Here is a 57,671-nt window from a genome sequence, read left to right as displayed (position 1 = left end):
TATATCCTCCTTATAGAATTCCCAGTTCCACATCCCTTCAAAACTTTAACGAAAACCTATTTATACAATCAACAAAAAGGAGGTATTATTACAGGTTTGCTACCTTGACAGGTTGTTCGAACAAACCTCTTTTTACCTCTGTAGTTGTCATGTGGCTTGCTTTGAGCATCTCTGTGATGTAGTTGCAAGCCTGCCATGGGTCAACTCTCTCACCACATGTGAACACATCTACAGCTGCATACCCAAGTTCTGGCCATGTGTGAATTGTCAGGTGTGACTCAGAAATTACAACAACGCCACTTACACCCTGTGGTGAAAACTTGTGGAATGCTACCTCTCTTACTTCTGCACCTGCTTTGAGTGCTGACTCTACCATTATCTTCTCAATAAGCTCACGGTTGTTGAGTACTTCCTTGTCACAACCGTAAAGTTCTGCTATTATGTGCCTGCCCAATGCGTGCATCTTCTCTACCTCCTTCTTGGAATTTGCTATTTTCAAGTAACAGAATTTATTTTAGCAAAATTTTTTCAAAAGTCAATATATTTTTTAAAAAAATATCATTTTCCTTTAAATTTTTAAATTAGCCCTCGTTTTCTTATTAACTTATAAGATTTTCTTTTTTTTATGCTATTATATGCATGAAATTTTTAAAACTCAACATTGAATACTTTTTCAACAGCATGTGCAAAGCCACTATTGTCACAGCTCAAAGTTATAAAGCTTGCTACCTCTTTTAACTTCTCTGTTGCATTTTCGACTGCAACCCCAATCCCTGCATATTCAATCATTGAAATGTCATTGTCACCATTACCTATTGCCATTATTTCATCTCTTTTGAGGTTATAATATTGCGCTAAAAATTTCAAAGCATTTCCCTTAGAAACATTAATATCAGTGAACTCCAAGAAAAAAGGCTTAGAAAACATAATGTTAAACTTTTTTGAAAACTCAAGAGGTAAGCTCTCTTTTAACTTTTGAAGCCTTTCATGCTCATCAAAAAACAAAACCTTTGTAACAGGTCTGTCTACAAACTCTAAAAAATTGTCCACCTTCACAGGCTCAAGACCCGTCAGGTTTTTGTAATACTCTACCTTCTCATTAAATACCTCAACATACCAGACATTGTCAATGTATATGTGAACATGTATATTCTCTTCTTTGGCAAGCCTTATAAGCTCTTTTGCATCATTTGGCTGAATCTCACATCCATATAACTTTTTATCGTCTTTTGGGTCGTAAACTAAAGCACCTTGATAAGTTATCATGGGATAAAAATTTTCAAGGTCATAGGCAATCTTTTTCACAGAAGGATAAGGCCGACCTGATGCCAATATCAAAATTACATTGTTTTTCTTCAAAAATTCAATAGCCTTTAGATTTTTGGGAGTTATCTTCAGGTCTTTTGAAAGGAGACTATCGTCAAGGTCTGTTGCAACAAGCTTTATCATCTTACAAGCACTTCTCCCTTCCTTATTGTCTCTTGCAAACCTAATAAAAAACGGTTTGGATATCACACCACATCGGGCATCAATATCCAAACCTTCATAATTTCAGTCTTGCCCTAAAATATCACAACCATTTTTAACTTATTTCTGATGTACAAATATTACATTTCCCGTCATAAGCTTTGGATAAAAGTAGGTGGATTTTTGGGGCATTTTTTCGCCACTCAATGACACCTCTTTTAACTCCTCAGCAAGTGTTGGATTTAATATAAATCCGTATTTCGCTCCACCATCTACTATATCAATTAGTTCTTTATCTGACTTTGTGTATTTTAGATTCCTCTGGTTTAGTATGTCCTCATCAGTAATACTTAATATATCACTTAATATGAGTTTTTGCAATACAACAACATCAAGATTCTTATAAGCTCTGCTTCCTTCAATGTCTTTTAAAGATTTTTCAGGGTCTTTTAGTCTTATCAAATAGAAGTTCTTATTATAAGTATAAATCAAAAAGGCATATTTTTTGTAATCTAAAAGTTTTTCTTTTAAAGCTTTATATTCTCCCTCTTCTATATCAAAGTTTATTTTTAACTTTTCAAGAAAAATATCCTCCTCCACATCACTTGAGAGGACAATCCTGTGTGTTGGAAGAATTACTATACCTTCATCTTCTAACGCTGTTAATGTTATCATTATATAGTTATAATCTGCATCCTTATTATAATCCTTTCTTTGCATCATCTCTTTTTTGTACTCCAAAGCAGTCTCATACCTGTGATGACCATCTGCTATGAAAACTTTCTTGTCTGCAAAAAGTTTTTTAATGTTCTCTATTACGCTATTGTCTGATACAACCCACATTCTCTCAAATGTACCAATACCATTATAGTTTACATCTTCTTTCCTTGCCTTTATATCATCCAATATTCTTTTTATATTGAGCTGTTTATCCTCGTAAAGTCCAAATATACTGCTTATATTAGCATGTGTGTGCCGCAAAAGATTCAGCCGCTCTTGCTTTGGTTTTGACAATGTAAACTCATGAGGAATTACAATCCCTTCTTCAAAGTCAACAAGTTCAAGTAAAACTATCAAACCAGTTCTTCTATACTTTCTTCCCTCTATCTCAAACTCTTGCTCAAGCACATATACACTTTCCTTGTCCTCAAATCTCAAGATACCCCTTTGAATCCACTCATCTAAGTACTCTTTTGCACGGGTAAACTTATTATTTTGGGCATTGTCACCTTCAAATTCTTTCCCAAACTCCACTCTTATAATATTGTACTCACTTTTTCTGTAAAGCTCTTCACGTTCGCTATCTGAAATTATATCATAAGGTGGACAAATACAGCTATCTAACTTGACCTCAGGTGAGTATCTCAAACCCCTAAATGCTCTGATATTTGCCATTTCAAGCAAAACCCTCTCTATTTAGTTTTTATAGAAAAGTTTACAGCCTTGCCATTGTAACCCTCAGGATACCATCTACATTTTTGAGCTTTTCAACCGCTTCATCTGGCAAAGCCCCATCAATCTCACATACCATAACAGCTTTTTCACCTTTTTTGTTGCGCGAAACCTGCATTGTAGCAATGTTAATTCCGTACTCCCCAACAATTGTACCAATTTTACCTATCATACCAGGCTTGTCAATATTTTGAATAAGGAGCATGTACTTTTCTGGCTTGAAGTCAACTTTGTATCCAAAGAAATCTATAATTCTTCCTTCATTGTTGTAAACTGTACCAGCAAGTTCTAATACCTTTTCATCTGTTGTAAACCTTGCAGTTATCATATTCTTGAACTTTCCGCCTTCGTGTGTTTTGCTCTCAATTACCTCAATGCCTTGTTCTTGTGCTAAAACTTGAGAATTTACATAATTTACAGTGTCCTGAACAGAAAACTCAAGATAGCCTTTTAAAAGTGCTCGTGTCAACCAAGTTGTCATTTTAGGATCAATCTGGCCACTGTAGATTATTTCAATTTTATTTGCAAAAGCTCTTTCTGCCTGGATAAAGATTTTTCCCATTGCCTCCGCAAGTTCTAAGTATGGCAAAATCTCATCAAGTTTTTCTTTCTCAAATGCAGGAAGATTGACAGCATTTTTTGCAATGCCACCTTTTAGCACTGCTGCAACCTCTTTTGCAACAGATACAGCAACATTTATCTGGGCCTCTTGAGTCGATGCTCCTAAGTGAGGTGTTATCACAACATTGTCAAGCTCCAGCAGTGGATTGTAATAATCTTGCTTCTCAACCTCAAAGTTTGGCTCTTTTTCTAAAACATCTAAGGCTGCTGCAGCCACTATTCCTTCTTTTATAGCATTGTACAAGTCTTTTTCGTTGATAACTCCACCGCGTGCACAGTTGACTATTCTTACTCCTTTTTTCATCTTTTTGAATTCTTTTTCAGAAATTAAATTATATGTCTCCGGTGTCTTAGGTGTGTGAATTGTTATGAGGTCAGATTCTCTCAGAAGTGTTTCAAAGTCAACCCTCTCAACACCAAACTTCTTGAACTTCTCTTCAGACACATATGGGTCGTAAGCTATTACTCTCATGCCACAAGCTTTCAGTCTTTCGGAAACAAGTGCCCCAATCTTGCCAAAACCAATTATTCCAGCTGTTTTTTCGTAAAGCTCAACACCTTTGAACCTATTTCTTCTGAAATCGCCATGTTTGCAAGCCATGTATGCCTGCGGAATATTTCTAAATATACTAAATATAAGACCTATTGTGAGCTCAGCAGCCGCCATAATATTCCCCTCTGGAGCATTTACAACAATGATACCTTGTTTTGTTGCAGCCTCTACATCTACATTGTCAATACCAACGCCTGCTCTTGCAATTACTTTTAAGTTCTTGCCGCACTTTATCATCTGTTCATTGACCTTTGTTGCGCTTCGGACAATTAAAGCATCATAGTCACCTATAATGTCACAAATCTCATCATGTGAAAGACCTATTTTCTCATCAACCTCAATTCCTTCAGCAAGCAAAATCTCTATACCCTCTTTAGCAATTCTCTCTGTTACTAAAACCTTCATTAACTTACACAACCTCCTTAGCAATTTCCTGCAAAATAGCCCTAGTTGGCTCACCAACCTCAAAATTCTTATATCCACACTCTAAAAGTGAAAGCTCAAAGCACTGAATTGTCTTTAGTAAATCAAACTCATCAACATACCCCATATGTCCTATTCTGATTATTTTACCCTTGAGATTTGCCTGCCCACCAGCTACCATTATATCATACTTTTGGTTCATTATCTTTCTTACCTTTTCAATGTCAACGCCCTCAGGTGCCTTAATAGCAGTAATTACAGCAGATGAGTACTCTTTCTTTGGCAGAAGTTCTAAATTGAGTTTATCAACAGCAAGCTGAGTGAGTTTTGCAAGTCTTGTATGTCTCTTGAAGTTATTCTCAAGGCCATAGTCCAATAAAAGTTTCAAACCTACATCAACTGCTCTTATTAATGTAACAGCAGGCGTGAAAGGAGTGTCCTGGCTTTCTTTTAGGAGATTGTCTTGATACCTTTTAAAGTCCCAGTAAAATTTTCTTAATTTAGATGTCTTGTAAAACTCCCATGCCTTGTCAGACACAGAGACAAACGCAAGACCTGGTGGTGACATCAAAGCTTTTTGAGAACCTGTTACAACAACGTCAACGCCCCACTCATCTGTCTTCAAATCAATTGCTCCAAGAGAACTTACAGCGTCAACTATCAAAATTTTGTCTTTGTCTTTCAAATACCTTGCAAGTTTTTCGATTGGATTTGTCACACCAGTAGATGTCTCATTGTGTGTTATAAACACACCTTTTATGTTTGACTTGTCATTTTCAAGGATGTCTATAATCTCATCAATATTAGCAGCCTCGCCGTGAGGATATTTTTTCTCAATTACGTTGAGCCCAAATGTTTTACAGATATTAATAAATCTATCCCCAAATACACCAACTGAAACAACTAAGACAGTATCACCTTCAGAAAAGAAATTAACAGCACTTGCTTCCATTGCACCAGTACCAGATGCAGCAAAGGTAAGTACATTGTTTTTTGTCTGAAATACCTTTTTTAGGTTTTCATTCACTCTTGAAAAGATTTCAGCAAATTCTTTTGTACGATGATGAATAATCTGTTGAGACATGGCAGCAATTACCTCTGGTGGAAGTGGAGTTGGGCCAGGTGTCATTAACAGTTTTGGTTTTCTCATGGCTAATTTTCTACCCCTTTCAACAAAACTGAATGATTATTTAAGTTTGATTATATCCAAACTACTTAGCAATGTCAATAATTTGACAATCTTATTATTATACATTTTCTACACAGCCAAAATACATTCTTTTGTCAATATAAAACAATTGCTCTGCTGTGACAAATAAGATACAAAATAAAAAGCCGGCAATTATATCACCGGCTTTTTTAGATTTCAATATAACTATTTATTCTGGCCGTTTTCTTCACTTTCTTCATCTTTTTCATCATCTTCGTAATCTTGGTCATACTCTTCATGGTCATACTCTTCTTCCAATTCATCAAGATAAATGACTTCGTTGCAATTTGGACATTCAATCTCGTCTTCATTTAAGTACTCGTCTTCTTCTAAGTAGAATGTCACCTTGCAATTTGGGCATGTTATTTCAATCAAGTCTTCATCCTCATCTTCTTCATCATAGTAGTCATCATACTCTTCATCATCATAATCTTCATACACTTCATCTTCTAACTTCTCTAAATCCTCATCAAGAGACTCAACAACATCTTCAAGCTCACAATATCTGGTATCTAACTCATTTATAGCGTCTGCAAACTCGTCCAGCACATCAATAATACTTCTTATAAGCCTTCCTTCCTTAGACTCTTCGCTAACCCCAAGCCCGTCTGCCAGTCCTCTCAAATACGCTACCTTTTCATATAAATTTTCCATTCGATTGTCCTCCTAAAAAACAAGATAACCTCTCTATACTTAATATTTACCCATTAAAAATGGTTTATACACACTAACATACAAAATTACAACATTTAATAAATTACACTCTTGACAAATACTCTTCTGTTGATGTGTCAATCTTTATCTTGTCACCAACGTTTATAAACAATGGCACCTGAATGACAGCACCTGTCTCAACCTTAGCAGGTTTTGTTGCACCTGTTTGAGTATCGCCTTTGAAGCCTGGTTCTGTGTCAATGACTTCAAGCTCAACAAACCTTGGCGGCTCAACTCCAAATACGCTACCATTGTGAGAAAGAATTGTAACTGTCATGTTCTCCTTTACAAACTTTAGTGCATCACCAACCATTTCTTGGTTTAACGCTATCTGTTCATATGTTTGTGTATCCATGAAATAATAAAGTTCCCCGTCATTGTAAAGATACTGCATTTCCCTTCTTTCAATGTGTGCAAGCGGCATTCTCTCATCAGGTCTGAATGTCTTTTCAATTACAGCTCCAGTTTTTATATTTTTTAATTTTGTTCTTACAAACGCTGCACCCTTACCAGGTTTTACATGCAAAAACTCAATAACCTGAAAGATTTGACCATCGTACTCTATTGTCAATCCTCTTCGAAAATCGCCTGCTTCAACCATCGGCTTCCCTCCGCTATAAAATTTTGCTCTTCTATTTTATCAAAAAATTTATACTTTTTTCAACCAAATTAAAACTCCTTCACATCCTCCTTATTCTCTTCACACACCTCTAAAATCTTGCCTTTTGACATAGTACCATATACCTTTTCAACCTTCGCATAAATATATTTACCAATAAGGTCAGAAGCATCGTCAAATTCTATTCTGTTCTGGTTGACATACCCAACTGCATTTTTGGGATTGAATTTATCTTCTTCCTCAACAAATGCCAAAACCTCATCGCCCTCAGAAAGAGCTCCACACAGTGCCATGTAATGGTCTTCATCTTTTACAGGACATATTGTGAACTTGTTAATATGGATATTAGAAGAAGCTTTTAGATATATTTTTTTCTTGTACTTTTCTTGAAGCTCTTTTATTCTATCTACCTCACCCTTCCTTAAAACCTCGCATACCTTGGTATTTATCTCAACAAAGAACTTTTCCTCAACTCTATTTTTAAAATACCATTCAATCTCCTTTAAGACTTTTAAAGCCACTGTCTCGGGTGACAAGATTTTCCCACTACCTTCACAGTAAGGACAGCACGACTGCATGATACAGCTAAGTCGTTGCCTGACCTTTTTTCTTGTCATCTCAACAAGGCCCAAAGGAGTTATACCAACAACAACTGTTTTGGTCTTGTCGCGTTTCAAAGCTTCTTTTAAAGCATCTAATACAAGTTTTTGGTGCTCAGGATTCTTCATATCAATAAAGTCAATTATTATAATTCCACCTATGTCACGGAGCCTAATCTGTCTTGCAATCTCAACTGCCGCTTCAAGATTTGTTTTTAGAATTGTCTCTGAAACATCATTTTTCCCAACAAACTTTCCTGTATTGACATCTATCACAGTCAAAGCCTCTGTCTCATCTATTACTATATACCCGCCGCTCTTCAACCATACACGCTTTGACAAAGCCTTTGACAACTTTTGCTCTATCTGAAAATATTCAAAAATGTTTGTTGCAAGATTAAAATACTCAACCTTGCTTTTAAGACTTGGCGCATAAGTAGATAAAAACTCTATTATTTTGTTATACTTTTTCCTGTCATTTATTACAAACCTGTCCACCTGATTTGTGAACATATCTCTTACAGCTTTAAAGACAAGGTCATAATCCTTGTACAAAAGAACAGGCGCACTTTCTTTGCTCTTTTGCCTTATCTTCTGCCAGAGGTTTTTCAAAAACTCAAGCTCGTTTCTCAAAACCTCTTCGCTCTTGCCTTCTGCTGCAGTTCTGACAATAAGCCCCATTCCATCTGGTTTGATTTTGCACGCAATCTCTTTTAGCCTTGTTCTCTCTTCTTCAAACTCTATTCTTTTTGAAATTCCAATATACTCTGTGTTTGGTAAAAGAACCAAATACCTGCCCGGAAGTGTTATATTGGTTGTTACCCTTGGTCCTTTTTGGTCATATGCCTCTTTTATTACCTGAACAACTATTTCTTGCCCACACCGCAGGGCAAGCGGATTTGTCTTTATCTCATAGTATTCATCTGTATCGCCAAACTCAAGCCTATTTATATCTCCTAAGTACAAAAAAGCATTCTTGTCCTGGCCGATGTTTACAAATGCTGCGTCCATGCCGGGTAGGATGTTTTCAACAACCCCTTTGTAGATATTTCCAACTATGCTCTGCTGGTCATTTCTTTCGATGTAAATCTCAACAAGTTCTTTGTCTTCTAAAACTGCAACTCGGGTCTCACCAAAACTAACATCTACTATAATTTCACTTTGCATTATATCACCCTTTGATAATTTACTTTTTCTCTTTCTATTTTTACAATCTTATATTCAAGATTATATTTCTCTGAAAATGACTTTATTATATCCTCTGGCTTGATATAACTCCCATTTATGACGTTGATATGAAATACAATCTCTATATTATTTTCCTTTTTATTGCATTCGTAGTTTAAAAGATAGTCCCAGACATTTCGGAATATCACTTTTCCCTCTTTTTCACGTCTTATTTTTGGATTTTCTTTCATAAAATCTTCAAAAAGCTTACAAAAATCTTCCTTAGCTTCAATAAAACATTTATAATACATATCGCTTACTTGTATTTTATCAATTGTTTCTTCAATTTTCAACACTTTTAGTCCTTTTGGTAAAATTAAGTTTAGTTTTTCTATTACCTTTTCATCTAACTCCTCTTCAACATCAACCTCAAACATCTCTTCAGGCGAGCAAAGCCCAACTGCCATTGGCAAGATAAAGGTGATTTTCGGATGTGGGTTAAATCCTTCAGTAAATTTAAGTTTAATACCCAGTCTTCTAAATGCTCTTTCAAACAGTCTTACCATGTCAAGATGTGAGATAAAGCAAGAAGGCAGATCCCGTGAAAAGTAAAATCTATACCTTTTTACCAACACAGATTCCTCCTTTAAAAGTAGCTACCCCACATCCAACACATCTTTCAAAACATGAAGGTGTTGGTTTTGCTTCATATGCAAGCTTGCATTCTTTTATCAAAAACTCTTTTGACACACCAGTATCTATCATATCCCATGGCAGAATCTCATTAAAATCCCTTCTTCTGTCTGAATAGAACTTGTAATCAACGTTTTCTTTTTCAAAAGCTAACTGCCATTTTGAAAAGTCGAAAAACTCTCCCCACTCATCAAATTGGCAGCCAAGTTCAAGGGCATTTTTCAAAACAGCTGACAGTCTCCTATCACCTCGTGAGAGTACTGCCTCAAGTTTGCTCAAATAAAAATCATGCCAGTTGTACTCAACGTCTTTTACTTTTGACAACTTCTCTTTTAACATTTTCATCTTTCTTTTCATCTCATCAATGCTGTCCTGTGGCTCCCACTGAAATGGTGTGTGTGGTTTTGGTACAAAAAATGACGTTGAAACTGTAATTCTGATCCTCTTTTTCAATCCCAGGTCCGAATAAATCTGTCTTATATTTCTTGCAATCTCATATATCCCTATAATATCCTCGTCTGTTTCTGTTGGAAGACCTAACATGAAATAAAGTTTTACATTTTGGAATCCTCTTTCAAAAGCAAGTCTGACTGTAGAGTATATGTCTTCTTCTTTAATGTTCTTGTTTATAACATCTCTAAGTCTCTGCGTGCCTGCTTCTGGTGCAAATGTCAATGTAGGTTTTCTAACTTTTTCTATTTGTTTTAAAAGCTCTAAGGATGTTGAGTCAAGCCTGAGAGAAGGAAGAGAAATATTTACCTTTTTGTCCTCTGTAAATTGTAAGATATTCTTTGCTAAGGTTTCTATGTTGGGATAGTCACTTGTGCTCAGAGAAATAAGCGAAAGCTCGTTACACCCTGTACTTTCAATAAGCTCTTTTGAATACTCTATCACCTTCCCCATACTTCTGAACCTGACTGGCCTGTAAATTACACCAGCTTGGCAAAACCTACATCCACGTCCACATCCTCTGAAAACCTCAACAACTGCCCTGTCATGAACAACTTCAATCAAAGGTGTAATCATTTTTGTTGGAAAGTATACACTGTTCATGTCTTTTATAATTCTCTTTTTTACCTTTCCAGGCACTTGACTTGTTGTTGGTAAAATAGCCTTGATAGTACCATCTTGATTGTACTTTACTTCATAAAACGACGGGACATAACATCCTTCGATGTTTGCACACCTTAGCAAAAATTCCTCTTTTGACATTTCAGAAAATTTATACTCTTTAAAAAGGTCAACAAATTCTAAAATAACCTCTTCGCCTTCACCAATTACAAATACATCTATGAACTCCCAGAGTGGTTCAGGATTATACGTACAAGGCCCGCCTGCAATGACAATTGGCATATCTTTGGGTCTGTTTTTGCTCTCAAGAGGAATTCCAGATAACTTTAGCATCTTTAAAACATTTGTGTAGCTCATTTCATATGAAAGCGAAAAACCTATTATGTCGAATTCATCTAAGGTAGTAAAAGTCTCGAGTGTAAACAGTTTTATACCTTCCTTTTGCATCTTTTCTTGCATATCAATCCACGGCATAAAAGCACGCTCGCAATAGACGTCTTCTCTTTTGTTCAAAAGGTGATACAAAATTTTAAGTCCTAAATGTGACATGCCAATCTCATAAATGTCAGGAAAACAAAACGCAAATCTTATATCAACCTTTTTGGGGTCTTTTTCTACCATGTTTATTTCATTTCCAATATACCTTCCTGGCTTCTCGACGCTATACAGCAGCTTGAACACTTTGTCTTTAACAACCACTTTCTTACCACACCCTTTTTCAAAAATAAAATATAATAAGCTACAGGCTATCCTGTAGCTAAAAGTAATATAGAGATTTTATCTTTATTATTCCTCAAAGAATATAAAAGCAACCGTACCAGGTCCAACGTATGTGCCAATTACACTTCCAATCTGTGTTACAATAAGCTCACCCGGTGATAGCTCTTTTTTTATCATCTCTACATATTCTTTTGCCTCATCCAAATTTCCTGCATACGAAAACCCACAAAGCTGCCTTGTCAAATCAAGCCCTTTTTGTTTTATCTCATCAATTATCCGAGGTATAGCCCTTTTCATACCTCTTACCTTGTCAAATGGCTCAACAACTCCATCTACAATGTGTAATATAGGTTTTATATTGAGTACATTCCCAAGTGTTGCTTTTGCAGGTGAGATTCTCCCACCTTTTTTGAGATACTCTAAGGTCTCAACAGCAAAAAGATGTCGGATAGTTTTTTTCTTTTTCTCAATGATATCTGCTATCTCTTTGCCACTTTTCCCTTCATCTGCTAATCTTTTTGCAAGTATTGCTAAAATTCCTGTGCCAATTGAGGCAGTTCTACCATCAATGGGGTAGATTTTTTCACTTCCTATCATCTCCTTAGCAATGCAGGCAGAATTATATGTTCCAGATAGCTTCGATGAAAGATGTATTGACACAACCTCATTTCCTTTTTCAAGCTCTTCTTTGAAAACCTTTAAAAACTGCTCAGGGCTTGGCTGCGAAGTTCTGGGAAGATCAAGGCTGCTTTGTAGTTTTTGGTAAAAGCTAACTGGATCAATGTCCACCCAGTCTTTATACGCTTCGTCTTTAAAATAAACTGTAAGTGGCACCATCTTGATTCCAAACTTTTCATACATCTCAAGACTCAAATCAGCAGTTGAGTCTGTAACAATTGTAACACCCATTAAAAAATCCCCCTTATCTGTTTTCCATCATCACACCAAATTAGGAAACCCAAGCTGTCTTAGTGCTTCATAAAGGACAATTGCTACTGCATTTGAGAGATTCAAAGATCTCACATCGCTTATCATTGGTATTCTATAGGTCTTGTGGATATTCTGTTCAATGAGCCACTGGGGAAGACCTGCTGTCTCTTTTCCAAACATCAAATAGCAATTATCTGTATATGGTGCTTGAGTATAGTACTGCTTGCCTTTGGTTGAAAAGTAAAAAACATTGGCATCACGGTTTTTCTCAAAAAAGTCGTTCAAATCCTTATATATTTTTACATCTAAGTATTGCCAATAGTCAAGCCCTGCTCTTTTTAAATATTTGTCCTCTAAAGAAAATCCAAGCGGTTCTATCAAATGAAGCTTACTTCCCGTACAAGCACATGTTCTCGCAATATTTCCTGTATTGTATGGAATTTCTGGTTCATGAAGTACAATATTGATTGGCATACTAGTCTTTCAAAAGCCTCCTCCCTCTTTTAGTTTTCCATTAATGCCACGTCCATATCAATCTTATCACCATTGTCAAGCAAAAGAGGTACACATATATTTATCATCTTTGTTGTACTTAAAGTCATGTTCTCACCAATAAGTATTGAAGGCGGTGTTATCTCAACCTTAAGGCCTTTTTGTGAAAAAAGCGTCGATGTGTTTCCCATTATCATGTTTGCCATCTCACCAATTGCGCTTTTAGCAAGCTCATCAAACTCATTTACAGGATACCCACCCATCATCAGTGAAGCAATACTTTTTGCAGTACTTAAAGACATGCAAAAGTTAACTTGTCCTTTTATATTCCCTGTCATTCCAATTATAACAACTACCTGGTCCACCCTATAAGTAGGTTCTTTAATATACACTTTACCAAGTTTAAAATCAATGTTCGCAACCTGTTTTAGTACTTGCTGGCTTGCTTGAATAAATGGATTGATATACTCTACATTCACCTTTGCACTCATAACATTCTGTCTTGCCACTGTCATTAAAATTTTTTAAGACAGCAAGCAAGACCTTCCTCCTTTCTCTTATTTTAGTATTTTCTCAAATAAAAATGACCGCTTTATCATAATAGCTTTTGCAGGACAGAGCTCATGACAGCAGTAACACCTAATACACTTTTTTAAATCAACATATGCTTTCCTGCTCTTCATTTCAATTGCTTGTGCAGGACAAGCATTAAAACATTCTGCACAACCAATACAAATTTTCCTGTCAAAAATCGGCTTTGGAGTGAGAAGTCCATTTATCACATTAGCTATAAACGATGGAGCTCTTCCTCTTACAAATGAAATTTCAGGCCGAAGTGGCACTTTAAAATTTTTCACATTTACATCATCAATTTGCTCTCCCACAATCTCAATATCATTAGGGTTCAGAAGTCCTTTGCTCTTTGCTACATTCAAAAGAGGAACGTCTTTTATTTCAAGCCCAATAATTCTGCATGCAACATAATCAAGTGCAATTGCATCCTGAGAAATCAAAAGTAGTCCCAAATTCCGTGGTTTCCCAGCTGACGGTCCTTCCCCTTCCATCCCAACAATTGCATCCATGATATTTAAAATGGGCTTTGTAGCAGAATAGATGTCAAGTAACATCTCCATAAACTTGTCAACTTCTTGAAGCCTAAAATGTAGTTCTGCCTTTTGTCCACCTGGCACAAGACCAAATAGATTTTTTACAGCACCTGTATAGACCGCCATTCTATGAGTTTTTAGTTTAGAAATATTAATCAAGGCGTCTGATTCAAAGTATGGTGATATAAATGAAATCTTCTTTAAAATACTCCTTTCTAACTGAGCCTCCTTAAATGAAACATCGTAATTTAGACTTACCTTTTCATATTTTTCAAGCTCTTTTAGCCCTGATGTTTGATATATTGCCTCTAATCTTCGTTTTGTATACGGTCCACCAGGACTATCTGCTATCACAATTCTATCTACTTTTTCTTGAGCAATTTTTACAGTTGCTTCAACTACAGACGGATGGGTTGTAACAGCCTCATCAGGCCTTTTTTTCATAAGCAGATTTGGTTTTAATAAAACTTTATTTAATCTTGGAAATTCAAAGTCCAACAGATTTATGCCCTTTTCAAGCGCCTCTTTGACATTATCCACATTATATGTATCACATCTTACAATAGCAACCCTATGCATTTACCATTTCCCCCAAAACAAACTTTTCAATAGCTTTTGCAACACCATCGTTTTCATACGAATCTGTTATGTAGTCGGCAATCTCTTTTAGGCTATCTATAGCGTTTTCCATTGCAATTCCTAAGCCGGCAAACCCAATCATCTCTAAGTCATTTTCATTATCACCTATTGCAATCACCTCTTTTTTATCTATTTTAAGATAAGAGCAGACACACTCAAGTGCATTTCTCTTGTTAACCCCTTTTTTCATAATCTCTAAAATGTTGACATCTGATTTTGTAGTTTCAATATTGTAAACATTTTCTTCTATTTGCCTTCTTACATAATCTACCTTTTCGATGTCTTTGTCAATAATTACAAACTTGGTTATTAGATTGTCGCAGTTTCTTATTGTCTCCAATGAATCATCAACAATAATCTCTATTTTTTCATCATCAGGAAGTTCTTTGTTTTTTTCATAATAGAACCTTGATGAATAGTCAAGCCTTTGCGTTATCATGATATCCTTGTAGTAATAGTGATAATAAATATTGTTGGCTTTACATATCTTGGCAATCTCTATGCTACTATCATTGTCAAGACCAATGTAATATACATCCTTATTTGTCTTAAGGTCTCTTACTATTGCACCATTGCAAGCTACAACAACCTCATCGGAAAGCCCTAAAACCTTTGCAAAGTGCATAACACCTTTTAGAATTCGTCCTGAACAAAGCACCACGTGTAATCCTTTTTGTTTTGCAAGCTTGATCGCCACTTGGTTTTTTTGAGAGATTTTCTTTTCACGGTCTAAAAGTGTCATGTCAAGGTCAATTGCAAGGAGTTTATACATCTTCTTCTTTCACCTTTTTTCAAAAAGTTTTTGGTTTATTACTTAAAAATATTATATCAAAAAAAAATAAAGGCTACCATTCACGGTAGCCTTTATTTCAAAAACTCATTTTATTAGTACATATCAGGTGCTGGTGCTGGTGGATTCTTCTCCTTTTCTGGTTTTTCAGCAACAACAGCCTCTGTTGTCAGAAGCATTGCAGCAGCTGAAGCAGCATTTTGAATAGCTGTCCTTGTAACCTTTGTTGGGTCTACAATACCTGCTTCAAACATGTCGACAAATCTTTCATTGAGTGCGTCAAAACCAACACCAGCTGGGCTCTCTTTTACTTTGTTTACAATTACTGAACCATCCAAACCTGCATTTTCTGCAATCTGTCTTAGTGGTTCTTCTAAAGCCTTCTTGACAATCATAGCACCTGTCTTTTCATCACCTGTCAATGTTTCAATTAACTTGTCAAGTGCAGGAATAGCATTGATAAATGCTGTACCACCGCCAGGAACAATACCTTCTTCAACTGCAGCCTTTGTTGCAGCCAACGCATCTTCAATTCTCAATTTCTTCTCTTTGAGCTCTGTCTCAGTTGCAGCACCAACATGGATTACCGCAACACCACCAGCAAGTTTTGCAAGTCTTTCTTGCAATTTTTCTCTATCAAAATCGGATGTTGTCTCTTCAATCTGCTTCTTAATTGACTGGATTCTTGCTTTGATTTCGCTCGGATCACCTGCACCGTCAACGATGATTGTGTTTTCTTTCTGAACTTTTACCTGTCTTGCACGACCAAGCTGGCTAATCTTAACCTCTCTTAAATCAAGACCAAGCTCTTCTGAAATTACCTGACCACCTGTTAAAATTGCAATGTCCTGAAGCATTGCTTTTCTTCTGTCACCAAAGCCAGGTGCTTTTACTGCAACACACTGGAGTGTTCCTCTGAGCTTATTTACAACAAGTGTTGCCAATGCTTCACCTTCAACATCTTCTGCAATTATCAAGAGCTTCTTGCCTTGCTGAACTATTTGTTCAAGAAGTGGCAAGATGTCCTGAATTGTTGAAATCTTCTTGTCTGTAATCAAGATGTATGGGTCGTCAAGTACTGCTTCCATCCTCTCTGTATCTGTTACCATGTAAGCAGAGATATAACCCCTGTCAAATTGCATACCTTCAACTATCTCAAGTGTTGTCTCTGTTGTCTTGGACTCTTCAACTGTGATAACACCATCGTTTGTTACCTTTTCCATTGCATCTGCAACAAGTTTACCAATTTCCTCATCGCCTGCAGAAATTGAGGCAACATATGTTATGTCTTCTTTACCTCTTACTTTTTTGCTCATCTTCTTGATTTCATCAACTACCACATCAACAGCTTTTTGAATACCTCTTCTGAGAATCATTGGATTTGCGCCAGCTGCAATGTTTTTCAAACCCTCTCTGATCATTGCTTGAGCCAACACTGTTGCAGTTGTTGTACCATCACCAGCAATGTCATTTGTCTTTGACGCAACCTCTCTTACAATCTGCGCACCCATGTTTTCGAATGGGTCCTCAAGCTCAATCTCCTTCGCAATTGTAACACCATCATTTACAATCTGAGGAGAGCCGAATTTCTTCTCAAGAACCACGTTTCTTCCCTTTGGTCCTAATGTCACTTTAACAGTGTCTGCTAATTTATTTACACCACGCTCAAGCGCCCTTCTTGCTTCCTCATCGAACAATATCATTTTTGCTGCCATAATCAATCTACCTCCTTTTTTTGTTTTTAGTCTTCAATGATTGCCAAGACATCATCTTGTCTGATTATTGTATATTCTTCACCGTCAATCTTGATTTCTGTTCCTGCGTACTTGCTAACAATTACCTTGTCACCTTTTTTGACAACCATTTCTACCTTTTCGCCATCAACAATTCCACCAGGTCCTACTTCAATAACCTCTGCAATCTGTGGTTTTTCCTTAACAGTATCTGGCAAAACTATCCCGCTCTTTGTTACCTCTTCTCTTTCTTTGAACTTAATCAAAATCCTGTCGCCAATTGGTCTTATTTTCATCTTTTCCCGACCTCCTTTTTTAGTTTTGTTAGCACTCATTGAGAGTGAGTGCTAATCACATTAAATACTATAGTATATTCTTCCTTTTCTAATCAAGTTTGATTTTACCCAAAATAGGCACAAGATATTCAATTTTCGTTGAAAATCTTAAGAAAAGATCAATTTATCTTCAAAAAACTTCACCTTGCGCAAAATTCTTTATTTTGTCATTATCATCCCTTTGAATTGCCAAATGTGAGTTTCCTATAATGAGTTGGAGAACAGCCTGTGTACTTTTTAAAAATGTCATTAAATCTTTGCAACGATGAAAAACCACACATGATTGCTATTTCACTAATCTTCAAATTAGATACAGAAAGGTATTCTTTTGCCTTCTCTATCCTTTTTGAAAGTAAATACTCCTTTGGCAAAATCCCAAACTGGCTTTTAAAAAGGCGAGAGATACTACTTTCTGACATAAAAAGTTTTTTGGCAATATCTCCTATTTTTATATCTTCCATGTAGTTTTGGTCTATATAATCTTTGATAAACTTTGCAATCTTAGAATAATCAAAACCTTTTTTGATTTCCAAATTATTCATTTCACGTGTGATATACACAAAAAGCTCTATGGACTTTATATAAAGAAGCAGTCCTTTTTTATTTTCCTTTGCCTCTTGCAAGATTGATTCTAAACAAAAAAAGACATTGCTTCTTTTTCTGATGTGAATAAAATAAAACGGTGAGGAAATGTTTTCTAAACTCTCTAAAAAACCATATATCTCTCTTAATGCCTCTATCTTAGATTTGCTCTCAGGTTTTAAATAAAAACCCATTACTATAAACTCTGCTCTAAAATTTCCAACAACTTCAAACTTGTGTCTTGTGTGTGGCTTTATTATGAGAAGGTCACCTGCTCTTAGCTCTATCTTTTCATCTTCAACCCAAAAGTCAATATTACCTTTTTTAACAAATATCAATTCGTAGCTATCGTGTACATTATAATCCATCTTCCAAGAGCTATCATGTACACGCTCTAAGGTCTTTACAATCACTGGCATTATATTGTTAAGCATTTCTATCATTTTCAAACCCCACAACTTTGATATTTTCTTCAAAAGTTATCTCAAAATCTACTTACTTTGGTAAATAGTCTCAAAAATTTCTTCATATGTCATGGCTTTTTTAAAAGTAACCTTTTTGCCTATCTTAAGATGTTTTTTATCTGCATTTACAAATTTTAAAAAACTGTCAAATGAGCTTTTGTCTTGTATTACGCCATTTTGATAAAGCACATCGCTCAAATTATCCATGCTGTTTATATAAATGTCCACTTTGTCCTCTAAATTCCCTTTATTTGAATTATAATTTGCAATAAATAAAAAATACATTGAGCAGATTCCTAAAATCCATCCAATACCAATTCCAAATAAAACAAATTTATACCACTTCAGACCTTTTCCCTCCCTACAATCTTCAGTGCAAGTTTTGTCTCACCCTTGCCTATCTGAAGGGTTGAAGCAATCTCTTCAATGCTAAAGCCCTGCCTATATAGCTCAACAGCTCTTCGATAAATCTCCTCCTTTGATTGTTTCTTAGAAATAAGCTCGAGGTTCTCAAGATTCTTCATATCATTTGCATCTCGCGTGCCTTTGATATCTATTTCCTCATTTCCTGACAAACACTCATAACCCTTTTGTGATTCCTTAAAATTTTCATTTTTCTTGTCTCTTCTTATTTGAGAAGTCTCTTCTTCTGCCCATTTTACCTTGTTTTCTATTCTCTCGATTATATACTCACCAAAATTATCGAGCTCTTCAATTGTTTCAATTGCTTCATTTAAAAGCTGAGAAAGCTTTTGAGCAGTCTTTGCAGATTCAATTAGAACCTTTTCACCTTTTTCTATATCTTTCTTTATTGACTTCAAGGAAATAAATACTACAATAAGCCCAAAAAAGATAAAAAGCACAACATAAGCGTCCATCATTTTTCTCCCTCTGTCAAACTCTGATATCTAAACCCTTATTTGGTTTTTTCTCTTTTTTGGGCCTTTGCCCTTCTCTTTCTTGTTTTTGGGTTATTCTTATTTCTGAAACGTTGTCCTTCCCCCTAACTCTTTTTAAATCCTCATCCACCTTTGACTGATTTTTTTGGGCATTTATATGCTTTAGCATATTTTCTTTTTGCTGTTCACCAAACACAATCTGGGAGACCTCTGTAGATTTTGGATACAAAATCTTAACATCAATTGGCCGGATGTTCATAATAAAAATCATCTCCTTTTCCTTAACTATACGGAGCTATCTTTATGTCAGCATCCTCTCTGTAAATCTTACAGTACTTTACAGGCTCTTTTATAAGCTTGGACACATTTCCTATTGTAATCTTCACGCCTGGATAAATCACATCCTGGACCTTTACCATACCTTCATTCCGCTCCTCAAGCCTTTTTTCTATCTCTTCAAACTCAAGTTGAAGTGACCTCAACCTTTCAGCTGATACAATTTTTGAGCGTGTAAACTTTTGGAGCATTTCCCTTTTCTCATCCGTAAGCCCACCAGTTGCTTCAATCTTTCTGAGAACCTCAATTCCCTGTTCACACTTTTTTATATTTTCCTTCAGCTCAGCAATTTCTTTTTTAATATCTCTATATCTTTCAATCATAATCGGGTCAACACCGACCTCAATCTCTGTGGTTGTAGACAGATATGAACCTATAACTTTTGCTTCAACTTCTTTTCCAACTTTACAAGTACCACCTACAATCGAAGCTTTTTTGCCAATTAAAGTTAATTTTCCTCCGCACTTGATGTCGCTGTGGACAATTGCCTCAGCTTGGATATCATCTGCAGCTATCACGGTCGCATTTTCAATAAACTTTGCAACTACACTCTTTTGAGAGATTATTCTGCCCTTTCCCATTCCAGTTATACCTTTGTGCAAAATCACATTTCCTTTTGCTTCAATCTCGGCTGCTTCAACAATCCCCTCAACCTCAACATTTCCCTCAGCAACAACCTTAAACCCAGACAGAACACTTCCCTTTATATGGACATTACCAACAAAGTTTATATTTCCTGTGGAATTATCAATATCAGAAGATATCTCCAATGTGTTTAGAACAACAACCTTACCCTCTATGATAGAAACCTGCCCGTCACATGCAGCCCTCAGTGTATGTCCGTCAGCATCAATGTATGTATTTTTCCCTCGCGGAAGATTTACTTTTTTACCCTTCTGTCCTCTGATCACCCCTCCAAAAACATCAATCCCGTTTTCTCCATCAACAGGGTCAATCATTGTAACAAGAACATCGTCTTTTCTGACATTTTGAACAATTCCTAAATCTTTGTAGTCAACTCTACCATCAGGAAGCTCTTTTGGCTTTATTTCACGTTTTATATCAAAATGATATATGAGCTTGCCATCAACAGGCTTCCCAGGCGGTTTTCCTTGCGCAACCACAACTGGTGATCCAAATACAGGAGCTTCAACAAGCTTCTTTACTGCATTTTCATCAATTCCATAACTAATCTTATTTGCTCTCAAGGCATTCATTACATTTTCAAATGTCAAGTCTACACCATTTTGATTGAGCATTAAAATTACGCTTGCTTTTAATTTATCAGATGTTACCATTACCTTGATGTCAACTTTAAGATTTTCTTCAGGCATAAAAAGGCTCTCCTTTCGACACAAGATTTCTTCAGCCAAGATGCTTTTCCAATTTTGCTCGCAGTTTAAGCAACGCTCGTGTGTGAAGCTGACTTACTCTTGACTCAGAAACGCCTAAAATCTTGGCTATCTCTTTTATGCTAAGTTCTTCAAAATAATAAAGAAGAATCACCATTTTTTCGTTTTCAGAAAGATTCTCTATTTCTTGTCTGAGCACCTCTTTTAGCTCCTCATTTTCAATAAATACTTCTGGATGAGAAACAAAGTCCTCAAGCCCGCCTATTTTTATCTCATAGTTTTGTTCAAGAAAACCTTCAAGTGAAAGAATCATCCCGCTACTTATTTTTTCTTTAAGTTTTTGAAACTCTGATAAAGTGAGGCCTGCTCTTTTTGCTACTTCTTCATCTGTTGGTATTTTACCTTCTTTTTCTATTTCAATATACGCCTTTTCTACTTCCTTTGCTTTTTGTCTGATGCTTCTCGGCACCCAATCCTGGCTTCTGACACAGTCAATAATAGCACCCCTTATGCGTGTATATGCATATGTTTCAAATTTAACACCTTTTTGACTGTCGTACTTTTCAATTGCATCTAAAAGGCCAAGTGAGCCGTAACTGACTAAATCATCATACTCAACATTTCCACCAAAATACATTGCCATTCTGCCTGCAATGAGTTTTACAAGTGGCATATATCTGAGTGTAAGCTGTTCTTTTATTTTTGGATCTTTTGTCTTTGAGTACTTTTCCCACAAAAATGCCTCATCCATTGTATAAATTCCCCTTAAAAATTTAGCTGTCATTTTCAATTAATCCTTTTATAAAATGTCCACAAAGATATCCTACTGCAGATACAATAAATATGGAAAAAAATGTATATTCCCCTGACTTTCTTGTCGCAAGACATGCCAAAAAAACAATGCTTCCTCCTATCAATGCCAAAATTTCAGGTAATATTTGCTCCCATTTCAAAGCTTTGTCTTCTCCTTTAGATAGTTTTTGTTCCCTTCCCGATTGTCTTTATTTCTAACCTACCATCTTCAGAGTAGAATATTATTGTCCTACCATAATTACCGCCTGTATCTTCAGCAACAATTGGTATTTTTAGCTCATCCAAAATCTTCTTGGCAGCTTCTACATTGCGCTTTCCTATGTTCATAAACTCGCTTCTTGTCACTTCAAACATTTGCGCACCGCCCGCAAGCTTAGCAACCATGTCTTTCTTTTGAGAGCCAAGATTTTCCATCTTCTCTATCAAGAGTGGAATACCTGTATCAGCAAACTTTGCAGGGTTACTGTTGTTTTTTACACCCCAGCTGTAAGGAAGCATTATATGTATCATACCGATTATCTTGTTTTTACTATCATATATACAAACCCCAACACATGAACCAAGACCAAGTGTTGTAAGAATGTTTGGATACTTGGTTACATTTAAGTCTGCCATTCCTACTTTAATTGTTTCTATCATCTTCTACGCTACTCCCAATGCTTTTAGCATTTTTTGATATGATTCTATTGTTGGTATTAAAAAGAAATCAGCAACAATCCTGCTACTTGACTCAAAAATCTCTGTTTCAATATAAAGAGCAGTATCACCTGTCTCACCAAATTGAATTGCAGGAAAGCTCAATATCGCTCCTGCCATGTCTTCTGCAAGCTGTGGAACAGACTGAATCATCTTAAAACCTGTTAATGAAGCCAAAGCTGTCAGGTATGCCCCAGCTAAGATGTTTCCTATCTCAGTGAGGGCAGATTTTTCAATATCTGTAAATTCGCTATAGCCGTTCAATGATGTGCCAAGGAGCATATTTACTAAAATGTGTGCTGATGCTTGCGACATCACAAGCATAATAAATCCGTCTATATCACCCTCAACATTTAAAAGTATACCAACAACAGGTATCTCCGCCCCACCTAAAATTTCGGGTACTTCTTTCAAATCTACCATTTTAACAACAGGCACCTTCATATCAATGCGCCTTCCAATCATCATGGCAAGGGCAGAGATTGCATTTCCTGTCCCAATGTTCCCAAGTTCTCTTAGGACATCTAAATACATTTCATTTATTTCATTACTTGAAAAATTCATAAAAATTAAACCTCCTCAACCTTTTCAAACAAAACATCTTCCAAATTTATTATGTTTATAAGCACGTTATTATACTTTGCTATTGAAAAAGTAAACTCGTTTCTATCTCTTGTAGCAGAATCAAAATCCTCTTTGGTAAGGTACACAACATCTAAAACCTCATCAATAATTAAACCCACTTTGAACTCATTCTTCCAGTTGACAATTAAAATCCTTGTCTCTTCCCCAAACTCTTCTTTTTTGACTCCTATCTTTTCTCTAAGGTCAATCACAGGTACAATCTCACCACGTAGGTTCACAACACCCTTTATATACTCTTTGGTATTCGGTACACGTGTAATTGGCATCATTTTTTCAATGTTTTCTATAAAGCTCACCAAAAGTCCATAGTATTCATCTGCTAACCTGAAAATAAGATACTGTTCCATACTTACACCTCACCTCTATTTTTCTTTTATACACTGAGCATGTTAGGGTCAAGTATCATGGCAACAGACCCATCCCCAAGTATTGTTGCACCAGAAACAAGCCTAATTCCCTCTAAATATTTCCCAAGTGATTTAATAACTATGTCCTGCTGACCTAAAAGCTTATCCACCACGATTCCAGTCAACTTTTCTCCGCGCTTTACTATAACAACTGTGTACTTTCTTCTTGTGTCCAAATCTGCCTCAAGCCCTACAATCTTGTGGAGATATTTTATAGGAATGACCTGATTTCTGAGCATAATTATCTCTTTGCCCTTTTGGACAACTTTAATATCATCTCTTGCAACATCAATTATCTCTTTTATTGAGGCAATAGGAATTGCATAAATCTCATCTTTAACAGTTACCAAAAGCGCTTGGATTATTGCTAATGTCAAAGGCAATCTTATTACAAACTTTGTACCTTTGCCTTTCTCTGTTTTTACCTCAATCATACCACCAAGCTGTTCAATCTTTGTCTTAACAACATCAAGACCTACACCTCTTCCTGACAGGTTTGTAACCTTGTCTTTCGTTGAAAAACTTGGTAGAAATAGAAAATCTATAATTTCTTGTTCAGATAAATCTAATTGGTCTTCTTTTAAAAGTCCTTTTTCAATTGCCTTTTTCTTAACCTTTTCTATGTCAATTCCCTTACCATCATCTTCAACCTCAATCACAACATTATTACCATCATGATAAGCAGAAAGCTTTATAAGCCCACTTCTTGGCTTTCCATTTTTTACTCTCTCTTCTGGTTCTTCTATGCCATGGTCTGCTGCATTTCTCAAAAGGTGTATAAGCGGGTCTCCAAGCTCATCCACAATAGTCCTGTCAACCTCTGTGTCCTCACCAGACATTACAAGTTCAAACTCTTTTCCAAGCTCTCTTGCCAAATCTCTCATCATTCTTGGAAATCTAGAAAATACCCTCTCAACAGGTACCATTCTTACCTTCATTACAGCATCATGAAGGCTTGTTGTAATCCTTTCTAAGTACTCAATGGACTCTTCGTATTGTCTATCATTGTACTTCTTTGCAAATCCTTCAATTCTGCTCTTGATTATTATAAGCTCGCTTACTAAGTTCATCAAAACATCCAATCTCTCTATATCAACTCTAACAGTTTTACTTGTTCTTTGAAGCCCTTCTTGTTTTTGTTCACGTACAACCTTCACAGCTTCTGTACTTTGAACCTCTTCAGTTCTGCTTACCTCCTGTTGAGTTCCCTCTACCTTGACATCTCCAACCTTTACCTCTATACCTTTTGCCTCTCTTATCTCTGAAATAGACAAAATCCTTTCCCTTATTTTCTCAAGAGGCTCTTTGCTAACAATTGTAATACTAAACTCAAAATCAAATTTTTCATCTTCAATATCCTGAACAGGTGGTTTTGAATTTATTATCTCACCCAGCTCCTCAACCGCCTTGAAAACAAGATACGCCCTTGCAGACTTTAAAAGACAGTTTGGATCAAGTTCAATATCAAATTTATAAACATTAAACCCCTGCGAATAAGCCCTCTCAATTGCTCTTATCACAAACTCATCATACTCTAACTGGGCAGTTGCTTTCTTTGCACTTACAACCATTTCTTCTTGCGGCCTACCCAAAATGCCATTTAAGCTATTTACAAGCTGAAGATTCTGTTCCGACCCTTCTGTACCTGTTGCCACAATGACATCCAAATATTCTTCTAAGGCGTCAACAGTTTTGAAAAGTACATCCATTATATTGCTATTTATTCTGAGTTTGCCATCTCGTGCAGCAGCCAAAACATTTTCCATAGCATGTGTGAGCTTTTGCATATTCACAAAGCCCATTGTGCCAGCCATGCCTTTTAAGGTATGTGCAGACCTGAAAATCTCATTAATAAGCTGCAAATCTTCAGGGTTTTCTTCTAACTTTAACATGTTGTCATTCAAGCTCTGAATATGGTCTTTTGCTTCTTCTATGAACATACCTAAGTATTGAGACATATCCATAACCTTCATCACTCCTTCTTTACCAATAAGGCTTATTTACAAAAGCCCTTTTTGTCTCATTTTTTGCTGCTCTTTGAATATAAACCGGACAATTTTGTCTATCTCATTTTGTTTGGCCTCTATGAATTTAGAACCATACATAAATCTATAAATATGATGGTCTACTCTTTCTTTCCTTAAAATTTGGGCCTTAAGTACAAGCTCTTCACCTTCAATAGGAATTTTCGTCAGTATAATGTCATGTATATTAAACTCTTCTTGAGTTAAAAAACAAACACCTCCACCACTGATGTCCTTTGTCAATGCCTTTACTATTTTTCCCTCTGAAAAACCATTTTGGGGATTTCCATTTACCTCGTCTTTTTGAGGGCTTAACAATTTTACAAATATATCTAAATTTATAGGAAGTCTGAAAAACATACGTCTTTGAATTTTGCGAATGTCAGATATCTGCCTAACTTTTATCATATACTCTGGCTCTTTGAATCTATCTTCAACTACTGCGTCAAATACCCACACACCGTCTGGCATTACTTTATATATTCTCACAATTTCCTCAATGAAGAAAGTTACATATACACCTTCTCTTATGGGTGTAAATACATAAAAATACTCATCTTTTATATCGGCAATTTTGGAAACATACTGCACACCCTTTTCTTCCCATGTACGCCTGTCTATTCTAACAATCTCAATCTTATCTCCTACCTTAAAAATTTTGCGCATAAAAAGCCCCCTCTTTTATTGCTCTTTAAACTTTTTGATGATACTTTCTATGAACCTTGTAAAACCTTTTGGCATATCTTTTTCTGAGACATCTTTATTTTGGACAAGCTTTTTTGCAATGTCTTCAACCTGTTTTGAAACACTACTCTTTTCATATGATATCATAAACGGCACCTGTTTGATAACAGATTTTGAGACAATTCCATTTTCCTCTATATAACCTATATATTCTACTTCTCTTTGCAAAAACCTTTTTATAACTCCACTTAGTCTGTAAAAAATTTCGTCAGCTTCTTTGTTATTTTGTACCCTGTTCACTAAAATGTTTATCTTATGATCAAAATTTCTTGTAATTATAGCCTTGATTATTGCATATGCATCAGTGATTGAGGTTGGTTCAGGCGTTGTGATTACAATTACCTCATCTGACATCATTACAAATTCCATTACATTTTTGGATATACCAGCACCAGTGTCAATCAGCACAATATCAAAGTACTTATTAATAGTTTCTGCACTCTCTATAAGTCTAAAAAGTTTCTCCTCATCCAAGTTTGCAAGGTCAACCATACCAGAGCCACCAGAGATGAACTTTACTCCAAACGGTCCTTCTTCAACTATTGACATTATCTCTTTTTTGCCTTCTAATACATCCTTTACAGTGTACTTTGGCGATGTACCAAGAAGTACCTCAACATTTGAAAGTCCCAAATCAGCATCTATTATTAATACATTAATGCCCAGTTTCTTGAGTGCAATAGCTAAATTTACAGTCAGGTTTGTCTTTCCAACTCCACCCTTTCCACTTGTAATTGTGATAATTTTTGAAGTAATGTCATTAAACTTTTCGCTCTGTCTGTCAAAAATATTTGACTTTTTGACAAGATTCCTCAAGCCTTGAGCCTGGTCTCTCATAAAACCTTACTCCCTATTATGAGTTTTGCAAAATGCTCTGGATTGAACTGTTGTATGTCATCTGGAACATTTTGCCCAGTTGTGACATAGGCAATTGGTTTTTGTGTGTAATGCTTAATATTTAAAATATTTCCATAAGTTGACACTTCATCAACTTTGGTTATTATAACCTTGTAATTGTCAATAAACGAATAAGTATTTACAATTTCTTTAAATACACTCGGTTGAGTAGTAGCACTTAAAAGCAAAAATACCTCATCAGGACTTGCTTTTTCTACAAATGCCCTGAGCTCATCCATATGCTCTTGGTTTTTATGACTCCTTCCTGCTGTGTCTACAAGTACCACGTCAGAGTCGTCAAAACTCTTTATAATCTGGTCATATTCATCTACCTCGTACCACACCTTTGTCTTTATGTTCATAATCTCAGCATATGTCTTTAGTTGCTCAACAGCAGCAATTCTATATGTGTCGGCCGTGATAAAACCCACTTTTTTGCCTTCTTCAAACATTAGCTTTGCAGCAATTTTGGCAATTGTGGTTGTCTTGCCAACACCAGTTGGCCCCACAAAGAATACAACCTGAGGCTGCTTCGAGTCAAGACTTAAAGTAACTGGTGTACCAAGGATGTTTTTTATCTCTTTGTACATATTATTTACCATATTGTTTATAGACCCGTCCCAGTTGACTTTTGCCAAAAGTCCTTCTACAATCTCCTCTTCTACGCCGTTTTTCTTCAGGTTTTCACGCATGACATCTAAAAAGTTCTTTTTAGAGACCTCTTTCACTTCAGGTATTATATTTGTATCCTTTATCACCTCTTTTATGGTCTTTTCTAAAGAGTCTATCTTCTTTTCAAGCTCTTTAATTTGACTAAGTTGAAGACTCAAAGTCAAATTCTCAGGCTTTGGCATCTCTTCTTCTCTTCTTATAACCTTTTCCTCTTCGCACGCAGCTGTCACTTCTATAAGTGGTTTTTTAAAAAAGCCAAATAGCCCCTTTTGCCTAACCTTTTTGGTAGAAAGAATCACAGCATCCTTGCCCAAATCTGCCTTTATCCTAATTAGAGCTTCCTGCATATCATGGGCCAAATACCTTTTTATCTTCATCTTTAGACTTCCACCATCCCAACAGTTTTTATTTGCACATTCGGTAAAATCTCGTTATATGAAAGCACAATAACATCTGGAAAGATATTCTCAATGAGCCTTCTAAAATAAATCCTTACTATTGGGGAACAAACTACAATGGGCTGTGACGATGTGCCCAAAAGCTTTTCAAGTATATTGCTAAGATTGTTAATAAGCCTTTGAATATAATCTGGCGCAAGATTTATAAAACTTCCTTGCTCGGTTTTCTGAATAGAATTCATAATAGCCTCTTCTACCTCAGGAGAAAGTGCCACAGCTTCTAATGTATTACCTGAGACATATTTTTTTGTGATATACCTTGCCATTGCCTGTCTGACATATTCTGTCAGGATGTCTACATCCTTTGTAGTTGGAGCATAGTCAGCGAGCGTCTCTAAAATTGTCACCATGTCCCTTATGCTAATCCGCTCTTTCAAAAGATTTGCTAAAACTTTTTGTACCTCACCTACTGTCATCAGTTTTGGAATTAGTTCATCTACAAGCACCGGGTTTGTCTCTTTGACATTGTCAATGAGTTTTTGCACATCCTGCCTTGTCAAAAGTTCATGAGCATGGCGTCTTAATATTTCTGTAAGATGGGTTGCTATGACAGACGGAAGGTCAACAACTGTATACCCTGCCATCTCAGCCTTTTCCTTCATAGAAGAAGGTATCCAAATACTATCTAATCCAAACGCAGGCTCTTTTGTGGGAATACCCTGAATTTCTTCTGTTACAAATCCTGGGTTTATAGCAAGAAGACTATCGCTCATAAGCTCTGCCCTTGCAACCTCAACACCTTTGATGTTTATTCTGTACTCATATGGCTTTAGTGAGATATTATCTCTGAGTCTAATTGTGGGAACAATTATTCCAAGCTCAAGTGCAAGCTGTCTTCTTATCATCACAACACGCTCTAAAAGGTCTCCACCTTGTTCTTTGTCTGCAAGAGGAATTATACCATACCCAAACTCAACCTCAATAGGGTCAACATATAAAAGGTTCATCACATTTTCAGGTTTTCTTAACTCTTCAACTTCTTTTTGTTCACTCTTTTCTTCTTCTATTGTCTCCACCTTTTTCAAACTGGAATTCATTCTAACCCCCATTGATATCATTGTGCCAGATAAAACAAACAAAGAGAGCTTTGGCATAGTAGGAATAAGTGCCAAGACTGCCAAAATAATTCCAACTGTGTAAAGCACTCTTGGATGATACTCAAAAAGCTGACGGATCAAATTATCAGAAAGCTTGCTCTCATCAGCTGCCTTTGTAACCACAATACCTGTTGCAGTTGATATCAAAAGGGCCGGTATTTGAGCAGCAATTCCATCGCCGACAGAAAGTAGAAGGTACTTTTGTATAGCTTCTGTGACATCCTCTCCTCTCATTGCAACACCAATTATAAGCCCACCAAGTGCGTTTATAAATGTAATCAAAATGGCAGCAATCGCATCACCTTTGACAAACTTGCTTGCACCGTCCATCGCTCCATAAAAATCAGCTTCTTTTTGTATTTTACTTCTTCGAATTTTTGCTTCTTCCTCAGTTATAATTCCTGCATTCAAATCAGCATCAACTGCCATCTGTTTTCCTGGCATCGCATCAAGTGTAAACCTTGCTGCAACCTCTGAAACTCTTTCAGCTCCTCTGGTTATTACAATGAATTGGATAATGATAATTATGAAAAATATAATAACACCAACTACAATGTTACCACCAATGACAAAGTTTCCGAAGGTATAGACAATTCTTACATTTTCACCTTGCCCCGTAAGAATTTGTCGTGTTGTCGAGATATTTAGAGAAAGTCTCAGTAGTGTTGTGAACAATAGAAGGGAAGGAAATACAGAAAAATCTAACGCTTCTTTTATGTTTATGCTGTTCAGGAAAATAACAAGTGCAAGTGCAAGGTTCACAGCTATGAGCACATCCAGCATACTTGGAGGAATAGGAAGTATCATAGCTAAGATTATTACTATTGCAAATATGGAAAGTGTAGCACCTTTAAAATTCATCTCATATTCACCTTCTGATAGTTCTTTAAACTGTAAACATATGCTAATACTTCTGCCACCGCCTGATAAAGCTCAGGCGGAATAAAATCACCAACTTCACACATATTATAAAGGCTTTGTGCAAGTTCTTTGTTTTCCACTATCTCAATCTTGTACTTTTTAGCCTCCTCTTTAATCTTTTGGGCTATGTAATCCTTACCTTTTGCAATAACCCGTGGTGCATCAAACTTTTCTGGTTCATACAAGAGTGCTACTGCATAGTGTGAAGGATTTGTTATAACAACATCTGCTTTGGGAAGCTGCTGGAACATCCTCTGAAGAGAAATTCTCCTTTGTCTCTCCCTTATTCTTGACTTTATCTGGGGATTTCCCTCAGTTTGCTTAAACTCTTCCTTGACCTCTTCCTTAGTCATCATGAGTTTTTTCTCATATTGCTGTCTTTGGAAAATGAAATCAATAACTGCAATACCAAAGAACATAATCGACATCCACAAGATGAGATTTATTGTTGAATCAAAAGAAAACTTCACTATTGAAATTAAGCTCATATCATACATTTCAAGTAGTTTTCCTGCAAATGTCTTTGTGCATAAATAACCTGTGTAGCCTATTATGAGTATCTTAAGGATTGACTTTATTAGCTCAACCACTGAGTTAATTGAAAATATCCTTTTAAACCCCTCAATTGGATTTATCTTTTGAAAGCTTACTTTCAAAGACTCAGACGTAATTAAAAATCCACTTTGGGCCCACTCAACCAAAGCTGTCATAAACATTATGACAATACAAAAAGGAAGAATCAATTTCAATGTAATGGTAATTATTGCTGAAAATAGTCTACTTGCATCAGCTATGTCTTCAATATTATAATTCAAATTGCCAAAAAAGTATTTGCCATAGCTCTGCAAAGGATGGACAAATAGAGAATATCCAAATTTCAAAAAAAGTACACTTATAAGTAAAGCAAAAGCAGAGGTAACTTCTCTGCTCTTTGCTACCATTCCACGCTTTCTTGCTTCTTGTCTTTTACGAGGAGTTGCCTTTTCTGTCTTGGTAGCAGTGTCTGCAAACAGCTGAATATTAAATACTAACCTCACTTAAAGCCCCCTCTCAAGGCATCAAAGGTATAATAACTCAGTTTATCAAGCAAGACAAATATCATCTTGTTCATAATAGGAAGGACTATAACAAGTACTACAAACCCAATTGCAATTTTAATAGGTATCCCCACCATAAATACATTCATCTGAGGCACTGCTCTCGACAATATTCCAAGTATTATGTCAACTATTAGCATACTCATCAAAATTGGCAAGCTTATCTCTATCCCAATTACAAAAAGCTCTATGAAAAATGTTATAAACTTTTGTGATAGTTTAGGTAAAATATTTGAATATCCTAATGGCACTACTTTATAACTATATACAACTGCCCTTATCAACGTGTGGTGAGCATCTGTTGCAAAGAATATCACAAGCATGTACAAATACAGAAAATTCCCTAAAAGAGGCACCTGAATCTCACTCATTGGATCAATTACATTTGCTATACCAAAACCTATTGCATTGTCAATAATCTGACCTGCAAGAAGGATTGTAGAAAATATCATATACGATATAAAACCTATTATAATCCCTACAATAAACTCCTTTGTTACCACAAAAATAAATTCTAAAAGGTTTTGGGGTACAGTATATTCAAAATGGTACAGAAGCACTACAATAATGCTTAAGAAAAATGCTAAACCTATCTTAAAATATGCAGGAATGTTTCTCCTACCAAATATAGGCGATGCAATGAAAATTCCACTCATCCTTGCTAATACTAAAAAAAATATGTATGAACCATTTAAAAAATAGCCAAAAATTCCTTCCATTTTTCTTCCCTTTTACTTTACAAACTGGTTTATATTGGTCAAAAGATATTTTGTGAACTCTACTGCCTTTGTAAGCATCCAGTGACCGAATATTAAAAGCGAAACAGCAATTGCAATAAGTTTTGGAACAAAAGTAAGAGTCTGCTCATTAATCTGTGTTGTTGCCTGCAGAATTGATATAACAATTCCAACAATCATAGACACAATCAAAATTGGTCCCGCAATGTAAAATGCCGTCAAAATAGCCTGCCTTGCAATCTCCAAAGCAACCGCTATATCCATGGCAGTTTTCAACACCTTTTTTCTTATTTGAAACTTTTAATAAGTGACTCAACAACAAGTCCCCAACCATCAACGAGTATAAAAAGCAAAATCTTGAACGGCAGAGAAATCATAACAGGAGGAATCATGAGCATTCCCATAGACATCAAAATACTTGCAACAACCATGTCAATAATCAAAAATGGCACATAAATTATAAACCCCATTTCAAATGCACTTTTGAGCTCACTTATAATAAAGGCCGGAATTACAACTCTTAAAGGTAAATTCCTAACGTTTGTAGTTGGATTTGTATTGCTGAGCTTTATAAAAAGATCTAAATCTTTTTTTCGCGTATTTTTGAGCATGAACTCTTTAATTGGTGCCTCTGCTCTTTTTAGCGCTTCTTGGGACGTAATCTGACCTTTTATGTATGGCAGATAACTCTGTGTATAAATCCTCTCTCCTACAGGTGCCATTATAAAGAATGTCAAAAATAGTGCAAGACCAATTAAAATCTGGTTTGGAGGCATTTGCTGAGTCCCTAACGCATTTCTTACAAACCCCAGCACAATCAATATCCTTGTAAATGACGTCATCATAATGAGAATTGACGGTGCTAAAGTGAGCAGAGTGAGAAATATTATAAGCTGTATGGCTGACGATACATCTTTGGGATTGTTCATATCACCCAAATTCAGGCTAAAACTTGCTGTTGCAAACGCTGTTTCAATTTTGCAAAAAGCTATTATCAAAATAATCAAACCTGTCGATAAAATATAAAGAAACCTCTTTTTCATCTTTTATCTTCATCGCCCTTGTCTTTTATTACATTGTAAAGACTTAAAACTTTGTCTTTTAGTCCAAACGAAGACTCAAATTTCGAATTAAAGACTTTTTTAAAACTTGCTTCCTCAGAAATTTCTTCTGCCTCGGGAAATTCTGACTTTTCTAACTCTTTCAAAAATGTGATGCTCTTTTGGGTCTTACCAAGAAGTATGTACTTTTGCCCAACTTTTATTAATATAAGCATACTATCAGAAGAAAGGGGAAGTACATCAACTATTCTTATAAACTCCCCTTTCTTAAATAGTGTCTTTTTGCTAAAAATCTTCAGAACAAAGTAAGTAAGATATATCAATACACTAATTGCAAACAAAGAAACAATTATTCTCAAAACCAGTTCCATTACTAATTTTTTCTCCTTCAATACCTTAAAGTAAAAAACCGGTACATTAGCCTAGCACCTTCTTGATAGCCTCAACAATTCTTTCTGCCTGGAAGGGTTTTACAATAAAGTCACGCGCACCCGCTTGAATAGATTCTATAACCATTGCTTGCTGACCCATAGCAGAGCACATTATAATCTTTGCCTGTGGGTCAATCTTTTTTATCTCCCTTACTGCTTGTATCCCGTCCATTTCTGGCATTGTAATATCCATCATCACTAAATCTGGTTTAAGTTCTTTGTACAATTCAACAGCCTTAAGTCCGTTCTCAGCTTCGCCTGCTACTTCATATCCATTCTTTGTTATAATGTCTTTGAGCATCATTCTCATAAATGCTGCATCATCAACTATCAAAATCCTTTTCGACATGAATCTCTCTCCTTTTCTAATGTTCTTTAATGTAAAGTTTGGTTTTTGAAAAAAAGGCTTACTTATATTTTATAATCTATTTGACGGGTTGACAATATCAGTTATGCGAACACCAAAACTCTCATCAATGACAACAACTTCACCTTTAGCAATCACCTTACCATTTACAAGAATATCAACTGGCTCGCCAGCAAGTTTATCAAGCTCAATAATGGACCCTGTTGAAAACTCCAAAATCTCCCTTACAAGCTTTTGTGTTCTACCAAGCTCCACAGTAATCTCAAGCGGAACATCTAAAATTAGTTCAATATTCTCTGGGTATCTTCTCTCCTCTTCTTCATCAAAGCTCTCAAATTGAACAGGTGACACATTGTATACTCTTTCGCTTTTCTCCTCTTTTTTGGGCTGAAAACTTTGTAAAGAAGCCCCTGTTTGCTGTTTTTTAGACTGTTCACTTTTTACAGTTTTCTCAATGGTCTTTGTAGATTCTTGCGTAGATGTTTTTGGTTCACTCTTCTCCTGCACAGAAGATGTGCTAAGTGTGCTATTTAACATTGCATTTACAAGCTGCTTTGCAAAGTCAACAGGAATTAACTGCATTATCTGACTGTCAATCAAATCTCCAATTGTCATTCTAAATGCAACTTTGACTATTTCATCAGCACTTTTTAGCTCAGGAATCATCTCCTCAGCGTTCTTTGCAAAGTCTATTACAAACGCCTCTGGTGGACTTATATCAATCTTTAGATTCAACATGGAGGAAAGCGATGTTGAGGCAGAACCTACCATCTGGTTCATTGCTTCTTGTATTGCAGAAAGTTGAAGCTCAGAAAGCTCCTCTGAAAATTCAATACTCCCACTGCCTCCCATCATAAGGTCAGCTATTATCTCAACATCTTCCTTCTTTAAAACAAGCAGGTTAACCCCATCAAGTCCTTCTTTGTACACAACCTTTATAGCAACATACGGTACAGGAAATTCTTTAGGAAGCTCATCCCATTTCAAAACACTAACTATAGGTGTTGTTATACTCACCTTTTGATTTAAAAGAATACTCAAAGTAGTAGCAGCCGTGCCCATTGAAATGTTTCCTATCTCACCCAGCACATCTTTGTCCTGGTCAGAAATAGCCTCATGCAATGATGATTCGCTCATTCCCCGCAAAAGAGCGTCTATTTCATCTTGCGATAGCAAATCGCTCATCTGCTTTCATCCTCCTTTTCTACCCTTGTGACTTTGATTGCAACTCTTCCTTCTTTGCGACCAGGCACACCATAGAATTTTAATTTATCTCCAACAAATACCTCAATCTCCTGATTTTTTCTTCTATCGAGCCTAATTACATCACCTATTTGAAGCTCTAAAAATTCTCTCACTGTAATCTTTGTCCTTCCCAAAATTGCTCTGATTGTAACCTTTGTTTTTTCAATCTTTCTTTGCAAGTACTCTTTTGTCTCTTCTGATGTCTCCTTTGCAGATGTTGAAAACCAGTATTTTGTGCTTAGCCTTGGCATAATAGGCTCTATCACCATGTGTGGAAGACAGATATTCACCATTCCCTCTACCTCTCCAACCTTCATATCAATTGTCACAAGCGCAACAGTTTCATTTGGTGAGACAATTTGTGTAAACTGAGGATTTGTTTCAATTTTTTCAAGTCTTGGGTGCAAATCTACGATATTCTCCCATGCTTCCTGGAAATAGTTTATAAGCTGCTGCAAAAGTCTTTCAATCAGAGCAAGTTCAATCTCTGTAAACGTTCTTATCTTGTCAATACCTTTTCCAAATCCGCCAAGCACTCTATCTATCATTGCAAATGCTATTTCTGGAGACATTTCAAATACAATGCTACCTTTAAGTGGTGCAAAGTTGACAATCCCCATCACAACCGGGTTGGAAAGCGAATTGCTAAACTCGTAATAAGTCAGCTGCTCAACAGAAATTACATCCATCTGGACAACTGTTCTTAAGTATCCAGATAAAAAGGTGGTGACTATTCTTGAATAATTCTCAAAGATTATCTGAAGTGTTCGCAAATGGTCTTTTGCAAACTTGCTGGGTCTTTTAAAATCGTATACCCTGATATTTCTCTCTTGTTTTGGTTTTTGTATCTCTTCAAGCGAAAGCTCACCAGTGGTAAGTGAACGCAAAAGTTCATCTATTTCACTTTGTGAAAGTATATCACCCATTTTGAGTAACTACACCACCTTTTTCTTACTGGATAATAAACTCACCGAAATTAACATTATATACTTTGTTGTCAAATATCTCATTTAACCTATCCTTTATCTCTTTCCTGACCTTTTCTTTTCCATCAGGCTTTAATAGCTCATCCGCTGTTTTACTTCTTAAAACACTGTCAATTATGTCTGCAATGACAATGTTTTTATTCTTCATCTCTTCAGGAAGCTTTTTGTCAGTAACCTCAATCTGAACAGTGACTCTAATTATTCTTCCTGCATTGTTTGGAGTATCTTGGAGATTGCTCATTATTGGCTTTCCATCATTCACATCATATGTATACGTTTTTTCAGGTGTATTTTCAACTGTAGCTGTAGCCTTTCCCGCGGTTGACGTTGGTGATAAGTTTTTCACGACGCTCAAAAAACCAATACCCATTCCAACCACCATGAGAAGTAGAATAACAAGTAAGATTAGAATTATAGAGTTTAACCTTTCACCTTTCATTCCTCATACTCCTTTTGCATAGGTTGTATATTGAATATAACTCCTTCAAAAATTCTCCTTTTATATTCAATAACCTTTTCAATTACCTCATCTACAGACTCTTTAACAACAAGTTTCACTCCATTTGTGAGGGTTATAACAGTGTCCGGTGTAGATTCCACAAACTCTATAAAATCGGCATTTACCACAAACTCTTTGTTGTTTATCCTTCTCAATTTTATCATATATAATCAACCTCTTGAAGATATTGAAATGAAAAAGATACATATTCTTCTTTCAAAGGGAAGGAGAAAAAGACTTTTTGTTGCTTACCTTTTCTCCTTCCCTTACTGGTTACCTATTCTTTTACCTCTTAATATTTACCAAATCCTGTAAAAGCTCATCAGAAACAGTGATTACTCTCGCATTTGCCTGATAGCCCCTTTGTGTGACAATCATGTCAGTAAATTCTTTTGCCAAATCAACATTTGACATCTCTAAGGTACCCTGTGAGATTGTGCCACGTGAGCCTGACCCAGGTGTTCCTATCTCAGGGTCACCTGAGTTTACAGTGTTTATATAAAGATTATCACCTATCCTCTGAAGCCCTGCAGGATTTGCAAACGTGGCAATTGCAATTTGACCAATTAGCTGATTTAAACCGTTTGAATAAATTCCTGTTATCTTGCCTGTTGCATCAATATTAAAACCTTGCAAGCTTCCTGCCGAATATCCTGTCATCTGAGCAACTCTGATTGAACTGTCCATATTACCAAATTGTGTGAGATTTTTTAAGAAGAATGCTATGTTTGTATTATCATTTACATCAAATTGTGAGCTATTCACTTTGAATGTAATCGGGTTAACTGCATTTCCAACAAAGTTAATTGTAAATGTTCCATTTGCACTATCGTATACTCTCCCGCCTGTAATTTGTATTCCCTCAACATTAGGAGTATTCTCATCGTCAAATACCTTTCCTGCTTGACCAAATGTTATAGTCCCTCTTGCTATAAAGGCATCATAATTGTTGTTTGCATCTATCATATCGTCAACGTAAACATATACCTCTTGGGGGGCTTGGGCAGTGCCAATATTCTTCTTTTCACGTGGTGCATCAACAAACCATTCCCATTGATTGTTATCCTTTTTGACAAATGTCAGTTGAAGAGTATGCTCTTTCCCTTGAGAATCATAAACTTTAAAGCTCATCGAATATTTACTCTCGGCTGGAACATTGAGCAAGTCTTCATATTTATCAATTGTCCCATTATAGGCTTTTGTGTCAGCACTCAAATTACCATCAAAACTAATCTTGTCAGTTGCTTTTGGGGGCAAAGTAGGATAAGCTAATATGTTTATCTTTGAAGGACTTTTTGTTGTATCAATCTGATTATTAACAGGGTCATACATCCACCCAAGTACATTCAGCCCATTTGCTGTAACTAAATTCCCCATTTTATCCAAACTAAAGTTTCCTGCTCTTGTAAAACGTGGTGCCCTCCCATCACCACCAACCACAAAAAATCCATCTCCTTCGATTGCCAAATCTGTCGGATTATCTGTTCTCTGTAGGCTTCCTCTTGTCATATTCATATCAACAGAGGCAACAGAAACACCAAGCCCTATTTGCATAGGGTTTGAACCGCCCCTCCCAGAGGTTGTATCAGGTGCAGAAGCCGCTTTTATGACAGATGCAAAAACAGATGCAAATGTCACCCTGCTTGATTTAAAACCTACTGTATTGACATTGGCAATATTATCACCAATAACATCCATTCTAGTCTGGTGCGCACGAAGAGAAGATATTGACGAAAACATCGACCTCATCATCTTAGTAAAATTCCCCCTTTTGTCTTGAAATTAAAATCTTTTATACTTCTGACCTTTCCTCTGTCAGTCAGAAAGGTCTTCTTTCGGGGGACCTCCCATCTTGTGGGTCCATCCCCCTTGCACCTTTGTTTATATCATCAAAACCCCATCTATGTTTGTAAAGATATTATCTTTTAGGCTATTTACATCTTTTACAGTTACAACTACTCTGTTTTTAATATTCACAATGTATGCAATATCACCATTTAGAACTAATACATCGTTCTTAAGACCTTTTTGTTCAGCCTTTTTAATAGCTTCCTCAAGCTTTGTTAAAGTACTTGAATCAATATTGATATTCTGCGTTTGAAGTCTCTCGTTTGCATGCTTGGAGATTTTAAGACTTTGAGAAAGCAAGTCAGTGAAACCTTGAGCATTTTCTTTTCTTTCAATCTTTGTATTGTTTAATCCATTGGAATTTATATTCCCAATCCTATTTATTGTCATTTTGAGCCTTCTCCTTTTTGTAAGGAGTTTAAGATGTTCAGAAGATCATCTTTTGTTGGAACCTTGGTCATTATATCTGACAAAACCTCTTCAGCATATGTGTGATAAATCTGCTTGATATTCTCTGTAGTTACCTCAACTCCATTTACTTTAAGATATATCTTGCTCCCATCTACTCTGATACTGTCAACCCTTCCTTCTACTGCTTTTGAAGTATCAGAGGGGTTTGTAGCAACAACATACCTTCCTATCATATTCTGAGCTTTTATAAGTTCAAACGACTCATTTAGATTTTGCATCTGTTCAAGTGCAGAAAACTGGGCAAGCTGGGCAACAAATTCTTTATCTTCCATTGGTTTTAACGGGTCTTGGTATCTTAGCTGTGTCACCAAAAGGTTTAAAAACTCCTGTTTGCCAAGTGTATTGTTTGATGAAGACTGAGAAGAAGATATTCTTGAGCTTTGTGACAAAACCCCTGTTAAATTATTAATACTTGTATCTGCCATACTTATTTTCACCTCATGCTCTTAAGTTTAACACATTTTCACTAATCTCATATACCAAACTTTCTATAGTATCTACAGCATCATCTGTGTGAACAAACGAATACTGTTTTTGCGAAAATCTTTGCTGATTTTGGAATTGTTGATTGCCACTACTGTTGCCAAGGCTTACATTCAGCTGCGAAATATTTATTCCCTGGTCTTTTAAGATTGTAAGAAGATTCCCAAGTGAACTCTCCACAATCTCTTTAACATGTGGTGAGCTTACAAAAATATTTCCTGTAATATTACCATGCAAATCCTTATTTAACTCAATTACAACATTGCCAAGCCACTCTGGCTTTATAGCTACTGTCAAAGTTGTCAGGTTTTGCTTGTGGATAAACGAAATCTTTTCAGCCATCTGCTCAATTATGGAAAACTTCAAAGCCTTTACAGCATTGTTATTGTTCCTTACATCTATAGTAGAAATGACATTATTGTTATGCTGGAAAGAAGCTCTGTAAAATAACTGGTTAACATCTTGGCCTCGGTCTTTATTTTCAAGTTTGTTGTCTATCTGCAGCCCAACTTTTCCGTTGCTTTGGATGTCTGAGTCTGTGTAGATATTATTTAACAATATCCTCTGCAGGCTTTCACTATTGTCTGCACCTTTAGATACAAGATTTTTAAGCACTTCTTCAGATTTTAAAAGTACATCCTTTAGATTAACTGAATCTTCAGTTGCGTTTATAAACTGCTTAGAACTTTTGATACCTTTAGAAAGAAACTGTATTACATCTTTAATAAAGTCAGAGGCTGAATTCCCACTTGCCACGACAAAATGGTCAAAAGTATTTGTTTTTTCATCAATTTTCTGAAAGATGCTTTTCAAAGTCTCAAAAACACCATTCTTCGCTCCAACTTTGTCACCCAGATTGTCAGCACCTTCAAGTGACAAAGTTAGAGTATTATTGCTTTGAAAAATCAAATGTGCAACAAGATCTTCAATAGCAACATTTTCAGGATTATTATTATCCTTACTTATTCGATTAGTAAGATTAAAAAGCTCATTTAAAACTTTATCCTGACCTACCACTTCTGAATTTAAAGCTTCTAAAAGATTTAAAGCCTTTTTTATGTCTTCAACAGAGGGTAAATCCTTGTGATTGATGCTACCTATAGTCTCTTGCAACAACTTACTTTGTTGGTCTGGTATATTTTGTAATAAGCCCAAGATTAGATTGAGTATTATACTAGAAAGCTGCCCATCTCCTTCTGAGTCTATTTTTTGAGCATCTTGCAAAGTTTCAAATCCATCTTGGTTTTGAACGTTTTCACTTTTCTTATCACCATGAACTATTACTCTGGGCAACCTAAAATTTGACATCGCAACAAATTTCTCACCGTCACTGTTTTCTTCAGTTTTTTGATTATCGTCTTTTACCTTATCAGTCTTTTTTGTTACACTATTGAAAATTTTTCTAAAAGACAATGAGCTATTGTTCTGTAAATTTTGTTCAGTGTTTGCAACCTTCTTACTTGAAGCTGCAAAAAGCAGATTATTTAACTTCATCAAAGTTGTATCCAAGCTTCCTTTTTCCCCCCTTTCGTTTAATAAAGATCAATTTTTTAGATTTTTATTTCAATGCTGAAAGGTCAGCTGTCACCTTTGCAGCATTGTCAGGCTTCATATTGCTAATTATCTGTGAAGATGTTTTCGTGTCAAGGCGTTTTAGAATATTTAATACAAGTCTGTACTTTGTTTTGTCGTTCATCATACTCTCAAAAATAGAGGCTGCAACCCTTGAATCAATGTTTTTATAAATATCAACAAGGCTCGAAATATCTTGAGTTGTTGAAGAACTTGAGGAATTTGAAATCCCTAATAATTTTATCGTCTTCTCAGGCGGAATATTTGATAGTATCTCAGAGGCAGTTTCAGAGGGAATATCTTGCAAAACCAAGGTTGCCATTTCAACATTGGTATCTAAAAGATTTTCCAATATTTTTGCAGCTTTTTTTGAGTCCATGGTTTGCAGATAACTTGAAAAATCTTTTGCCTTATTTGAGGTATCAGTTTGTTTTGCCACAATGTCATTTAGCCTTGTTGTTAGGTCTTGTATCTGCTTTTGCAAACTCAAATTCTCTTTCTGAAGCTGGTTTAGCTTGTTCTGTAAATCCTTGTTCTGTTTTTCAAGCCCAGCTATCTGCTGTTCGTAGATTTTTTCTAAATCTACTGTTTGGGCTTGGTCAGCTTTTTTACCAAAAGGTGTTTTTTTGAGCAAAGTATCAATAGCTGTCTTTGCCCCAAATAGGTTAAAGTACACAGTTGCAAAAGAAGCTCCACCTAATAGCAACAAAACTAATATAATTATTAAAAAACGTTTTCCTCTTTTCTTTTTTTTAATTTCTTGCTTTTTTTCAGCCTTTACCTCTTGAACATTTACTTTATCTGCCACTATTATCACCCAAGCTCTTGTAGATTTTGTATGAAATAATTCCATCCAGTTCCTTGTTTTCAAGCTGTTTCAGCTCATTGACAAGATTTATAAGATGCTTTTCTTTTAGCTTCTCATACTTTTTCTTTTCTATCATGCTATGTATAAGTTCCCTCTTCTTCTCTTCAACCTTCGCTTGCTGATAATATATAAGCTGATTTTGAATATCTATCCTCTTCTTTAGATTTCCCATAAACTGGGAATAGTATCTCACCTCGTTTGGGAAAAATACACCCATGTAAATGCTTTTTAGCTCTTCCTTTGCCTCATTTAACCTCTCCTCAAACTCAAGCTTTTTTTCTATATACCCTTTTAAAATCTCATTCTGGTGCGCAAGTTCGCTCTTCTTTATCTCCTCTAACTGCTGTTTAATCTTTAAAATCTGCTCAAACCTGAATTTTTTCATTTTTAGCCCCAGTCCTTTTTTAGAAATCTACATTTTAAGAAATAATACTTTTTATCATCTCAAGCTCTTGTTCAAATTCAAAGCTCTCGTCAACATCTTGTCTTAAAAATTCATTTATCCGCGGCATCAATTCAATTGCCCTGTCTATCTCGCTATTTGTACCTTTTGAGTAAGCACCAATTGTAATCAAATCCTCAGCTTCTTTATAAGTTGCCAAAATCCGCTTTGTCTCATTTGCTAACTCTTTGTGCTCAGGGCTTACTATGTCATTCATTACCCTGCTGATACTTGCAAGTACATCTATTGCAGGATAGTGATTTTTGTTCGCAATCGACCTCGACAAAACTATATGCCCGTCCAAAATACCCCTTGCTGTATCAGTAATTGGCTCATTAAAATCATCTCCGTCAACAAGTACTGTATAAAGAGCTGTAATAGACCCTTTTTGATTCTTGCCTGCTCGCTCTAAAAGTTTTGGCATTATACTAAAGACAGAGGGAGTATAGCCTCTTGAAACAGGTGGCTCACCGATAGCAAGACCAATCTCCCTTTGTGCCATCGCAAATCGTGTAAGTGAGTCCATCATAAACAGAACATCCATGCCCTGGTCGCGAAAGTACTCGGCAATTGCCATTGCAACATAAGCAGCCTTAACCCTCTTTAGCGCTGACTCATCAGAAGTTGCAACAATCACAACAGATCTCTTTAACCCCTCTTCTTTTAAATCCTTTTCCAAAAACTCCTTGAGCTCTCTTCCTCTCTCACCAATTAGAGCCAAAACATTCACGTCAGCCTTTGCATTTCTTGCAATCATCCCAAGAAGTGTACTCTTGCCAACACCACTTCCTGCAAATATTCCCACTCTTTGGCCTTTGCCAATTGTGATCAGAGCGTCTATCGCCTTTATCCCAAGTGGCATTACTGAATCTATCCTCGGCCTTTCAAGAGGGTTTGGCGCTCTGTTTTCAACAGGATATTTTATTTTAGATTTTATTTCACCTTTGCCGTCAATTGGCTGTCCAAGCCCATCTAAAATTCTGCCCAAAAGCTCCTCTCCTACTTTGACCTCAAAAATACTGTCTTGTGCAATGACTTTGCAGCCTGGAAAGATACCTACAAGGTCAGAATATGGCATCAAAAGCACCTTGTTCTCTTTAAACCCTACAACCTCTGCTAATGTCTCTGACTTTGCTGTTTTTATTTTACAAAGTGTGCCAATACTGACAGCAGGACCTATAGACTCGATTGTCAGCCCTATAACCTGATTCACAAAGCCAGTAAACTGGTAAAAATTCGTACTCTCTATTTTTGTTTTCAACCTTTCAAACATATCAATCACCAATTATTGAAAAGACTATCTCTTGAAGCTTTTCAAGCCTTGTTTTTATCCCTGTCTCGACAAATCCATAAGGTGTTTCAATTACAATATCGCCAAATGAAAGTGCTTTGTCAACTTTTACTTCCACCTTGTCAACACCTTCAACTCCACTTAAAATCTCATCTAAGTTTTTCTTCACATACTCAAAATCTTCTTCACTTGTCCTTATAACTAAACCATATTTTATTGAAAGCTGAGAAATGGCATTTTTGATAAAATCTTTCAAAAATTCCTTATCTCGTGCCTCCTTTTCCACAACCTTTTCTACAATTCTTGGTACAAGAATCATTAATTCATTTTGAGCATCTTTTAGTATTCTTTCACGCTCGGCCAAAACCTGCATTTTCAGTATTTCTATCTCTTGCAGTCTTTTTTGATATTCTGCCTCAGCTGCTGCCAATCCCTGGCTCAAACCATCATTAAACCCTTTTTCAAAAGCCTCTCTTTTAATTTGTTCTGCCTGAGTTTCTGCTTCTTTTATAATCCTCTTTGCTTCTTCTTTTGCCTTTTCTAAGACTCCTTCTGCTTCTTTTCTAAACGCTTCATTCTGCTCTTGCTGCCGTTTGAATTCCTCTTGCTGTTCCCTTAATTTTTGTTCATAGTGTTCAATCTCTGCTTTCGCCTTTATAAGCTTTTCTAAAATTACCTTGTAGTTTGTCTCAACAGGATTTTGGATTAGCACTTGATTACTTCTAATCACATTAGACAATTATCTCATCTCCCCCGCCACGAGATATAACAATCTCGCCAGCATCTTCAAGCTTTCTTATTATATTGACAATCTTTTGCTGCGCCTCTTCAACATCGCGTATTCTAACAGGACCCATGTATTCCATATCTTCTTGAATCATCTCAGCCATACGCTTTGACATATTGCTAAATATGACACGTCTGACCTCTTCAGTTGTGCCTTTGAGAGCAATTGCAAGTGTATTGTTCTCAACCTCACGCAGAACTCTTTGAATGGACCTGTTGTCAAGCTTGACAATGTCTTCAAATACAAACATGCGTTTTCTAATCTCTTCAACAAGTTCAACATCCTCGAGCTCTAAAGCTTCTAATATCCTTTTTTCTGTACCTCTGTCAACTGAATTCAAAATATCAACAATTGCTTGAATACCGCCAACAACAGTATAGTCCTGCATCACAACAGAAGACAGCTTTTTCTCAAGCACCTTTTCAACCTCACGAATGACATCTGGAGAGGTCCTGTCCATAAGTGCAATTCGCCTTGCAACTTCAGCTTGCTTCTCTTGTGGAAGCGATGCTAAAACTTGTGCTGCCTGCTGTGGTTTTAAATAAGATATAACAAGTGCAATTGTCTGCGGATGCTCATTTTGGATAAAGTTGAGAATCTGGGAAGCATCAGCCTTGCGAATAAAATCAAAAGGTCTGACCTGCAAAGACACGGTCAACTTCTCAATAACCTCTCTTGCCTTTTCAGGGCCAAGCGCCTTTTCTAAGACCTCTTTTGCATAGTCAATACCGCCTTCTGCAATATACTCTTGGGCAAGGCAGAGGTTATAAAACTCTTCTAATATAGCCTGTTTTTGTTCAGGCGAAACAGTCCTTATATTTGCTATCTCTAAGGTGAGCTCTTCTATTTCCTCTTCTTTTAAATGTTTAAAGATTCGAGCAGATCGTTCAGGCCCCAATGCTATCAAAAGCATTGCAGCTTTTTGCTTGCCGGAAATCTCCCCCGCTCTTGGCATCTTTTATATCACTCCCAATCTTCATTAAGCCAGTTTCTTAGAAGCTGAGCAACAACCTCCGGCTTTTCGCGAAGAAGCTTATCTATCTGCTTTTCATACTGGCTTACACCAAATTCCTCTATATTTATCTCTTCAATTGGCTGCTCTTCTTTCTTCTTCTGTACCTCTTGTAAAACCTCTTCAACCTTCTCTTGCTCTGAAGGTATACTTACTTCACCCACCCCTGCAAGTTCAACCTGTTTTGCAGGTTTGACCTTGAGAGATTTTATCAAAAGACTAATAGCAAACGCCATCAAAAGTAAAAATGCAAACGCAACATAGATATAATCAAGTGGAATCTGTCTTTGTGTTTTGTCAACAAATGTTGGAATTTCATATCCTTCAACTGTGACATTTTGAATCCCTGTTGCGCTTTTTACAAGGTTTACAATATTCTCAACCTCTTTTTGGTCTGTTAAAAATGACCTTTTGTTGTTCTGGTTTTGAAGCTTAAACTCATCCCAGCTCATTGTTTTCGCCTGATTAGACTTTTCATAGTCTTTCTGTCTGTAAGTAACATATCTATAGAGCACAACTGCAATTGATGACTTGTCATAGTTGATTGTACCAGGTGCTTTAATTGTCTCAATCTTTTTTTCATTATTTTGGTAATTTACTGTCTCATCAGTCTTTGAATATGAAGATTGCTCACCTTGACTGCTAAGTGGGTATTGGGGATTATTTTGAGTGGGGTTTGTATCAGTACCTGGTATACCATTTGCCCCTGCATTTGTACTTTGTGCCTCTTCCTTAGTTGTCTTTCTTGAGACAACTATCCCACCGTCCTCTAAAACAGGGCTATACTTTGTTTCGCTTACCTTTTGCATATCAAAATTCATATCTAAATTTACGGAAACCTTTACATCCTCAGGTGAGCTTACATAGTTTCCAAGAAGTTCTTTTACCTTTTTTTCTATTTCATTCTTGGTTGCAATCTTTATCTGGAGCTGTTTGCTTGAAATTCCTTCGCTGCTATCAAATGAGTTATCAGAAAGGTAATTTCCTTTATTATCAATTATTACCACATTCTCAGGTAAAAGTCCTTCTACCGAGGCAGCAACAAATCTTTGAATGCCTTCTATCTGGTCGCTTGACAAACTTTTTTTGAGTGTGAGTTTCACACTTGCAGTGGGTTTTGTAGTCTCATCCTTTAAGGCAAATGTATAGTCTTCAGGCACACTCAAGTTCACAACTGCATCGTCTATGTAATCAGTCATCTCCTTTAAAGCCCTTTGAATTTCGCTCTCTTTTAGTTTTATAAACGTTCTCCTCTTGTCCGACTCTGTCGCTGTCATTGAGCTTGAAAGCTTCAGAGCATCTTCAAATGTAATCTCACTACTTTTAGGATAACCAGAAAGTGCTGCCACCATTTTAGCTTTATCAATATCAGTATCTTTTACTAAAATAGTTGTACCACCATTCGTCACCTTTGAATCAATCTTTTGTTCAAGAAGAGTTTGTTGGATCTGCGCTGCATCCTTTGGATCAAGGCCTGAAAAAAGAACTACATAATGAGGTCGTGTAGTAACGTAAAGAGCAATTATTACCGATAATATGATTATAGAAGATGATACAATAAGCATTATTTTCTGCGATTTAGAAAGTTTGTCTAACCTCTCTTTTATCCTCTTTAAAAAATCATTTAAAAATTGAGGCAACTACAATACCTCCCCGCAAAGATATGCACACAGCTACACCTGCATGCGCATAATTTCATTGTAAGCATCTAAAATTTTGTTTCGAATCTGTAAAGTAAGCTGCAGTGCCATTGAGGCCTTTTCAGACGCAACAATTGCATCTTGGGGATTTGACGTAAGACCAAGAGTAAAGAGCTGATTTTGATAATCTGCTTCTTTTTGAAGATTATCAACGCCTTCTAACGCTTTGTAAAGAAAGTCTATAAACGATGTAGAAGAGTTTGATTTTTCATTTTTACCTACATCTGAAAATTGCTTTTCAAAAAGTTTTGATATACTATCAAAATTAATACTTCCTATCATTTTAATTAATACCCTCCTTTTAACTAATTATCTAGTCTTTCTATTTTTACTTTCCTATCTCAAATATCCTTGTTATCATAGACTTCGTAATATTCATAGCAGTGACATTTGCTTCATATGCGCGAGAGGCCTCAATCATATTGACCATTTCAGTAACAATGTCAACATTAGGGTAGTTCACATAGCCATTTTGGTCACTATCTGGATGAGTGGGATCATAGACCTTTTTAAACGGGCTTGTATCCTCAATAATTGCTTTTACTCTAACACCAGCATATGTATTACTGCTTGCATTTAATTTCTCATTCAATATATCACCAAAACTTTGTTTTCTTTCTTCAAACACAACAATCTTCCTCCTGTAAGGAGTGCCATCTTCCGTGCGCGTTGTGTTAGCATTTGCAATGTTCTGGGCAATTACATCCATTCTTACTCTTTGGGCATGCAAAGCTGAGGCCGAGATATTTATAGCATCGAACATTCCCATTTTTTAATCTCACCTACCTTCTTTTATAACTGTTTTCCATTTGTTTATCTCTCTGGAAAGCTGAAGGCTTACACCGTCAAAGTACAGAGAGTTTTGCAAAAGTTTTCCCATCTCTTGCTCAATGTCGACTGTATTTTCATCAAGTCTCATCTGAAAGCTACTGTCTAAAATCTCAATTGCACTATCTTTAGTACTGGTACCAGAACTTTGCTCTGCTTTTATATGTCTTTTGTCTGTTGTTATGAGCTCCAAGTTATTTTGGTCATTTAAATATGCTTGCAAAAACGCTTTGAAATTTAAATCCTTAGCTTTATATCCGGGGGTGTCGGCATTGGCAATATTGTTTGAGATAACTTCGTTCCTTTTCCACGCATAATCCAAAGCTTTTTTATAAAAGTCTATCTTGTCAAACATATTAATCATTTTTTTCTTTCTCCTTCTATTTCTCGACAATCTTTTATTCTATTTTACAAAATTTTTGATAAAAATACCATACAAAATTTTTTAAGACAATGTCAGAACAAGATTAAAAAAGACAAGAGGATAGCAGGTTTCTACCCTACTATCCTCTTTAACCCCTTGAAATCTACGGCCTCTGTTAAAATCACTTTACCTTTAGTTTATCCTTATACTTTTCAATCTCACTTCTTACCATGTCATTTAACACCTTAATATAAGTGCCTTTTAGTCCCAAAGACCTTGTTTCGATAAGTCCTGCACTTTCAAACTTTCTGAGGGCATTTACAATTACAGATCTTGTAATTCCTACTCTATCTGCTATCTTACTTGCCACCAAAAGCCCTTCGTTTGTCTTCAGCTCCTCAAATATGTGAATTAGAGCTTCAAGTTCTGAAATTGAAAGTGTGTCAATTGCAGATCTTATCATTTCTCTTTTTTTCTTTTCTTCTTCATCCTCTTCTTTTGTCAAGTTCAAAAGGTCAAACCCAATAATAGTAGCAACATACTCTAAAAGAATTACATCATCTTCTGTAAAATTAGCATAGCTTTTAAGAGAAAATACTGTCCCAAATCGCCTTGTGCCACCTATTATAGGTATTATTGCGCAAATCACATCTTTTATATCAACCTTCGTACTTTCAATCTCGACAACCCTTGCTATTTCAGAAAGTGTTAAATTTACCCTTGTGTCAACAAATGACCACAAAAACTTTTGAATCTCTGGACTTAGCCTTTCATTTTCAGAAAGTTTCAAATCAACATTTACAAATGGCATAAGATATTTGCTAAACACTTTACCATTTGCGTCAATGAAAAATACACTTGAATCTGTGACATCACCTAAAACACAGCAGAGCTTTTGAAAATCCAGAATTTCTTTTTCTTTGCTTTGAACAATCCTGTTTATCTTTCTGACCTTTTCGAGAAGACTTTGCTGCATGAATATTTTTGCTCCCTTCACAAGTTGCTAAAAAGTAAAGAACTTTAGATAATAAATCTATTCAGGTCCTTGTCCTTTATCATGTCTGATACCTTAGAATAAACATAGTCTTTGTCAATCACAACATCAATTGGCTTTTCGACATTCGCATACTCAAACGATATATCCTCCATTATCTTCTCAACAACAGTATGAAGTCTTCGCGCACCAATATTTTCACTTTGCTCATTTATCTTCACAGCAACCTTTGCAATAGCCTCTATTGCATCATCAGTAAACGTGATGTTCACACCTTCTGTCTTCATAAGCTCAATATACTGTTTTGTAATAGCATTTTTTGGCTGTGTCAAAATCTTTTTAAAGTCCTCTTCCGTCAAAGCATGTAGCTCAACAACAACAGGAAACCTTCCCTGCAACTCTGGTATTAAATCCGAGACCTTTGCAACATGAAAAGCTCCTGCTGCAATAAACAAAATATGGTCTGTCTTGACAGGCCCGTACTTTGTCATGACAGTGCTACCCTCAACAATAGGTAAGATGTCTCTTTGTACACCTTCTCTTGACACATCTGGCCCCACACCTGAACCCCTGCCAGCTATCTTGTCAATCTCATCAATAAATATTATTCCATGCTGTTCTGCACGATGAATTGCTTCTTTTATAACCTCATCCATGTCAATCAGTTTATTGTACTCTTCTTGCTCCAAAACCTCTCGCGCTTCTCTTATTGTCATCTTCTTCTTTTTTTTCTTTTTAGGGAACAGAGACCCAAACACATCCTGAAACGATATTCCCATCTCATCAGAGATTGTGCCCATTATCATCTCAAATGGAGGTTTTACAGTGTCCTCTACCTCAACCTCTATTACCTTGTCCTCAAGCTCGCCAGACCTAAGCTTTTCTCTTAAAATTTCTCTTTGTGTTCTGATATAGTCATCTGTTGTCTGATAAGTCTGTTCGGGTTCTTGCGATGGAGCACCAAAAAGCGCCTCAAAAGGATTTTTAAACCCTGCCTTTCTCGCATGAGGTTCAGGGATTAATATCTCCAAAATTCTATCTTCAACAAGTGCCTTTGCTCTTTCCTTCATCTTCTCCATGTACTCGCTCTTGACAAGAGAAATCGCATTTTCCACAAGGTCTCGAACCATTGAATCAACATCTCTTCCAACATATCCAACTTCGGTGAATTTAGTTGCCTCAACCTTTACAAAGGGAGCATTTACAAGCTTTGCAAGCCGTCTTGCAATCTCTGTCTTACCAACACCTGTTGGTCCCACCATCAAAATGTTCTTGGGTGTTATTTCATCTTGAAGCTCTTTTGGGAGCTTTGCACGCCTGTACCTATTTCTCAGGGCAATGGCCACACACCTTTTTGCCCTCTCTTGACCAACTATATACTTGTCAAGTTCTCTTACTATCTCTTGAGGTGTTAATTCATTCATCTCATTATCACCTACAATTCTAAAACTGTAATATTGTTATTTGTGTATATACAAATAGAAGCTGCAATCTCTAAAGCTTTTTTAGCAATTTCAGCTGGCTCAAGGTTAGTGTTCTGAACGAGTGCCCTTGCTGCAGCCAGTGCATACGGCCCGCCAGAGCCAATTGCTGCAATATTGTCATCAGGCTCAACAACCTCGCCACTTCCAGAGACTACAAACAAATGCTCAGAGTTTGCAACAATCATGAGTGCCTCAAGCCGTCGTAGAATTTTGTCCTGCCTCCACTCTTTTGCAAGCTCAACAACGCTCTTTTGCAAATTGCCACTATTTTGTTCAAGCTTTTCTTCAAACTTTTCGCAAAGGGTTATAGCATCTGCAACAGACCCAGCAAAACCAACCAAAACCTTGCCATTGTAAACCTTTCGCACCTTTTTAGCATTCTGTTTCATTATCATGTTCTGTGAAAATGTGACCTGACCATCACCAGCTATAGCAACCTTTTCGCCTTTTTTCACAGCCACAATTGTTGTTGCATGAAACATAGCAAACCTCCATAAATTTCAAATTATTAAAAAATTTGATTAGCTATCTCTCTGCATACACTTAACGATTTTTCAGCAATCAAAAGTTTTCTTTTTTCCTTGTCTTTTATTCTTGCAATCTCCTCATCAATTGATATTATACCATAGTTTGCATTCATGGGCTGAAAATCTTTTTTGGGTGTTGTTATATACTCAATTAGAGCACCAATACAGGTACTCGGAGGAAGAGTAATTTGAGCTCTGCCAAGAACATATCTTGCCGCATTTATCCCTGCCACAATTCCAGTTGCAGCAGACTCTAAATATCCTTCCACACCTGTTATCTGCCCTGCAAAGAAGATATTTGGATATTTCTTAAGCGAAAGAAACTTTGTCAGAACCTGTGGTGAGTTTATATAAGAGTTTTTGTGCATAACACCATACCTTACAAACTCTGCATTTTCCAAGCCTGGAATGAGCCTGAAAACCCTTTTTTGCTCACCCCATTTGAGCCTTGTCTGAAACCCAACCATGTTATAAAGTCTTCCATCTTGAGTGTCTTTTCTAAGCTGCACAACTGCATACGGCATCTTACCGGTTTTTGGATCAATTATACCAACCGGCTTTAGCGGTCCAAATCTGATTGTGTCAATTCCTCTTTTTGCCATTTCTTCAATTGGCATACAGCCTTCAAACAACAAATCTCTTTCAAAGTCTTTTACTTCGATGACTTCAGCATTTACAAGTTCATAGTAAAACCTTTCGTACTCTTCTTTTGTCATAGGACAGTTAATATAGTCATCTGTACCTTTATTATAGCGTGATGCAAAAAAAGCCTTTGAAAAATCAATAGAATCTTTTAATACAATTGGCGCTGCTGCATCAAAAAAATAGAGATTTTTGCTATTGCAAAGCTTTGATATATCCTCAAGAAGACTTTCTGTGGTCAAAGGACCTGTGCTAACAACCACAACCTCGTCTCTTGGGACTTCTGTTACTTCTTCGTGTATAACCTCAATTAGAGGATTTTGTTTTATCTTCTTTGTTATATACTCAGAAAATAAGTACCTATCAACTGCCAAAGCCTGGCCTGCCTCAACTTGGGTATTGTAAGCTGCCTCCATCACAATCGAACCAAAGAGTTTCATCTCCTCTTTCAAAAGCCCTGATGCGTTTGTCAAAAGTTTTGATTTTAGAGAATTGCTACAAACAAGCTCTGCAAACCCTTCTTGCTTGTGTGCAGGTGAAAATTTCTTAGGCTTCATTTCATATAGTCTTACTTTGATGCCAAACTTAGTGATGGCATTTGCAGCTTCGACACCTGCAAGTCCAGCTCCGATTACTGTTATTCTCATATCTTCACTCACCTTTTTCAACTATCTTTTCTTCATACCCGCATGATTCATTTGAACATACAAGTTTTTTGCTTCTCTTTTTGCCTTTTTCAAACATCAGCTGATTGCATTTTGGACAGTTTTTGGCTGGCCTTTCCCATACTATAAAGTTACACTCAGGGTAGCTTTCGCATGTATAATACTTCTTACCCTTTTTTGACTTTTTTTCAATAAGTTTTTTACCACATTTTGGGCATAAAACATCCAAATAGTCAAAATAGGGCTTTGTGTTTTTGCATTCCGGATAGCCTGGGCATGCTAAAAACCTTCCATATCGTCCTTTCTTTATAACCATCTTTCTTCCGCAGTTTTCACAGACAACATCTGTCTCCTCATCGTCAACCTTAATCTGCTGCATGGTATTTCGAGCTGTTTCAAGCTCTTTTTCAAGCGGCAGATAAAATTTTCTTACAATCTCCACCCAATCAGCTTTGCCTTCTTCTATTCTATCAAGATTTTCTTCCAGCTCTGCTGTAAACTCAATGTCTATTATGTCCTTGAAGTACTCTTTTAAAATATTTGTAACAACCTTTCCAAGCTCGGTTGGTTTTAAAAAGCGATCCTCTTTTACAACATAACCTCGCTCTAAGATTGTCTGAATGGTGGGAGCATAGGTGCTTGGTCTTCCTATTCCCTTTTCTTCCAATGCTTTTATAAGCGTTGCTTCTGTGTAGCGCGAAGGCGGCTGTGTAAAGTGCTGCTTTTTCTCAAGCTTGATTGGCTTTAACATCTCGCCTTCAAAAATCTCTGGAAGCTGGTTTTCTTCCTCTTCTTCGTCTGTATCCTTTCCTTCAACATATACTTCCATAAATCCTGCAAACTTTAACTTTGAGCCTGTAAGTTTAAAAACATAACCTTCAACTTCCAGCTCTGCTGACAAAGAGTCGTATATGCTACTTTCCATCTGTGATGCTAAAAATCTGTCATAGATGAGCTTATACAGCCTGTATTGATCAGGTGTCAAAGAGTCTTTTATACTCTCTGGGTCTTTTTCGATATAGGTTGGTCTTATCGCTTCATGCGCATCTTGAGCATCCTTTTTTGTCTTATACACTCTTGGTTTTTCAGGAACATATTCTTTACCAAACCTTTGCAAAATTATTCTTCTTGCAGCCTCTTGTGCCTCTTCAGCAACCCTTGTTGAGTCTGTTCTCATGTACGTAATTAAACCTACGCTTCCCTCACCTTTTATCTCAACACCTTCATACAGCATCTGGGCAATCATCATGGTTTTAGCAGGTGTAAATCTTAACTTTCTTGATGCTTCCTGCTGTAAAGTACTTGTTATAAAAGGCGGGGGCGGGTTTTTCTTTTTCTCGGTAATTTTTAGCTTTGTTACTTTGAATTCTTTGTCCTTAATTTGATTTACAATTTCATCTACCTGGTTTTGATTTTTAAGTTCAATCTTGCCTTTTTTGCTACCATAAAACTTTGCTTTAAACTCCTGATTATCCTTTTTGAATACCGCCTCTAAAGTCCAGTACTCTTCTGGCTTGAAGTTTTCTATTTCCTCTTCGCGTTCAACAACAAGCCGTGTCGCAACAGACTGCACACGTCCTGCAGAAAGCCCGCCTTTTACCTTTTCCCACAAAAAAGGACTGAGCTTGTAGCCGACAAGCCTGTCAAGCACCCTTCTTGCTTGCTGGGCATTTACAAGGTTTTGGTCAATAGGCCTTGCATTTTTCAAGGACTCTTGCACAGCTTTTTTTGTTATTTCATTAAATGTAATTCTCACATTATCGTTCTGGTCAAGACCCAAGATTGTTGCCAAATGCCATGATATTGCCTCACCTTCCCTGTCAGGGTCTGTGGCTAAGTACACCTTTTCTGCTTCTTGTGCGGATTTTTTGAGCCTGTTTATCACATCTGCCTTTCCGCGAATGTTTATATACTTTGGTGCAAAGTTGTTTTCTATATCAACACCCAAATCACTCTTTGGCAGGTCTCTTATGTGTCCCATTGAGGCTTCTACCTTAAATTCTTTGCCAAGAAACTTTGCAATTGTCCTTGCCTTTGCAGGTGACTCAACTATGACAAGCTTTTTCAATGAGTGTTTACCCCCTATATCGTGGAATTTTTTTATATCTTAACAATCACATTTCCTCTTTCTCTTGCAACCTTGCCTTTTATCTCAAGCGAGGTTATCACACTTGCAACCTTCCCTGCTGACCAGTTTGTCAAAGAAATCAAATTCTCAATATGAGCCTCACCTATAGCATCTAAGAGTTTTAAAATAGTATTCTCTTCCTCAGAGAGTTCTTCCTCAGTATCAAATATACTAAGTTGTCTTGGGTAAAGGTTATAAATCTGCTTTAAATCCTCTAAAAAATCCTGATATGAACATACAATCCTTGCACCTTCTTTTATTAGCCTGTTTGTACCACTACTCTTTTGTGAAAAGATATTACCTGGTACAGCAAAAACCTCTTTGCCCATCTCAAGTGCAAAGTCAACAGTGGAAAATGTACCACTCTTTTCTGCTGCCTCAATCACAACCAAGCAGGGAGAAAGCATCGCAACAATCCTGTTTCTTTGCGGAAAATTCATCCTATCTGGTAGCGTCTTTGGCAAGAATTCAGAAATTACACATCCTTTTTCTACAATCTGGTTGTACAGCTTGTAATTTTCCTTAGGATAGACAATGTCAATACCACAGCCTAAAACAGCAATTGTGGTGCCATTTTCTAAAGCTCCCATGTGACAGAATGTATCAATTCCGCGTGCCATACCGCTTACAACAACTATATTCTGCTGTGCAACCAAACTTGCAAGATCTTTTGCAACTCTTTTTCCATAATATGTTGGCTCTCTTGTCCCAACCATGGATATCTTATATTGGGCTTTTAGCACATTCGTATTGCCCTTTGCAAAGAGTACTACAGGTGAGTAGTCAAAATCTTTAAACTCTGTTGGGTAAAATTCATCATCTTCAAGAATTATATTTATACTATTCTTGATACAAAATTCAAGGACTTTTTCTGCCTCTTTTAAATCAGAATCTCTAATTAGCTGTTTGATAGATGAAGAAAAGCCATCTAAATTAAACTCTCTCCTGTTCAAATACGCGTTCTCTAAACTCCCAAACTCTTGTTTTATTTGCCGAAACTTTTTAGGACCTATTCCTTTTATAGTATAAAGCCAAAGCCAGTAAAGCTTTCTCTCATCATTCATCTTCAAAAATCTCATCCCTTTTGTTTTTTTAATCTTTCCCCTTGATAACACCAAGCGGTGTCATCTTAGCAACAGGCACGGCAAGCCTTGAGGTAATAACCGAATTTATAACAGTATCGATGTCCTTATAACTTTGCGGACTTTCATCTAAAAAATCCTTTAGATTCTTTGTATTTATTAGTATCTCATTCTCCTGGCCTTGTCTTAAGGCTTTTGAAAACTCTTCAACCGAAATTGTCTTTTTTGCCTTGTTTCGAGAAAGTACTCTTCCAGCTCCATGGTTGACTGTGTGATAGCTAATTATATTGTCTTCAATTCCTCTCATAAGATACGAACTTGAACCCATGCTTCCCGGCAAAATCACAGGATGCCCTGTTTTTGAAAACTTTGGATTTGGAATTAAATAGTGATTCTGTGGCAAAGCCCTTGTTGCACCCTTTCTTATTACAAGCTTTTCTCTGTTTGCAAATCTTTCCATATACGCTATATTGTGTGCAATATCATATAGTACCCAGCCTTCTATCCCATGTTTGTCCAAAATGGATATTATGAAATTGCTCATATAATGGCGATTGACCTTTGCATAAATTGCTGCTGACTGCATAGCTTTAATATAATCCTTTGCAACTTTGTTGTCAATTGGTAAAAAGGTAAGCTGAGGGTCTGGAGTTGTGATACCTTTTGATTTCATCACATCTTTGAACTTTTTCTGATAGTAATCCCCAATAACTGATCCAAACCTTCTTGAACCTGAGTGGATCATCACAACAAGCTGACCTTCAAAAAGCCCCCACTCTTTCGCAACCACCTCATCTATTACGTGAAGCTTTTGAAACTCAATAAAATGATTACCGCCACCAAGTGTTGCAAACTGCTCTTTGCCAATCTCGTACGCTTCATCAGGTATGGTGTCAAGATCAAACTCATGAATTAAAATCATCTTATCTGATATGTCCTTGTCAATCTCTGTGTTTTGCAAATACTCTTCATACTTTGAGCGTGAAAGAGAAATCTTTTTGTTCTTCTTTCCAACACCTGTTGGAATAAGTTCTTCTATCTCATTCATCATCTTCTTTAAAAGGTTTTTGTCTATATCATCTGCATATGATTTTGTAAGTATAAGTCTCATACCACAGCCTATGTCAACACCTACAATTGTTGGCGAAATCCATGCCTTTGACATATCCCATACAATTATTGTCCCAATTGATGTGCCTTTGCCAATATGCACATCAGGTGTATAGCCCAAAAACTCTACGTTTGGAATCTGGGATGCATTCTTGGCTTGCTGCATAACACCTTCATCCAGCTCTTTTAGTATCTCTTCTGTCATGAAGAAAATTGCATACTCATTGGTGTACACTCCGTCCCTTATCTTTTTCATAAACCAAATCACCACTTTTTGAAAATTTTTCTCTAATGGTTTGAATTATTCAATAAAATGAGTTAAAATTTGTACAAACAATTCATCACAGAGATTATAAATAATGATTATTGTATTTTCTTTTATCTCATTTTTGATTGGAAGTATCCCCTTTTCGTATATTATCACAAAGAAGTTTTTCAATAAAGATATAACAAATGCTCCTGACAAAAATCCAGGCGCAACTAATGCATTTAGAATGGCAGGAGTAAAAGCAGGTGTGCCTTCGCTTATCTTGGATATTTCAAAAGGATATTTTGTGGCTTACATAGCCAAATACGTGCTTTTTTTGAAAGGACCGAAACTTTATCTTG

The 57,671-nt window shown here is 36.4% G+C and carries 63 protein-coding genes (1 of these 63 cut by a window edge); 1 reads left to right on the top strand and 62 read right to left on the bottom strand.

Annotated elements, in window-relative coordinates:
- Nucleotides 1–88 precede the first annotated feature (88 nt).
- The 62 genes from speD to PGC14_RS01810 form a co-directional block, all read right to left on the bottom strand.
- Nucleotides 89–463 carry an adenosylmethionine decarboxylase gene (gene speD / locus PGC14_RS02115; RefSeq protein WP_011916845.1) on the bottom strand — a complete coding sequence of 125 codons (375 nt, stop codon included), beginning with the start codon at nt 461–463 and terminating at the stop codon, nt 89–91.
- A gap of 185 nt (nt 464–648) precedes the next feature.
- On the bottom strand, nt 649–1,449 hold the full coding sequence (locus tag PGC14_RS02110; protein ID WP_271629402.1) for a Cof-type HAD-IIB family hydrolase: 801 nt from the start codon (nt 1,447–1,449) through the stop codon (nt 649–651).
- Nucleotides 1,450–1,587: 138 nt separating this feature from the next.
- Nucleotides 1,588–2,862 (bottom strand): DUF1015 domain-containing protein, encoded by a 1,275-nt coding sequence (locus PGC14_RS02105; protein ID WP_271629401.1) that lies wholly within the window; start codon nt 2,860–2,862, stop codon nt 1,588–1,590.
- A 40-nt stretch (nt 2,863–2,902) separates the two neighbouring features.
- Nucleotides 2,903–4,498: a phosphoglycerate dehydrogenase gene (serA, locus tag PGC14_RS02100; protein WP_271629400.1), complete on the bottom strand. Its 1,596-nt coding sequence runs from the start codon at nt 4,496–4,498 to the stop codon at nt 2,903–2,905.
- Between the two features lie 4 nt (nt 4,499–4,502).
- Nucleotides 4,503–5,666 (bottom strand): pyridoxal-phosphate-dependent aminotransferase family protein, encoded by a 1,164-nt coding sequence (locus PGC14_RS02095; protein ID WP_271629399.1) that lies wholly within the window; start codon nt 5,664–5,666, stop codon nt 4,503–4,505.
- A 225-nt stretch (nt 5,667–5,891) separates the two neighbouring features.
- The gene (locus tag PGC14_RS02090; protein WP_271629398.1) at nt 5,892–6,380 is read right to left on the bottom strand and encodes a CD1247 N-terminal domain-containing protein; all 489 of its coding nucleotides are present in this window, start codon (nt 6,378–6,380) and stop codon (nt 5,892–5,894) included.
- 103 nt (nt 6,381–6,483) lie between these two features.
- Nucleotides 6,484–7,041 carry an elongation factor P gene (efp, locus tag PGC14_RS02085; protein ID WP_011916839.1) on the bottom strand — a complete coding sequence of 186 codons (558 nt, stop codon included), beginning with the start codon at nt 7,039–7,041 and terminating at the stop codon, nt 6,484–6,486.
- Nucleotides 7,042–7,109: 68 nt separating this feature from the next.
- Nucleotides 7,110–8,825: an Rne/Rng family ribonuclease gene (locus PGC14_RS02080; protein ID WP_271629397.1), complete on the bottom strand. Its 1,716-nt coding sequence runs from the start codon at nt 8,823–8,825 to the stop codon at nt 7,110–7,112.
- On the bottom strand, nt 8,825–9,460 hold the full coding sequence (locus PGC14_RS02075) for a TIGR03936 family radical SAM-associated protein (RefSeq protein WP_039763745.1): 636 nt from the start codon (nt 9,458–9,460) through the stop codon (nt 8,825–8,827). The genes PGC14_RS02080 and PGC14_RS02075 overlap by 1 nt, the downstream gene beginning before the upstream one ends.
- Nucleotides 9,441–11,288 (bottom strand): TIGR03960 family B12-binding radical SAM protein, encoded by a 1,848-nt coding sequence (locus PGC14_RS02070; protein WP_039763747.1) that lies wholly within the window; start codon nt 11,286–11,288, stop codon nt 9,441–9,443. Before PGC14_RS02070 ends, PGC14_RS02075 begins: the two co-directional genes overlap by 20 nt.
- An 87-nt stretch (nt 11,289–11,375) precedes the next feature.
- Nucleotides 11,376–12,218, bottom strand: a complete 843-nt coding sequence (locus tag PGC14_RS02065) for a DegV family protein (RefSeq protein WP_039763748.1) — start codon at nt 12,216–12,218, stop codon at nt 11,376–11,378.
- 30 nt (nt 12,219–12,248) lie between these two features.
- Complete coding sequence (trmL, locus tag PGC14_RS02060) at nt 12,249–12,713, bottom strand: tRNA (uridine(34)/cytosine(34)/5-carboxymethylaminomethyluridine(34)-2'-O)-methyltransferase TrmL (RefSeq protein WP_011916834.1); 465 nt, start codon at nt 12,711–12,713, stop codon at nt 12,249–12,251.
- Nucleotides 12,714–12,742: 29 nt separating this feature from the next.
- Nucleotides 12,743–13,222, bottom strand: coding sequence for a chemotaxis protein CheX (locus PGC14_RS02055; protein ID WP_083931408.1), 480 nt, complete (start codon nt 13,220–13,222; stop codon nt 12,743–12,745).
- Between the two features lie 66 nt (nt 13,223–13,288).
- Nucleotides 13,289–14,416: a DUF362 domain-containing protein gene (locus PGC14_RS02050; protein WP_271629396.1), complete on the bottom strand. Its 1,128-nt coding sequence runs from the start codon at nt 14,414–14,416 to the stop codon at nt 13,289–13,291.
- Nucleotides 14,409–15,248, bottom strand: a complete 840-nt coding sequence (locus PGC14_RS02045) for a Cof-type HAD-IIB family hydrolase (RefSeq protein WP_039763753.1) — start codon at nt 15,246–15,248, stop codon at nt 14,409–14,411. Before PGC14_RS02045 ends, PGC14_RS02050 begins: the two co-directional genes overlap by 8 nt.
- 113 nt (nt 15,249–15,361) lie before the next feature.
- Nucleotides 15,362–16,981, bottom strand: a complete 1,620-nt coding sequence (groL, locus tag PGC14_RS02040) for a chaperonin GroEL (RefSeq protein ID WP_039763755.1) — start codon at nt 16,979–16,981, stop codon at nt 15,362–15,364.
- Nucleotides 16,982–17,007: 26 nt separating this feature from the next.
- On the bottom strand, nt 17,008–17,295 hold the full coding sequence (locus PGC14_RS02035; protein WP_011916829.1) for a co-chaperone GroES: 288 nt from the start codon (nt 17,293–17,295) through the stop codon (nt 17,008–17,010).
- 212 nt (nt 17,296–17,507) lie between these two features.
- Nucleotides 17,508–18,359, bottom strand: coding sequence for an AraC family transcriptional regulator (locus tag PGC14_RS02030; protein WP_039763757.1), 852 nt, complete (start codon nt 18,357–18,359; stop codon nt 17,508–17,510).
- 48 nt (nt 18,360–18,407) lie between these two features.
- Nucleotides 18,408–18,665 carry a hypothetical protein gene (locus PGC14_RS02025; RefSeq protein WP_083931406.1) on the bottom strand — a complete coding sequence of 86 codons (258 nt, stop codon included), beginning with the start codon at nt 18,663–18,665 and terminating at the stop codon, nt 18,408–18,410.
- A gap of 59 nt (nt 18,666–18,724) precedes the next feature.
- Nucleotides 18,725–19,258, bottom strand: coding sequence for a hypothetical protein (locus PGC14_RS02020; protein ID WP_039763760.1), 534 nt, complete (start codon nt 19,256–19,258; stop codon nt 18,725–18,727).
- A gap of 16 nt (nt 19,259–19,274) precedes the next feature.
- Nucleotides 19,275–19,538, bottom strand: a complete 264-nt coding sequence (locus PGC14_RS02015; RefSeq protein WP_011916825.1) for a hypothetical protein — start codon at nt 19,536–19,538, stop codon at nt 19,275–19,277.
- 22 nt (nt 19,539–19,560) lie between these two features.
- Complete coding sequence (locus PGC14_RS02010; RefSeq protein ID WP_039763765.1) at nt 19,561–20,949, bottom strand: DUF342 domain-containing protein; 1,389 nt, start codon at nt 20,947–20,949, stop codon at nt 19,561–19,563.
- A 31-nt stretch (nt 20,950–20,980) separates the two neighbouring features.
- Nucleotides 20,981–21,718: a FliA/WhiG family RNA polymerase sigma factor gene (locus PGC14_RS02005; RefSeq protein ID WP_271629395.1), complete on the bottom strand. Its 738-nt coding sequence runs from the start codon at nt 21,716–21,718 to the stop codon at nt 20,981–20,983.
- A 22-nt stretch (nt 21,719–21,740) separates the two neighbouring features.
- Nucleotides 21,741–21,920 carry a hypothetical protein gene (locus tag PGC14_RS02000; RefSeq protein ID WP_271629394.1) on the bottom strand — a complete coding sequence of 60 codons (180 nt, stop codon included), beginning with the start codon at nt 21,918–21,920 and terminating at the stop codon, nt 21,741–21,743.
- A 16-nt stretch (nt 21,921–21,936) separates the two neighbouring features.
- Nucleotides 21,937–22,419, bottom strand: coding sequence for a chemotaxis protein CheD (locus PGC14_RS01995; protein ID WP_271629393.1), 483 nt, complete (start codon nt 22,417–22,419; stop codon nt 21,937–21,939).
- Between the two features lie 3 nt (nt 22,420–22,422).
- Complete coding sequence (locus PGC14_RS01990) at nt 22,423–23,040, bottom strand: chemotaxis protein CheC (protein ID WP_011916820.1); 618 nt, start codon at nt 23,038–23,040, stop codon at nt 22,423–22,425.
- Between the two features lie 5 nt (nt 23,041–23,045).
- The gene (locus tag PGC14_RS01985; RefSeq protein WP_039763774.1) at nt 23,046–23,468 is read right to left on the bottom strand and encodes a chemotaxis protein CheW; all 423 of its coding nucleotides are present in this window, start codon (nt 23,466–23,468) and stop codon (nt 23,046–23,048) included.
- Nucleotides 23,469–23,494: 26 nt separating this feature from the next.
- Nucleotides 23,495–25,492 (bottom strand): chemotaxis protein CheA, encoded by a 1,998-nt coding sequence (locus PGC14_RS01980; protein WP_271629392.1) that lies wholly within the window; start codon nt 25,490–25,492, stop codon nt 23,495–23,497.
- A gap of 36 nt (nt 25,493–25,528) precedes the next feature.
- Nucleotides 25,529–26,218, bottom strand: a complete 690-nt coding sequence (locus PGC14_RS01975) for a flagellar brake protein (RefSeq protein WP_271629391.1) — start codon at nt 26,216–26,218, stop codon at nt 25,529–25,531.
- Nucleotides 26,219–26,233: 15 nt separating this feature from the next.
- The gene (locus PGC14_RS01970) at nt 26,234–27,133 is read right to left on the bottom strand and encodes a MinD/ParA family protein (RefSeq protein WP_271629390.1); all 900 of its coding nucleotides are present in this window, start codon (nt 27,131–27,133) and stop codon (nt 26,234–26,236) included.
- A complete protein-coding gene (gene flhF / locus PGC14_RS01965) occupies nt 27,130–28,242 on the bottom strand; it encodes a flagellar biosynthesis protein FlhF (protein WP_011916815.1) in 1,113 nt (370 codons plus the stop codon). The genes PGC14_RS01970 and flhF overlap by 4 nt, the downstream gene beginning before the upstream one ends.
- A 2-nt stretch (nt 28,243–28,244) precedes the next feature.
- Entirely contained in the window at nt 28,245–30,281 is a 2,037-nt protein-coding gene (gene flhA / locus PGC14_RS01960; protein ID WP_039763784.1) for a flagellar biosynthesis protein FlhA, read from the bottom strand.
- A complete protein-coding gene (gene flhB, locus PGC14_RS01955) occupies nt 30,278–31,378 on the bottom strand; it encodes a flagellar biosynthesis protein FlhB (RefSeq protein ID WP_039763786.1) in 1,101 nt (366 codons plus the stop codon). Before flhB ends, flhA begins: the two co-directional genes overlap by 4 nt.
- Nucleotides 31,375–32,157: a flagellar biosynthetic protein FliR gene (gene fliR, locus PGC14_RS01950; RefSeq protein ID WP_011916813.1), complete on the bottom strand. Its 783-nt coding sequence runs from the start codon at nt 32,155–32,157 to the stop codon at nt 31,375–31,377. The genes flhB and fliR overlap by 4 nt, the downstream gene beginning before the upstream one ends.
- A 12-nt stretch (nt 32,158–32,169) precedes the next feature.
- A complete protein-coding gene (fliQ, locus tag PGC14_RS01945; protein WP_011916812.1) occupies nt 32,170–32,439 on the bottom strand; it encodes a flagellar biosynthesis protein FliQ in 270 nt (89 codons plus the stop codon).
- Between the two features lie 23 nt (nt 32,440–32,462).
- Complete coding sequence (gene fliP, locus PGC14_RS01940) at nt 32,463–33,218, bottom strand: flagellar type III secretion system pore protein FliP (RefSeq protein ID WP_271629389.1); 756 nt, start codon at nt 33,216–33,218, stop codon at nt 32,463–32,465.
- Entirely contained in the window at nt 33,215–33,607 is a 393-nt protein-coding gene (locus PGC14_RS01935; protein ID WP_039763793.1) for a FliO/MopB family protein, read from the bottom strand. Before PGC14_RS01935 ends, fliP begins: the two co-directional genes overlap by 4 nt.
- A 46-nt stretch (nt 33,608–33,653) precedes the next feature.
- Nucleotides 33,654–34,016, bottom strand: a complete 363-nt coding sequence (locus tag PGC14_RS01930; RefSeq protein ID WP_011916809.1) for a response regulator — start codon at nt 34,014–34,016, stop codon at nt 33,654–33,656.
- 69 nt (nt 34,017–34,085) lie between these two features.
- Nucleotides 34,086–35,219 (bottom strand): flagellar motor switch phosphatase FliY, encoded by a 1,134-nt coding sequence (gene fliY / locus PGC14_RS01925; RefSeq protein WP_039763796.1) that lies wholly within the window; start codon nt 35,217–35,219, stop codon nt 34,086–34,088.
- On the bottom strand, nt 35,216–36,205 hold the full coding sequence (gene fliM / locus PGC14_RS01920; RefSeq protein WP_039763798.1) for a flagellar motor switch protein FliM: 990 nt from the start codon (nt 36,203–36,205) through the stop codon (nt 35,216–35,218). The genes fliY and fliM overlap by 4 nt, the downstream gene beginning before the upstream one ends.
- Nucleotides 36,206–36,230: 25 nt before the next feature.
- On the bottom strand, nt 36,231–36,704 hold the full coding sequence (locus PGC14_RS01915; RefSeq protein WP_271629388.1) for a flagellar basal body-associated FliL family protein: 474 nt from the start codon (nt 36,702–36,704) through the stop codon (nt 36,231–36,233).
- Complete coding sequence (locus PGC14_RS01910; RefSeq protein WP_271629387.1) at nt 36,701–36,928, bottom strand: flagellar FlbD family protein; 228 nt, start codon at nt 36,926–36,928, stop codon at nt 36,701–36,703. Before PGC14_RS01910 ends, PGC14_RS01915 begins: the two co-directional genes overlap by 4 nt.
- A gap of 121 nt (nt 36,929–37,049) precedes the next feature.
- Nucleotides 37,050–38,516 (bottom strand): flagellar hook protein FlgE, encoded by a 1,467-nt coding sequence (locus PGC14_RS01905; protein WP_271629386.1) that lies wholly within the window; start codon nt 38,514–38,516, stop codon nt 37,050–37,052.
- Between the two features lie 129 nt (nt 38,517–38,645).
- Entirely contained in the window at nt 38,646–39,002 is a 357-nt protein-coding gene (locus tag PGC14_RS01900; RefSeq protein WP_271629385.1) for a TIGR02530 family flagellar biosynthesis protein, read from the bottom strand.
- Nucleotides 38,999–39,508 carry a flagellar hook capping FlgD N-terminal domain-containing protein gene (locus PGC14_RS01895; protein WP_039763807.1) on the bottom strand — a complete coding sequence of 170 codons (510 nt, stop codon included), beginning with the start codon at nt 39,506–39,508 and terminating at the stop codon, nt 38,999–39,001. Before PGC14_RS01895 ends, PGC14_RS01900 begins: the two co-directional genes overlap by 4 nt.
- A gap of 13 nt (nt 39,509–39,521) precedes the next feature.
- The gene (locus PGC14_RS01890) at nt 39,522–41,075 is read right to left on the bottom strand and encodes a flagellar hook-length control protein FliK (RefSeq protein ID WP_271629384.1); all 1,554 of its coding nucleotides are present in this window, start codon (nt 41,073–41,075) and stop codon (nt 39,522–39,524) included.
- A 49-nt stretch (nt 41,076–41,124) separates the two neighbouring features.
- Complete coding sequence (locus PGC14_RS01885; protein WP_271629383.1) at nt 41,125–41,946, bottom strand: hypothetical protein; 822 nt, start codon at nt 41,944–41,946, stop codon at nt 41,125–41,127.
- Nucleotides 41,936–42,391, bottom strand: coding sequence for a flagellar export protein FliJ (gene fliJ, locus PGC14_RS01880; RefSeq protein ID WP_271629382.1), 456 nt, complete (start codon nt 42,389–42,391; stop codon nt 41,936–41,938). Before fliJ ends, PGC14_RS01885 begins: the two co-directional genes overlap by 11 nt.
- A gap of 34 nt (nt 42,392–42,425) precedes the next feature.
- On the bottom strand, nt 42,426–43,721 hold the full coding sequence (gene fliI / locus PGC14_RS01875) for a flagellar protein export ATPase FliI (RefSeq protein WP_271629381.1): 1,296 nt from the start codon (nt 43,719–43,721) through the stop codon (nt 42,426–42,428).
- Nucleotide 43,722: 1 nt separating this feature from the next.
- On the bottom strand, nt 43,723–44,469 hold the full coding sequence (locus PGC14_RS01870) for a FliH/SctL family protein (RefSeq protein ID WP_271629851.1): 747 nt from the start codon (nt 44,467–44,469) through the stop codon (nt 43,723–43,725).
- A 1-nt stretch (nt 44,470) separates the two neighbouring features.
- Entirely contained in the window at nt 44,471–45,481 is a 1,011-nt protein-coding gene (gene fliG / locus PGC14_RS01865; protein ID WP_011916796.1) for a flagellar motor switch protein FliG, read from the bottom strand.
- Nucleotides 45,482–45,489: 8 nt separating this feature from the next.
- Nucleotides 45,490–47,178, bottom strand: coding sequence for a flagellar basal-body MS-ring/collar protein FliF (gene fliF, locus PGC14_RS01860; protein WP_271629380.1), 1,689 nt, complete (start codon nt 47,176–47,178; stop codon nt 45,490–45,492).
- Nucleotides 47,179–47,211: 33 nt separating this feature from the next.
- Complete coding sequence (gene fliE, locus PGC14_RS01855) at nt 47,212–47,520, bottom strand: flagellar hook-basal body complex protein FliE (RefSeq protein WP_011916794.1); 309 nt, start codon at nt 47,518–47,520, stop codon at nt 47,212–47,214.
- A gap of 46 nt (nt 47,521–47,566) precedes the next feature.
- Nucleotides 47,567–48,007, bottom strand: a complete 441-nt coding sequence (gene flgC / locus PGC14_RS01850) for a flagellar basal body rod protein FlgC (protein ID WP_039763822.1) — start codon at nt 48,005–48,007, stop codon at nt 47,567–47,569.
- A 9-nt stretch (nt 48,008–48,016) separates the two neighbouring features.
- Nucleotides 48,017–48,430: a flagellar basal body rod protein FlgB gene (flgB, locus tag PGC14_RS01845; protein WP_011916792.1), complete on the bottom strand. Its 414-nt coding sequence runs from the start codon at nt 48,428–48,430 to the stop codon at nt 48,017–48,019.
- A gap of 181 nt (nt 48,431–48,611) precedes the next feature.
- Nucleotides 48,612–49,406 (bottom strand): GTP-sensing pleiotropic transcriptional regulator CodY, encoded by a 795-nt coding sequence (gene codY, locus PGC14_RS01840; protein WP_011916791.1) that lies wholly within the window; start codon nt 49,404–49,406, stop codon nt 48,612–48,614.
- A gap of 44 nt (nt 49,407–49,450) precedes the next feature.
- On the bottom strand, nt 49,451–50,848 hold the full coding sequence (gene hslU / locus PGC14_RS01835; protein WP_039763828.1) for an ATP-dependent protease ATPase subunit HslU: 1,398 nt from the start codon (nt 50,846–50,848) through the stop codon (nt 49,451–49,453).
- Nucleotides 50,849–50,859: 11 nt separating this feature from the next.
- Nucleotides 50,860–51,390, bottom strand: coding sequence for an ATP-dependent protease subunit HslV (gene hslV / locus PGC14_RS01830; protein WP_011916789.1), 531 nt, complete (start codon nt 51,388–51,390; stop codon nt 50,860–50,862).
- A 26-nt stretch (nt 51,391–51,416) separates the two neighbouring features.
- Nucleotides 51,417–52,724: a methylenetetrahydrofolate--tRNA-(uracil(54)-C(5))-methyltransferase (FADH(2)-oxidizing) TrmFO gene (gene trmFO / locus PGC14_RS01825; RefSeq protein ID WP_011916788.1), complete on the bottom strand. Its 1,308-nt coding sequence runs from the start codon at nt 52,722–52,724 to the stop codon at nt 51,417–51,419.
- 4 nt (nt 52,725–52,728) lie between these two features.
- Entirely contained in the window at nt 52,729–54,810 is a 2,082-nt protein-coding gene (gene topA, locus PGC14_RS01820; RefSeq protein ID WP_271629379.1) for a type I DNA topoisomerase, read from the bottom strand.
- Nucleotides 54,811–54,842: 32 nt separating this feature from the next.
- Nucleotides 54,843–55,934, bottom strand: a complete 1,092-nt coding sequence (gene dprA, locus PGC14_RS01815) for a DNA-processing protein DprA (RefSeq protein ID WP_271629378.1) — start codon at nt 55,932–55,934, stop codon at nt 54,843–54,845.
- A gap of 28 nt (nt 55,935–55,962) precedes the next feature.
- A complete protein-coding gene (locus PGC14_RS01810) occupies nt 55,963–57,318 on the bottom strand; it encodes an RtcB family protein (RefSeq protein ID WP_271629377.1) in 1,356 nt (451 codons plus the stop codon).
- A 103-nt stretch (nt 57,319–57,421) separates the two neighbouring features.
- Here PGC14_RS01810 and PGC14_RS01805 point away from each other — a divergent pair, with 103 nt between their 5' ends.
- Nucleotides 57,422–57,671, top strand: the start of a protein-coding gene (locus PGC14_RS01805) for a glycerol-3-phosphate acyltransferase (protein ID WP_039763842.1). Its footprint extends 347 nt past the window's final position; only the first 250 of its 597 coding nucleotides appear in the window; its start codon is at nt 57,422–57,424; its stop codon lies beyond the right edge, outside the window.

The sequence above is a fragment of the Caldicellulosiruptor sp. DIB 104C genome, assembly GCF_028198085.1.
GTDB lineage: Bacteria > Bacillota > Thermoanaerobacteria > Caldicellulosiruptorales > Caldicellulosiruptoraceae > Caldicellulosiruptor > Caldicellulosiruptor saccharolyticus.
The sequence above is the reverse complement of the archived record's forward strand: the minus strand, read 5'-3'. Positions and strand labels throughout refer to the sequence as shown.

Excerpts from the sequence above, each read along its gene's own strand:
- PGC14_RS02010 (WP_039763765.1), bottom strand. The coding sequence starts at position 20,949 with ATGCCTGAAGAAAATCTTAAAGTTGACATCAAGGTAATGGTAACATCT.
- PGC14_RS01905 (WP_271629386.1), bottom strand. The coding sequence starts at position 38,516 with ATGATGAGGTCGATGTTTTCGTCAATATCTTCTCTTCGTGCGCACCAG.
- PGC14_RS01985 (WP_039763774.1), bottom strand. The coding sequence starts at position 23,468 with ATGGAACAGTATCTTATTTTCAGGTTAGCAGATGAATACTATGGACTT.
- PGC14_RS02065 (WP_039763748.1), bottom strand. The coding sequence starts at position 12,218 with ATGGGTGTTACAATTGTTACAGACTCAACTGCTGATTTGAGTCTTGAG.
- dprA (WP_271629378.1), bottom strand. The coding sequence starts at position 55,934 with ATGAATGATGAGAGAAAGCTTTACTGGCTTTGGCTTTATACTATAAAA.
- PGC14_RS01980 (WP_271629392.1), bottom strand. The coding sequence starts at position 25,492 with ATGGATATGTCTCAATACTTAGGTATGTTCATAGAAGAAGCAAAAGAC.
- PGC14_RS01900 (WP_271629385.1), bottom strand. The coding sequence starts at position 39,002 with ATGACAATAAATAGGATTGGGAATATAAATTCCAATGGATTAAACAAT.
- PGC14_RS02050 (WP_271629396.1), bottom strand. The coding sequence starts at position 14,416 with ATGCATAGGGTTGCTATTGTAAGATGTGATACATATAATGTGGATAAT.
- efp (WP_011916839.1), bottom strand. The coding sequence starts at position 7,041 with ATGGTTGAAGCAGGCGATTTTCGAAGAGGATTGACAATAGAGTACGAT.
- hslV (WP_011916789.1), bottom strand. The coding sequence starts at position 51,390 with ATGTTTCATGCAACAACAATTGTGGCTGTGAAAAAAGGCGAAAAGGTT.
- serA (WP_271629400.1), bottom strand. The coding sequence starts at position 4,498 with ATGAAGGTTTTAGTAACAGAGAGAATTGCTAAAGAGGGTATAGAGATT.
- PGC14_RS02015 (WP_011916825.1), bottom strand. The coding sequence starts at position 19,538 with ATGAACATCCGGCCAATTGATGTTAAGATTTTGTATCCAAAATCTACA.
- flgC (WP_039763822.1), bottom strand. The coding sequence starts at position 48,007 with ATGGGAATGTTCGATGCTATAAATATCTCGGCCTCAGCTTTGCATGCC.
- PGC14_RS02020 (WP_039763760.1), bottom strand. The coding sequence starts at position 19,258 with ATGGACGCTTATGTTGTGCTTTTTATCTTTTTTGGGCTTATTGTAGTA.
- PGC14_RS02030 (WP_039763757.1), bottom strand. The coding sequence starts at position 18,359 with ATGATAGAAATGCTTAACAATATAATGCCAGTGATTGTAAAGACCTTA.
- fliJ (WP_271629382.1), bottom strand. The coding sequence starts at position 42,391 with ATGAAAAAATTCAGGTTTGAGCAGATTTTAAAGATTAAACAGCAGTTA.
- PGC14_RS02110 (WP_271629402.1), bottom strand. The coding sequence starts at position 1,449 with ATGATAAAGCTTGTTGCAACAGACCTTGACGATAGTCTCCTTTCAAAA.
- fliQ (WP_011916812.1), bottom strand. The coding sequence starts at position 32,439 with ATGGATATAGCGGTTGCTTTGGAGATTGCAAGGCAGGCTATTTTGACG.
- PGC14_RS01930 (WP_011916809.1), bottom strand. The coding sequence starts at position 34,016 with ATGTCGAAAAGGATTTTGATAGTTGATGATGCAGCATTTATGAGAATG.
- fliE (WP_011916794.1), bottom strand. The coding sequence starts at position 47,520 with ATGATAGGAAGTATTAATTTTGATAGTATATCAAAACTTTTTGAAAAG.
- hslU (WP_039763828.1), bottom strand. The coding sequence starts at position 50,848 with ATGAATGAATTAACACCTCAAGAGATAGTAAGAGAACTTGACAAGTAT.
- fliG (WP_011916796.1), bottom strand. The coding sequence starts at position 45,481 with ATGCCAAGAGCGGGGGAGATTTCCGGCAAGCAAAAAGCTGCAATGCTT.
- flhF (WP_011916815.1), bottom strand. The coding sequence starts at position 28,242 with ATGAAGATAAAAAGGTATTTGGCCCATGATATGCAGGAAGCTCTAATT.
- fliR (WP_011916813.1), bottom strand. The coding sequence starts at position 32,157 with ATGGAAGGAATTTTTGGCTATTTTTTAAATGGTTCATACATATTTTTT.
- PGC14_RS02045 (WP_039763753.1), bottom strand. The coding sequence starts at position 15,248 with ATGTATAAACTCCTTGCAATTGACCTTGACATGACACTTTTAGACCGT.
- flhA (WP_039763784.1), bottom strand. The coding sequence starts at position 30,281 with ATGAATTTTAAAGGTGCTACACTTTCCATATTTGCAATAGTAATAATC.
- PGC14_RS02080 (WP_271629397.1), bottom strand. The coding sequence starts at position 8,825 with ATGCAAAGTGAAATTATAGTAGATGTTAGTTTTGGTGAGACCCGAGTT.
- PGC14_RS01910 (WP_271629387.1), bottom strand. The coding sequence starts at position 36,928 with ATGATAAAATTGAGAAGGATAAACAACAAAGAGTTTGTGGTAAATGCC.
- trmL (WP_011916834.1), bottom strand. The coding sequence starts at position 12,713 with ATGCCAATCAATATTGTACTTCATGAACCAGAAATTCCATACAATACA.
- PGC14_RS01935 (WP_039763793.1), bottom strand. The coding sequence starts at position 33,607 with ATGGAACTGGTTTTGAGAATAATTGTTTCTTTGTTTGCAATTAGTGTA.
- PGC14_RS02105 (WP_271629401.1), bottom strand. The coding sequence starts at position 2,862 with ATGGCAAATATCAGAGCATTTAGGGGTTTGAGATACTCACCTGAGGTC.
- PGC14_RS01810 (WP_271629377.1), bottom strand. The coding sequence starts at position 57,318 with ATGAAAAAGATAAGGGACGGAGTGTACACCAATGAGTATGCAATTTTC.
- PGC14_RS02025 (WP_083931406.1), bottom strand. The coding sequence starts at position 18,665 with ATGTATTTTTTATTTATTGCAAATTATAATTCAAATAAAGGGAATTTA.
- PGC14_RS01990 (WP_011916820.1), bottom strand. The coding sequence starts at position 23,040 with ATGAATTTTTCAAGTAATGAAATAAATGAAATGTATTTAGATGTCCTA.
- codY (WP_011916791.1), bottom strand. The coding sequence starts at position 49,406 with ATGCAGCAAAGTCTTCTCGAAAAGGTCAGAAAGATAAACAGGATTGTT.
- groL (WP_039763755.1), bottom strand. The coding sequence starts at position 16,981 with ATGGCAGCAAAAATGATATTGTTCGATGAGGAAGCAAGAAGGGCGCTT.
- fliY (WP_039763796.1), bottom strand. The coding sequence starts at position 35,219 with ATGAGCGATTTGCTATCGCAAGATGAAATAGACGCTCTTTTGCGGGGA.
- PGC14_RS01975 (WP_271629391.1), bottom strand. The coding sequence starts at position 26,218 with ATGCGCAAAATTTTTAAGGTAGGAGATAAGATTGAGATTGTTAGAATA.
- PGC14_RS01895 (WP_039763807.1), bottom strand. The coding sequence starts at position 39,508 with ATGGCAGATACAAGTATTAATAATTTAACAGGGGTTTTGTCACAAAGC.
- PGC14_RS02090 (WP_271629398.1), bottom strand. The coding sequence starts at position 6,380 with ATGGAAAATTTATATGAAAAGGTAGCGTATTTGAGAGGACTGGCAGAC.
- flgB (WP_011916792.1), bottom strand. The coding sequence starts at position 48,430 with ATGATTAATATGTTTGACAAGATAGACTTTTATAAAAAAGCTTTGGAT.
- PGC14_RS01995 (WP_271629393.1), bottom strand. The coding sequence starts at position 22,419 with ATGATAGAAACAATTAAAGTAGGAATGGCAGACTTAAATGTAACCAAG.
- fliP (WP_271629389.1), bottom strand. The coding sequence starts at position 33,218 with ATGAAAAAGAGGTTTCTTTATATTTTATCGACAGGTTTGATTATTTTG.
- PGC14_RS02095 (WP_271629399.1), bottom strand. The coding sequence starts at position 5,666 with ATGAGAAAACCAAAACTGTTAATGACACCTGGCCCAACTCCACTTCCA.
- PGC14_RS01970 (WP_271629390.1), bottom strand. The coding sequence starts at position 27,133 with ATGAGAGACCAGGCTCAAGGCTTGAGGAATCTTGTCAAAAAGTCAAAT.
- fliM (WP_039763798.1), bottom strand. The coding sequence starts at position 36,205 with ATGGGTGATATACTTTCACAAAGTGAAATAGATGAACTTTTGCGTTCA.
- speD (WP_011916845.1), bottom strand. The coding sequence starts at position 463 with ATGCACGCATTGGGCAGGCACATAATAGCAGAACTTTACGGTTGTGAC.
- PGC14_RS01915 (WP_271629388.1), bottom strand. The coding sequence starts at position 36,704 with ATGAAAGGTGAAAGGTTAAACTCTATAATTCTAATCTTACTTGTTATT.
- PGC14_RS02005 (WP_271629395.1), bottom strand. The coding sequence starts at position 21,718 with ATGGATGAGGCATTTTTGTGGGAAAAGTACTCAAAGACAAAAGATCCA.
- PGC14_RS02035 (WP_011916829.1), bottom strand. The coding sequence starts at position 17,295 with ATGAAAATAAGACCAATTGGCGACAGGATTTTGATTAAGTTCAAAGAA.
- fliI (WP_271629381.1), bottom strand. The coding sequence starts at position 43,721 with ATGTTTGAAAGGTTGAAAACAAAAATAGAGAGTACGAATTTTTACCAG.
- PGC14_RS02055 (WP_083931408.1), bottom strand. The coding sequence starts at position 13,222 with ATGAGTGCAAAGGTGAATGTAGAGTATATCAATCCATTTATTCAAGCA.
- trmFO (WP_011916788.1), bottom strand. The coding sequence starts at position 52,724 with ATGAGAATAACAGTAATCGGAGCTGGACTTGCAGGTGTCGAAGCTGCA.